This is a genomic window from Nevskia soli DSM 19509 (genome assembly GCF_000711955.1).
Lineage (GTDB): Bacteria > Pseudomonadota > Gammaproteobacteria > Nevskiales > Nevskiaceae > Nevskia > Nevskia soli.
In genome coordinates this window covers 171,879-227,875 of record NZ_JONR01000001.1, presented here as the reverse complement: position 1 = coordinate 227,875, position 55,997 = coordinate 171,879, and the positions used below count along the sequence as shown (strand labels likewise).

General features: G+C 65.7%; 56 protein-coding genes, 1 tRNA gene and 1 pseudogene (2 of these 58 cut by a window edge). 23 read left to right on the top strand and 35 right to left on the bottom strand.

All coding sequences use genetic code 11. The annotated features are described in order from the left end of the window. Both BP26_RS0101020 and BP26_RS0101015 read left to right on the top strand, forming a co-directional pair. Nucleotides 1-392, top strand: the 3' portion of a protein-coding gene (locus tag BP26_RS0101020; protein WP_029918719.1) for a DUF3228 family protein. Its footprint begins 187 nt before the window's first position; only the last 392 of its 579 coding nucleotides appear in the window; the start codon falls outside the window, past its left edge; the stop codon is at nucleotides 390-392. Next, the gene (locus tag BP26_RS0101015; RefSeq protein WP_029918718.1) at nucleotides 389-778 is read left to right on the top strand and encodes a YchJ family protein; all 390 of its coding nucleotides are present in this window, start codon (nucleotides 389-391) and stop codon (nucleotides 776-778) included. Before BP26_RS0101020 ends, BP26_RS0101015 begins: the two co-directional genes overlap by 4 nt. 112 nt (nucleotides 779-890) lie before the next feature. Here the strand turns inward: BP26_RS0101015 and BP26_RS0101010 are convergent, their stop codons facing one another. Then, nucleotides 891-1,298 (bottom strand): MarR family winged helix-turn-helix transcriptional regulator, encoded by a 408-nt coding sequence (locus BP26_RS0101010; protein WP_029918717.1) that lies wholly within the window; start codon nucleotides 1,296-1,298, stop codon nucleotides 891-893. 92 nt (nucleotides 1,299-1,390) lie between these two features. Here BP26_RS0101010 and BP26_RS0101005 point away from each other — a divergent pair, with 92 nt between their 5' ends. Beyond that, a complete protein-coding gene (locus BP26_RS0101005; protein WP_029918716.1) occupies nucleotides 1,391-2,473 on the top strand; it encodes an aldo/keto reductase in 1,083 nt (360 codons plus the stop codon). Between the two features lie 150 nt (nucleotides 2,474-2,623). On the opposite strand, the gene BP26_RS0101000 is transcribed toward BP26_RS0101005, so the two are convergent. From BP26_RS0101000 to rpsB, 25 genes are all read right to left on the bottom strand, one after another. Continuing rightward, nucleotides 2,624-3,004, bottom strand: coding sequence for a hypothetical protein (locus BP26_RS0101000; protein WP_157572293.1), 381 nt, complete (start codon nucleotides 3,002-3,004; stop codon nucleotides 2,624-2,626). Between the two features lie 111 nt (nucleotides 3,005-3,115). Continuing rightward, a complete protein-coding gene (locus BP26_RS0100995) occupies nucleotides 3,116-3,799 on the bottom strand; it encodes a DUF2459 domain-containing protein (protein WP_029918714.1) in 684 nt (227 codons plus the stop codon). 19 nt (nucleotides 3,800-3,818) lie between these two features. After that, nucleotides 3,819-4,832, bottom strand: coding sequence for a hopanoid-associated sugar epimerase (gene hpnA, locus BP26_RS0100990; protein WP_029918713.1), 1,014 nt, complete (start codon nucleotides 4,830-4,832; stop codon nucleotides 3,819-3,821). A 7-nt stretch (nucleotides 4,833-4,839) separates the two neighbouring features. Then, nucleotides 4,840-5,547, bottom strand: coding sequence for a phosphorylase family protein (locus BP26_RS0100985; protein WP_036515763.1), 708 nt, complete (start codon nucleotides 5,545-5,547; stop codon nucleotides 4,840-4,842). A 16-nt stretch (nucleotides 5,548-5,563) separates the two neighbouring features. Beyond that, nucleotides 5,564-7,546 (bottom strand): squalene--hopene cyclase, encoded by a 1,983-nt coding sequence (gene shc, locus BP26_RS0100980; RefSeq protein WP_084182672.1) that lies wholly within the window; start codon nucleotides 7,544-7,546, stop codon nucleotides 5,564-5,566. 70 nt (nucleotides 7,547-7,616) lie between these two features. Continuing rightward, nucleotides 7,617-8,720: a phytoene/squalene synthase family protein gene (locus tag BP26_RS0100975; protein WP_036515761.1), complete on the bottom strand. Its 1,104-nt coding sequence runs from the start codon at nucleotides 8,718-8,720 to the stop codon at nucleotides 7,617-7,619. Nucleotides 8,721-8,902: 182 nt separating this feature from the next. Then, entirely contained in the window at nucleotides 8,903-9,319 is a 417-nt protein-coding gene (locus BP26_RS0100970) for a hypothetical protein (RefSeq protein ID WP_029918709.1), read from the bottom strand. A gap of 245 nt (nucleotides 9,320-9,564) precedes the next feature. Further along, nucleotides 9,565-10,098 (bottom strand): adenine phosphoribosyltransferase, encoded by a 534-nt coding sequence (locus BP26_RS0100965; protein WP_029918708.1) that lies wholly within the window; start codon nucleotides 10,096-10,098, stop codon nucleotides 9,565-9,567. Between the two features lie 91 nt (nucleotides 10,099-10,189). After that, nucleotides 10,190-11,506 carry a tRNA lysidine(34) synthetase TilS gene (tilS, locus tag BP26_RS0100960; RefSeq protein ID WP_051747971.1) on the bottom strand — a complete coding sequence of 439 codons (1,317 nt, stop codon included), beginning with the start codon at nucleotides 11,504-11,506 and terminating at the stop codon, nucleotides 10,190-10,192. A gap of 724 nt (nucleotides 11,507-12,230) precedes the next feature. Next, nucleotides 12,231-13,229, bottom strand: coding sequence for an acetyl-CoA carboxylase carboxyltransferase subunit alpha (locus BP26_RS0100955; RefSeq protein ID WP_051747969.1), 999 nt, complete (start codon nucleotides 13,227-13,229; stop codon nucleotides 12,231-12,233). A gap of 1 nt (nucleotide 13,230) precedes the next feature. Beyond that, entirely contained in the window at nucleotides 13,231-16,848 is a 3,618-nt protein-coding gene (gene dnaE / locus BP26_RS0100950) for a DNA polymerase III subunit alpha (protein WP_036515758.1), read from the bottom strand. Further along, nucleotides 16,845-17,498 (bottom strand): ribonuclease HII, encoded by a 654-nt coding sequence (rnhB, locus tag BP26_RS0100945; protein ID WP_051747967.1) that lies wholly within the window; start codon nucleotides 17,496-17,498, stop codon nucleotides 16,845-16,847. Before rnhB ends, dnaE begins: the two co-directional genes overlap by 4 nt. Further along, a complete protein-coding gene (lpxB, locus tag BP26_RS0100940; protein WP_029918703.1) occupies nucleotides 17,495-18,628 on the bottom strand; it encodes a lipid-A-disaccharide synthase in 1,134 nt (377 codons plus the stop codon). The genes rnhB and lpxB overlap by 4 nt, the downstream gene beginning before the upstream one ends. Before the next feature lie 11 nt (nucleotides 18,629-18,639). Further along, entirely contained in the window at nucleotides 18,640-19,422 is a 783-nt protein-coding gene (gene lpxA, locus BP26_RS0100935) for an acyl-ACP--UDP-N-acetylglucosamine O-acyltransferase (RefSeq protein WP_029918702.1), read from the bottom strand. Continuing rightward, nucleotides 19,419-19,910, bottom strand: coding sequence for a 3-hydroxyacyl-ACP dehydratase FabZ (gene fabZ / locus BP26_RS0100930; RefSeq protein WP_084182702.1), 492 nt, complete (start codon nucleotides 19,908-19,910; stop codon nucleotides 19,419-19,421). The genes lpxA and fabZ overlap by 4 nt, the downstream gene beginning before the upstream one ends. Then, on the bottom strand, nucleotides 19,903-20,979 hold the full coding sequence (lpxD, locus tag BP26_RS0100925) for a UDP-3-O-(3-hydroxymyristoyl)glucosamine N-acyltransferase (protein ID WP_029918700.1): 1,077 nt from the start codon (nucleotides 20,977-20,979) through the stop codon (nucleotides 19,903-19,905). Before lpxD ends, fabZ begins: the two co-directional genes overlap by 8 nt. 34 nt (nucleotides 20,980-21,013) lie before the next feature. Beyond that, nucleotides 21,014-21,526, bottom strand: a complete 513-nt coding sequence (locus tag BP26_RS0100920; protein ID WP_084182669.1) for an OmpH/Skp family outer membrane protein — start codon at nucleotides 21,524-21,526, stop codon at nucleotides 21,014-21,016. 40 nt (nucleotides 21,527-21,566) lie between these two features. Then, on the bottom strand, nucleotides 21,567-23,882 hold the full coding sequence (gene bamA / locus BP26_RS0100915) for an outer membrane protein assembly factor BamA (protein WP_051747962.1): 2,316 nt from the start codon (nucleotides 23,880-23,882) through the stop codon (nucleotides 21,567-21,569). 6 nt (nucleotides 23,883-23,888) lie between these two features. Next, nucleotides 23,889-25,280, bottom strand: a complete 1,392-nt coding sequence (rseP, locus tag BP26_RS0100910; RefSeq protein ID WP_051747960.1) for an RIP metalloprotease RseP — start codon at nucleotides 25,278-25,280, stop codon at nucleotides 23,889-23,891. Nucleotides 25,281-25,493: 213 nt separating this feature from the next. Next, complete coding sequence (locus BP26_RS0100905; RefSeq protein ID WP_029918696.1) at nucleotides 25,494-26,321, bottom strand: phosphatidate cytidylyltransferase; 828 nt, start codon at nucleotides 26,319-26,321, stop codon at nucleotides 25,494-25,496. A 9-nt stretch (nucleotides 26,322-26,330) separates the two neighbouring features. After that, a complete protein-coding gene (uppS, locus tag BP26_RS0100900) occupies nucleotides 26,331-27,050 on the bottom strand; it encodes a polyprenyl diphosphate synthase (RefSeq protein WP_036515755.1) in 720 nt (239 codons plus the stop codon). Between the two features lie 19 nt (nucleotides 27,051-27,069). Then, nucleotides 27,070-27,627, bottom strand: a complete 558-nt coding sequence (gene frr, locus BP26_RS0100895; RefSeq protein WP_029918694.1) for a ribosome recycling factor — start codon at nucleotides 27,625-27,627, stop codon at nucleotides 27,070-27,072. A 41-nt stretch (nucleotides 27,628-27,668) separates the two neighbouring features. Then, nucleotides 27,669-28,397: a UMP kinase gene (pyrH, locus tag BP26_RS0100890; RefSeq protein WP_029918693.1), complete on the bottom strand. Its 729-nt coding sequence runs from the start codon at nucleotides 28,395-28,397 to the stop codon at nucleotides 27,669-27,671. A 480-nt stretch (nucleotides 28,398-28,877) separates the two neighbouring features. Then, on the bottom strand, nucleotides 28,878-29,795 hold the full coding sequence (tsf, locus tag BP26_RS0100885) for a translation elongation factor Ts (RefSeq protein ID WP_029918692.1): 918 nt from the start codon (nucleotides 29,793-29,795) through the stop codon (nucleotides 28,878-28,880). 116 nt (nucleotides 29,796-29,911) lie between these two features. Further along, nucleotides 29,912-30,727 (bottom strand): 30S ribosomal protein S2, encoded by an 816-nt coding sequence (gene rpsB, locus BP26_RS0100880; RefSeq protein WP_029918691.1) that lies wholly within the window; start codon nucleotides 30,725-30,727, stop codon nucleotides 29,912-29,914. Nucleotides 30,728-30,957: 230 nt separating this feature from the next. Between rpsB and map the strand changes: the two genes are divergently transcribed. The 3 genes from map to dapD all read left to right on the top strand — a co-directional run bounded on the left by map (nucleotide 30,958) and on the right by dapD (nucleotide 35,334). Beyond that, nucleotides 30,958-31,749 (top strand): type I methionyl aminopeptidase, encoded by a 792-nt coding sequence (gene map / locus BP26_RS0100875; protein ID WP_029918690.1) that lies wholly within the window; start codon nucleotides 30,958-30,960, stop codon nucleotides 31,747-31,749. 65 nt (nucleotides 31,750-31,814) lie between these two features. Then, nucleotides 31,815-34,526, top strand: coding sequence for a [protein-PII] uridylyltransferase (glnD, locus tag BP26_RS0100870; protein ID WP_051747958.1), 2,712 nt, complete (start codon nucleotides 31,815-31,817; stop codon nucleotides 34,524-34,526). Further along, a complete protein-coding gene (gene dapD, locus BP26_RS0100865; protein WP_029918688.1) occupies nucleotides 34,513-35,334 on the top strand; it encodes a 2,3,4,5-tetrahydropyridine-2,6-dicarboxylate N-succinyltransferase in 822 nt (273 codons plus the stop codon). Before glnD ends, dapD begins: the two co-directional genes overlap by 14 nt. A gap of 4 nt (nucleotides 35,335-35,338) precedes the next feature. Here dapD and BP26_RS0100860 read toward each other — a convergent pair whose 3' ends face one another. Next, the gene (locus tag BP26_RS0100860) at nucleotides 35,339-35,848 is read right to left on the bottom strand and encodes a DUF2721 domain-containing protein (RefSeq protein ID WP_084182701.1); all 510 of its coding nucleotides are present in this window, start codon (nucleotides 35,846-35,848) and stop codon (nucleotides 35,339-35,341) included. Between the two features lie 84 nt (nucleotides 35,849-35,932). Here BP26_RS0100860 and dapE point away from each other — a divergent pair, with 84 nt between their 5' ends. Then, nucleotides 35,933-37,066, top strand: coding sequence for a succinyl-diaminopimelate desuccinylase (dapE, locus tag BP26_RS0100855; protein ID WP_029918686.1), 1,134 nt, complete (start codon nucleotides 35,933-35,935; stop codon nucleotides 37,064-37,066). After that, nucleotides 37,063-38,070 carry a YheT family hydrolase gene (locus BP26_RS0100850; protein ID WP_051747957.1) on the top strand — a complete coding sequence of 336 codons (1,008 nt, stop codon included), beginning with the start codon at nucleotides 37,063-37,065 and terminating at the stop codon, nucleotides 38,068-38,070. Before dapE ends, BP26_RS0100850 begins: the two co-directional genes overlap by 4 nt. A 22-nt stretch (nucleotides 38,071-38,092) precedes the next feature. Here the strand turns inward: BP26_RS0100850 and BP26_RS0100845 are convergent, their stop codons facing one another. Both BP26_RS0100845 and BP26_RS0100840 read right to left on the bottom strand, forming a co-directional pair. Beyond that, on the bottom strand, nucleotides 38,093-38,887 hold the full coding sequence (locus BP26_RS0100845; RefSeq protein ID WP_029918684.1) for an SDR family oxidoreductase: 795 nt from the start codon (nucleotides 38,885-38,887) through the stop codon (nucleotides 38,093-38,095). An 86-nt stretch (nucleotides 38,888-38,973) separates the two neighbouring features. Then, entirely contained in the window at nucleotides 38,974-39,990 is a 1,017-nt protein-coding gene (locus tag BP26_RS0100840) for a class I fructose-bisphosphate aldolase (protein ID WP_029918683.1), read from the bottom strand. A 182-nt stretch (nucleotides 39,991-40,172) separates the two neighbouring features. Here BP26_RS0100840 and BP26_RS0100835 point away from each other — a divergent pair, with 182 nt between their 5' ends. From BP26_RS0100835 to BP26_RS0100820, 4 genes are read left to right on the top strand one after another with little or no spacing between them, the layout of a single operon-like run. Further along, nucleotides 40,173-40,625, top strand: a complete 453-nt coding sequence (locus BP26_RS0100835; protein ID WP_029918682.1) for an Rrf2 family transcriptional regulator — start codon at nucleotides 40,173-40,175, stop codon at nucleotides 40,623-40,625. A gap of 30 nt (nucleotides 40,626-40,655) precedes the next feature. Continuing rightward, nucleotides 40,656-41,216 carry a cytochrome b gene (locus BP26_RS0100830; protein WP_029918681.1) on the top strand — a complete coding sequence of 187 codons (561 nt, stop codon included), beginning with the start codon at nucleotides 40,656-40,658 and terminating at the stop codon, nucleotides 41,214-41,216. Between the two features lie 16 nt (nucleotides 41,217-41,232). Further along, a complete protein-coding gene (locus BP26_RS0100825) occupies nucleotides 41,233-41,793 on the top strand; it encodes a YceI family protein (protein WP_051747955.1) in 561 nt (186 codons plus the stop codon). Between the two features lie 27 nt (nucleotides 41,794-41,820). Beyond that, nucleotides 41,821-42,420, top strand: a complete 600-nt coding sequence (locus tag BP26_RS0100820) for a YceI family protein (protein ID WP_029918679.1) — start codon at nucleotides 41,821-41,823, stop codon at nucleotides 42,418-42,420. Nucleotides 42,421-42,523: 103 nt separating this feature from the next. Here the strand turns inward: BP26_RS0100820 and BP26_RS0100815 are convergent, their stop codons facing one another. Then, entirely contained in the window at nucleotides 42,524-44,464 is a 1,941-nt protein-coding gene (locus BP26_RS0100815) for a CocE/NonD family hydrolase (protein ID WP_029918678.1), read from the bottom strand. A 218-nt stretch (nucleotides 44,465-44,682) separates the two neighbouring features. On the opposite strand from BP26_RS0100815, the gene BP26_RS30015 reads away from it, so the two are divergent. Together BP26_RS30015 and BP26_RS26305 are read left to right on the top strand one after the other, a co-directional pair. Next, complete coding sequence (locus BP26_RS30015) at nucleotides 44,683-44,841, top strand: DUF3309 family protein (protein ID WP_169740618.1); 159 nt, start codon at nucleotides 44,683-44,685, stop codon at nucleotides 44,839-44,841. Between the two features lie 2 nt (nucleotides 44,842-44,843). After that, nucleotides 44,844-45,362, top strand: a complete 519-nt coding sequence (locus tag BP26_RS26305) for a YggT family protein (RefSeq protein WP_036515752.1) — start codon at nucleotides 44,844-44,846, stop codon at nucleotides 45,360-45,362. A 66-nt stretch (nucleotides 45,363-45,428) separates the two neighbouring features. Here BP26_RS26305 and BP26_RS0100800 read toward each other — a convergent pair whose 3' ends face one another. Continuing rightward, a complete protein-coding gene (locus BP26_RS0100800) occupies nucleotides 45,429-45,890 on the bottom strand; it encodes a hypothetical protein (protein ID WP_029918677.1) in 462 nt (153 codons plus the stop codon). Nucleotides 45,891-46,234: 344 nt separating this feature from the next. Here BP26_RS0100800 and BP26_RS0100795 point away from each other — a divergent pair, with 344 nt between their 5' ends. Then, on the top strand, nucleotides 46,235-49,015 hold the full coding sequence (locus tag BP26_RS0100795) for a serine/threonine-protein kinase (RefSeq protein ID WP_029918676.1): 2,781 nt from the start codon (nucleotides 46,235-46,237) through the stop codon (nucleotides 49,013-49,015). Between the two features lie 22 nt (nucleotides 49,016-49,037). On the opposite strand, the gene lexA is transcribed toward BP26_RS0100795, so the two are convergent. Then, nucleotides 49,038-49,679, bottom strand: a complete 642-nt coding sequence (gene lexA, locus BP26_RS0100790; protein ID WP_029918675.1) for a transcriptional repressor LexA — start codon at nucleotides 49,677-49,679, stop codon at nucleotides 49,038-49,040. 58 nt (nucleotides 49,680-49,737) lie between these two features. Between lexA and BP26_RS29130 the strand changes: the two genes are divergently transcribed. After that, on the top strand, nucleotides 49,738-50,046 hold the full coding sequence (locus tag BP26_RS29130; RefSeq protein WP_157572292.1) for a hypothetical protein: 309 nt from the start codon (nucleotides 49,738-49,740) through the stop codon (nucleotides 50,044-50,046). Between the two features lie 354 nt (nucleotides 50,047-50,400). Here BP26_RS29130 and BP26_RS0100780 read toward each other — a convergent pair. The 3 genes from BP26_RS0100780 to dapA form a co-directional block, all read right to left on the bottom strand. Beyond that, nucleotides 50,401-50,493: transfer RNA gene (locus BP26_RS0100780), tRNA-Ser, on the bottom strand. A gap of 63 nt (nucleotides 50,494-50,556) precedes the next feature. Further along, a complete protein-coding gene (locus BP26_RS0100775) occupies nucleotides 50,557-50,886 on the bottom strand; it encodes a hypothetical protein (RefSeq protein ID WP_029918674.1) in 330 nt (109 codons plus the stop codon). Continuing rightward, a complete protein-coding gene (dapA, locus tag BP26_RS0100770) occupies nucleotides 50,886-51,761 on the bottom strand; it encodes a 4-hydroxy-tetrahydrodipicolinate synthase (protein ID WP_029918673.1) in 876 nt (291 codons plus the stop codon). Before dapA ends, BP26_RS0100775 begins: the two co-directional genes overlap by 1 nt. A gap of 124 nt (nucleotides 51,762-51,885) precedes the next feature. Here dapA and BP26_RS0100765 point away from each other — a divergent pair, with 124 nt between their 5' ends. From BP26_RS0100765 to BP26_RS0100740, 7 genes and pseudogenes are all read left to right on the top strand, one after another. Next, complete coding sequence (locus BP26_RS0100765; RefSeq protein WP_029918672.1) at nucleotides 51,886-52,428, top strand: glycine cleavage system transcriptional repressor; 543 nt, start codon at nucleotides 51,886-51,888, stop codon at nucleotides 52,426-52,428. Between the two features lie 92 nt (nucleotides 52,429-52,520). Continuing rightward, entirely contained in the window at nucleotides 52,521-52,985 is a 465-nt protein-coding gene (locus BP26_RS0100760; protein WP_029918671.1) for a peroxiredoxin, read from the top strand. 107 nt (nucleotides 52,986-53,092) lie between these two features. Next, nucleotides 53,093-53,774: pseudogene (locus BP26_RS31230) on the top strand (PIN domain-containing protein); the annotation flags it as partial. Nucleotides 53,775-53,812: 38 nt separating this feature from the next. Beyond that, nucleotides 53,813-54,538, top strand: coding sequence for a PhoH family protein (locus tag BP26_RS31225; RefSeq protein WP_436233343.1), 726 nt, complete (start codon nucleotides 53,813-53,815; stop codon nucleotides 54,536-54,538). 27 nt (nucleotides 54,539-54,565) lie between these two features. Next, nucleotides 54,566-54,898 (top strand): hypothetical protein, encoded by a 333-nt coding sequence (locus BP26_RS0100750; RefSeq protein ID WP_029918669.1) that lies wholly within the window; start codon nucleotides 54,566-54,568, stop codon nucleotides 54,896-54,898. Between the two features lie 8 nt (nucleotides 54,899-54,906). Next, a complete protein-coding gene (locus tag BP26_RS30465; RefSeq protein WP_029918668.1) occupies nucleotides 54,907-55,257 on the top strand; it encodes an MmcQ/YjbR family DNA-binding protein in 351 nt (116 codons plus the stop codon). After that, on the top strand, nucleotides 55,254-55,997 hold the 5' portion of the coding sequence (locus BP26_RS0100740; RefSeq protein ID WP_029918667.1) for a sulfite exporter TauE/SafE family protein. 24 nt of this gene lie beyond the right edge of the window; only the first 744 of its 768 coding nucleotides appear in the window; its start codon is at nucleotides 55,254-55,256; its stop codon lies off the right edge, out of view. The genes BP26_RS30465 and BP26_RS0100740 overlap by 4 nt, the downstream gene beginning before the upstream one ends.

Genomic DNA, 55,997 nt, shown 5'->3' with positions numbered 1-55,997 from the left:
GTTGCCTGACGATCCCCATCACGCCGGATAACCGGCATTTGCTGCGTTCCGGCTACGAGTCGCGCAGCCCCGCGGAACTGCCGGTCCTCGTGCGCTGGTTCGAAGGGGTGCAAGCGCCCGTCGCCGGTTACCTGATCCCGATCCTGTACAGCCGCGAGCAGCTGCACAAGGAAGGCGGGAAGATCCAGGCGGACTGGGGTGTCGTCGGCTGCCTCTATACGCTGGAGCCTGAAGAGATTCCGATGGCGCCGATCACGATGATGCGCAACGCACTCGGCGTTACGGAAGGCGGCTCGGGCGTTGCGCTGGATCGCGCGGCCTACCAGCGCAGCGTGGAATTCTGGGAACGCAACGCCAACTGGCGCGATCCCTCGCCGGGGCCGAAGCCTTGAGCAAGGAATCGGCGGGGCTGTGCCCCTGCGGTAGCGGCGATGTGCTCGATGCCTGCTGCGCGCGCTGGCATCGCACGATGGAAGCACCGACCGCCGAGGCACTGATGCGCTCCCGCTACAGCGCTTACGTGTTGCACAACGAGCCCTACCTGCTGGCCACTTGGCACGCCAGCACGCGGCCAGCCTCGGTCGGTCTCGAAGCGGGGACGAAGTGGCTGGGCCTGACCGTGAAGAGCGCGCGTGACACGGGCCCTGACCGGGCGGAGGTGGAGTTCGTGGCGCGCTACCGCATCGGCGGCGGCTCGGCGGTGCGGATCCAGGAGCGCAGCCGCTTCGTGCGTGAAGAGGGGCGGTGGTTGTACGTGGATGGAGATCAGCGGGCGTAGGGTCGATAAGGACCGAAGGCCGTGCCTCCGCCGATCGGCAACCAGTGGACGCGTTGCGCTTCGCCTGGAGGCGCATGCTTTGGCACCCACCCTATTCCTGCCAAGACGAAGCTCAGCCCAGCTTTTCGAGCAATGCCGCCAGCTGCGCCTGCTCGGCGGCACTGAGCCGCGCCAGGCGCAGGCCCAAGGCCTCGGTCAGCAGCGCCTGGCCCTGCGTCAACACCTTGCGGCCCGCCGGGGTCACGCTGAGGCGGTGGCGGCGCAGGTCGCCGGGGTCGATGGCGCGGCGGACAAAGCCGATCGCCTCGAGCCGCTTCAGGTAGACCGTCACCGTCGGCTTGGGCATACAAAGCGTGTCCGCCAGCGCCGCCGGATTGGGGTGCTCGTCGATCGCCGCCAGCATGAACAGTTCCTTCGTCTCCATGCCCATGGCCTCCAGCTGCGGCGCCACGCCGACGATGATGGTGTTGAGCAGGCGGTAATGCAGGGACCACAGTTTCGCCGCGTCGATTTTGGCCATGGGACTTGCGCTGATCCGGTTGATCGGTAAATAATGTTTAAAAATAAACTATATTTGTTTTTGAACAATCACCCATTTTAAAGGATTTCGTCATGTCCCTGAACCATTACGTCACCCTCGGCCGCTCCGGCCTCCGCGTCAGCCCGTTCTGCCTGGGCGCGATGACCTTCGGCGAAGACCTCGGCTGGGGCTCCAGCGTCGAGGAGTCGCAGCAGATCATCGACCGTTACATCGAGCTGGGCGGCAACTTCATCGATACCGCGAACTTCTACACCGCGAGCCATTCCGAGAAAATCATCGGCGACCACATCGGCCGCCACCCGGCGCGCCGCGACCGCCTGGTCCTCGCCACCAAGTTCAGCGGCAGCCTCTACCCCGGCGACCCCAACGGCGGCGGCTCCGGCCGCAAGTCCATCGTCGCCGCCTGTGAAAACTCGCTACGCCGCCTGCAGACCGACTACATCGATCTCTACTGGCTGCACAACTGGGATGTGCACACGCCGATGGAAGAGACCATGGCGGCCCTTGAAGACCTGGTGCGCGCCGGCAAGGTGCGCTACCTGGGCGTGTCCGACACGCCGGCATGGAAGATCGTCGAGGCCAATATGCTCGCGCGCTTCCGCGGCTGGTCGGCCTTCATCGGCCTGCAGATCGAGTACTCGCTGCTGGAGCGCTCGGTGGAGCAGGAGCTGGTGCCGATGGCGCTGGAATTCGGACTGGGCATCACGCCCTGGTCACCGCTAAAAAGCGGGGTGCTCAGCGGCAAGTACACCCGCCGCAACGCCGGCCAGGTCGAGAACGGCCGCGCCTTTGCCGGCACCTTCCTCAACGAGAAGGCCTATGCCGTGGTCGACGAGCTGGAAGCTATCGCCAAGGCCCACGACAGCACGCCGGCCCGCGTGGCGCTGGCCTGGGTGCAGGGACGCCCGGGCGTGACTTCGACGATCATCGGCGCGCGCCGCATGGCGCAGCTCGAAGACAACGTGAAGGCACTGGAACTGGTGCTGAGCGCGGAGCAGCGCTCACGCCTCGATTCCCTGACCCAGCCGGTATTCGGCTTCCCGCAGAACATGCAGCCCATGTTCCCGTCGATCCATCACGGCGGCACCATGGTGAACGGGGTCTTTGCACCGCCCTCGCCTTTCGTTATCGAGCAGGGGCGCCAGCCGTACTGAGGCTAGTCACAGTCCGCCCCGGCATTCCGGGGCGGGCTTGGTGGTGAAGGGAGCCGGAATCCTGAGCTTCCATTCTTTGGCTGCACATGAAGAAGGCCGCGAGTGTGTTAAGCCCCTACGCTTGCTGGCGCACCGCATTGGAGTGCGTTGTTAGAAATCGCCGAGCAGATACTGAAAATAGGCATGTAAAACCGCCCCTTCGTCTGGCCGCACGTGAACAACCTCGCCGTCACCAAGAAACCGCCCCGGCCTCTTTGCCAGAAGGGCCCGGCGCCGATGCTCATCAAGTGTTGCAGTGATGGTAAACGTGTAGGTGGTAGAACGCGACAACGCCAGCAGTTCATTCACGAAATGCTCAGTTTGAGTGGCAGAAAAGTCTTGCAACGAGACAAGGGCTGTGAGCGTTGCCGGATCGACAAACACGGCAGGTCGCCCGGTGAGGTCACGAATGATGTTCGCCAGCGCTGCAGCAACATCAGCATCGCGAGCGTCACCATGGACCTCGTCAGCAGATATCTGCAACTCACTCACAGTGCGATCCAGTACTCATTGAATCGAATGAGAAATATTTTTGGTTCGGTCCAATCCAACAAGCCATACCGCAACCTTTGAAATTTCACCGACTGTAAATATTATGCCGGATCAATTTGCGGTCTTCGTTTCATCCGCCGCGATCGCATGCGCTCGATCCCACACCTGCCCTGCCAGGATCACGCCGGAGGTGCTGAACGGCAGCCCCCCGCTCTTCAGCGCATCCGCGGTCCAGGTGTTGCAGGTGTAGAGGCCGTAGTAGGTGTGGGTCGAGGGGTAGTAGATGTTGCCGGGGTAGATGCCGGGCAGGTATGGCGGAACTTCGCCTTGCTCGTTCTGCTGGAGTGAATCCCAGACGAAGCGGCTGATGGCGTCGATCTGTTCCTGGGTTACCGGCAGGGCCACGAGGTGGTCGCGGCCGTAGACGTCCATCGGCGGGTTTTCCAGGGCGGTGACGAGCAGCAGGCCGGCGCCGGGGAATGGGGCCAGGAGGGCGTGGGCGAGGTTCTTGTGGGTGGCGAGGACGTACTGGCGGTCGCCGAAGCCGAAGGTGAGGTAATGCACGTCCGGAAATTCGACGGCCAGGGTGCGCAAGGGGTTGCGCAGTTGCGCCACCGGCAGGACGAGGTCGGTGTGGCGGCCGCGGCGCAGGACGTAGACATAGATATCGGCATCGGCGTGCTGCACCTGGGACGCGGGCGCACGCGTGGTTTCCAGCGGGACGGCGCTGCATGCGGCGAGGCACAGGCTGAGCAGGGCCAGTGCGAAGACAACGGGGGAATGCGGGTGCCGCATGGGAAATGCGCCGGCCCGCTCAGCCCAGGTAGCCGTTGTCGCGGTACCAGTGCACGGCGTCTTCCAGGGCCTGGCGCGCGGGGCGCTGGGTGTAGCCGAGTTCGCGCCTGGCCTTCTCGCTGGAGAAGAACATGAGCTTCTTCGACATGCGCACTTCCTCCACCGTGGCCACGGGCGGAATGCCGGTGAGGCGGGCGAAGGTTTCCGAGATGTAGGCGATGGGCAGCACCACGCCATGCGGCAGGCGCACCTTGGGCGGCTTGCGGCCGACGATGTCGGCGATCATGGCGAGGATTTCGCGCAGGCTCATGTCGGTGCCGCCGAGGACGTAGCGCTGGCCGATGACGCCCTTCTGGTATGCGAGCCAGTGGCCTTCGGCGACGTCTTCGACGTGGGCGAGGTTGAGGCCGGTATCGACGTAGGCCGGCATCTTGCCGGCGGCGGCGTCACGCACGACGCGGCCAGTGGGGGTGGGCTTGAGGTCGCGCGGGCCGATGGGGGTGGACGGGTTGACGATGACCACGGGCAGGCCGTCTCGCGCCATCTCGCGCACCACTTCCTCGGCGAGGAACTTGGAGCGCTTGTAGTGGCCGATCATGTCGTCGACGGTGACAGGCGTATCCTCGTTGCCGGGGGTGCCGTCCTTGGGGATGCCGAGCACGGCGACGCTGCTGGTGTAGACGATGCGCTTCACACCGGCCTTTCTGGCCGCCTGCATCAGGGCGCGGGTGCCTTCGACATTGGCCTGGTACAGCTCTTCGGGCTTGGGCGCCCACAGGCGGTAGTCGGCGGCGACGTGGAACAGGGCGTCGCAATCGGCGCAGGCGCGTTCAAGCGACGCGGCGTCGGTAAGGTTGCCCTCGGCGACTTCGACTTCGATGCCGGCGAGGTTGCGGCGGTCCGAGCCCGGGCGCGCCAGCACGCGCACGATGAAGCCTTCGGCGAGCAGGCGCCGCGCCACGGCGGAGCCGACGAAACCGGTGGCGCCGGTGACCAGGGCGCGGGGCTTTGCGGTGGATGCGGATGCGTTCATCGGATGCTCAATGGTCAAAGGCCAGGCCGATGCCTGCGGCTTGCGTGGCACGACGCAGGGCGGCACTGGCGCGGTTCATGGTAGCGGCGAGATGTGGCAGTCGCGGGATCAGGGTGGGATGGAGCAACAAAGCGGCGGCCATGTTCAACGCCTGCGCCCTGCCCCAGGAATCGATGGCGCCGGCCAGCGGGACCGGAATGCTGTCCTGGGCGCTGTCGGCGATGGCGCGCAGGGCCAGGAACGGCAGGCCGAGGGCGCGCGCCACGTCGGCCACCGCGGCGCTTTCCATGTCCACGGCCGCGGCCTTGTAGTCGCGGCGGGCGTCGGCCTTGGATTGCGGGGTAAGCAGGGGCGCGCTGACGGTAAGCAACGCTTCATCGCGCAGGACGAGATTGCCCAGGCCGGCACCGAGGCGGCGACGCCAGCCGGCGTCGGTGGCGTAGCGCTCGCCGTTCTGGTCCAGCACTTCGCGGGGACAGAGCAGCGCGCCGGAAGCCAGCTCGGGGTCGAGCGCGCCGGCGACGCCGTACATGGCCAGCGCTTCCACGCCGGCCTCGGCCAGGGCCTGCGCGGCGGCGGCGGCCGCGGCCATGCCCATGCCGCAGATGTGGACGCGCACGCCCTCCAGGTTCTCGACCACGCCGAGGCGCAGCTTGCGCGGGGTCAGCGCCCGCGCTTCCGCTTCGAGGGCGATGACGATGCCGACGGTTTTCACCGGCCGGGGCGGCCGGTCAGGCGTTGCGCGCGATGAGCTGCCGGTAGCGCGTCAGCGCCCACAGCGGGAAGTACGCGGTGTAGCCGTGGTACTTGAGATAGAACACGCGCGGAAAGCCCGGGGCGTTGTAGCTCGGGTGGTACCAGAGGCCGGCCAGGTGCTCATCGGCAAGCTGCTGGTCTTCGAGCAGCCACTGGATACCGCGGCGTACCGCTTCCGAGCGGTGCTCGCCCACGGCCATCAGGCCGAGCAGGGCCCAGGCGGTGCTGTGGGCGGTGCTGACGCCATAGTTGCTGCCGCGCAGCTCCGGCTTGTCGAAGCTGTCGTTGGTCTCGCCCCAGCCGCCGTCGGCATGCTGCCTGGCCTTGAGCCAGTCGATCGACTTGCGGATCCAGGGCTGCTCGAGGTCTTCGTCGACCAGGGCCAGGCCGGCCAGCACCGACCAGGTGCCGTAGATGTAGTTGGTGCCCCAGCGGCCCCAGTAGGAACCATCCGGCTGCTGCACGCGCTTGAGGTAGTCGACGCAGCGGCGGATGGCGTCGCGGTCCTGCTCGCGCTTGAGTACGCCGAGGCCGGCCAACACGCGGCCGGAGACGTCCTCGGTCGGCGGATCGAGCATGGCGCCGTGGTCGGCGAAGGGGATGTGGTTGATGTGGTAGTGGGTGTTGTTGCGGTCGAACGCGGCGAAGCCGCCGTCGTCGGATTGCATGCCCACCAGCCAGTCGGCGGCGCGCTCGACGCGCTCGCGGTACTTGCCTTCCTGCGGCGTGCCCTTGTAGGCGATGTGCAGCAGGCCGGCGACCATGGCGGTGTCGTCGAGGTCCGGGTAGTAGGCGTTGGCGTACTGGAAAGCCCAGCCGCCCGGCGCGAGGTCAGGGGCGTTGACGGCCCAGTCGCCCTTCACTTCCAGCTCCTGCAACGGCGCCAGCCACTCCAGCGCGCGCGTCACCGCGGCCTGGGTCTGCTCATCCTTGCCGGCGCGCAGCAGGGCCATCGCGGCCCAGCCGGTATCCCATACCGGGGAGACGCAGGGCTGGCAGAAGGCGGTGCCGTCGTCGCGCTGCACGATCAGCTTCTGCAGGGCCTTGAGGCAGGTGGCGCGCGCCGGATGGTCCTTGGCGTAGCCCAGCAGGTCCATCGCTTCGAGCGCGTTGACCATCGGCGGGAAGATGCCGCCGAGGCCGTCTTCGCCATTCATGCGCGGCAGGAACCACTGCTCCGCCTTCTTGATGGCCTTGGCGCGCAGGGCCTTGGGCATCAGCGGATCGAAGGTGCGGCCGACCTTGTCCAGCACCAGGAAGAACTTGTTGATCAGGCCGGCGGTGGGGAAATACTGGCGCTCTTCTTCCGGCGGCTTGACGAACAGCTCGCGCACGCCGACCTGCTTCGGATTCCTGGCCTTGGCCTGCAGGGTGCACAGGATGAACAGCGGCACCATGGTGGAACGGGCCCAGTAGGACACCTTGTCGATGTGGAACGGCGCCCACTTCGGCAGCAGCATGATCTCCACCGGCACGTAGGGCGCGGCGCGCCACGGCACCTGCTCGAACATGGCCAGCAGGATGCGGGTGAAGACGTTGCTCTTGGCCGCGCCGCCGTGGGCCAGGATCACTTCGCGCGCGCGCTGCATGTGCGGCGCTTCGATGGAGTCGCCGGCAGCTTTCAGCGCGTAGTAGGACTTGACGGTGCAGGACAGGTCGATGGCGCCGTCCTGGTACAGGGGCCAGCCGCCGTGCGTGTCGAGCCGCTGCTTGATGCGGATGTAGCGGGCCAGCTTTTCCTGCAGCACTTCGTCGATCTCGTCGAGGAAGTGCATCATCAGGATGTATTCCGCCGAGATGGTGCAGTCGGTTTCGAACTCGAAACACCAGTGCCCGTCCTTCTGCTGCAGGCCGAGCAGGGCTTCACGGGCGCGCTCGATGGCCTGGTCGAGGTTGGGGCCGATTTCCGGCGCAAGGGTCGTCTGCGCCGGGGCGCGGGCAAGGGCAACTGGGGTCATCGGGGCTTCCTTCATTCAGCTTCGACACCGCATCCGCGCGGCCTTGCGGGCCGGCGCGGACGGGCTGCACTCAGGCGTGCTGCATCGTTTCCCGGGCGGGGTGATGCGAGGGTTCGCTCCATACCGGCGCCAGCGGCGTCAACGGCAGATCGCGCCAGGCGAAATCGAACAGGCGGCGCAGCAGGGCGTCGCTCTTCACCGAAACGTTGGTGACCATGATGGTGCGGGCCACCGCGCCGCGGGTGACCTTGATGTCCGCGCCGCCGGCGAAATCCGGACGGTGCTGGATGTTCTTCAGGGTCAGCACGGCAAGCCCGGTGGCCCACAGGCAGAAGCGGCGGATGCCGGTGTGCTGCGGCGGGATCAGCAGGGTGTAGGACAGGGCGTTGCGCAGATGGGAGTGCGCCACGCCGATCAGCTCGGACAGGGCCGCGCCGTAGGCCGGGGTGTACTGGCCGGGCTGCAGCCTGGACAGATCCAGGCCGTGGCGCTGGAACACTTCGCGCGGCAGCCAGCAGGCGCCGCGCGAGCGGTCTTCCCACTGGTCCTTGAGGATATTGGTCATCTGCAGGGCCTGGCCGAACGACACCGCCAGGCGCAGCATCTGCTCGCGGCGGGAGGCGATGACCGGGTCGAAGTCGCAGAACAGCTCGGTCAGCATCTCGCCCACCACGCCGGCGACGTAGTAGCAGTAGTCGTCCATCTCGCGCTGGGTGGCGAGGCCGTGGATGCCGGCGCCCTGCTGGAAGCGGTGCATGCCGCGGCACATGACGGTGACGCAGCGCTCGATCGCCGCCTGCTGGGCGCGGTTGAAGCCGCGCAGCACTTCGACCACCAACGGCAGCCGGCGCATCAGGTCGCGCTCGGCTTCGATGGTTTCCAGGGACAGCTTGGGGCTCAGTTCGGCTGCCAGCTGCGCGGCGTCGGCGCGGCCGGTGACGACGTCGACGAAGGCTTCCTCGTAGCGTCGCTTGTCGGCGGCCGAGAGGGCGGCATCGTCCTCGATGGTGTCGGCGATGCGGCACAGCAGGTAGGCGTTGGCCACCACGCGATGCAGGGCACCGGGCAACTGCGGGATGGTCAGCGCAAAGGTGCGCGAGACCAGAGGCAGGACGTAGTCCTGGTATGCCTCAGCGGTACCTGGCCAAACCTCTTTGAGTGGGCTGTCGGTCATGTAGAGAAAACGGGTCGGGGGACGCTGCTGCGAAGCTGGTAACCAGCGAAAAACCGCTGCGCGACCTGAGCGATAAACCCCATTATAGCGCGCTGCAGCATGACCGGGCGGGCGGCAAAACGATTCTGGTAATCTGGATTTCCATATCCATCCTCTTGTTTCCCGGCGCGATTCGCCCGGATTTACCAGAATTCCTTGCGCTGGCAGGGGCAGCGGAACAGTTCCAGCAGGCGCAGGTGGGACGCGTGCACCACCAGGGCCGAGGCGATGATCAGCCACACCACCGCGGCCGAGAAGCAGGCCGAGGTGAAGGGGGCGATGATCTGCAGGGCGCCGCTGAAGGCCTGGGCCATGCCGTGTTCGTCGAGCTGCCCGGAAAAAGCCATCACCGATGGCGCCGCCAGGCTGGACCAGAGCACTACCTGCCGCACCCGGGCATAGGTCCGCTCCAGCCGCGCAGTCACGTTGGGCGACTGGCGGCTGCCGGAATAGACGAAAAGATTGTGCTGGATGGCGCGCCGCTCCAGCTGCAGCCAGGTGAACAGCACCACGGCCATGAAGGAAGCAACCAGGATGGGCAGGCCGGCTTCAAAGTCCATGGTGCGACTCCTGCCGGATGGCGAACGCCAAGGAACTGCCCTGGCGGACCGGTCCGCCCGCCGTCATCGAAATACGATCTTCAACCAGCCCTGTACGCAACATGAGCGACCATCCGCTGTGCAGTAACTCCCCTGGAGCCAATTCTTACCCCTTCCGGGGTTGGATTTCCAGAAGTTGCAATAGGCCATCACGAAAACAACAGTTAAGTTTTGTTAAGTGAACTGAACAATACGTCAGTTTTCCGCTAGTAATGCAGCAGGCTTTCCACAGGCCGGCCGCCCAGCCGCTCGCGCCCCTTGAGAAAATCGAGCTCGATCAGGAAAGCGCAGCAGACCACCGTACCACCCTGCTTCTCGACCAGTTCGGCCGCCGCCACCGCGGTGCCGCCGGTGGCGATGACGTCGTCGATCACGGCGTAGCGGGCGCCGGCGACGATCTCGTCGGCATGCATCTCGACGCGGTCGGTGCCGTATTCGAGTTCGTAGGAGACGCTGACCGTGCGCCGCGGCAGCTTGCCCGGCTTGCGCACCAGCAGCAGCGGCAGGCCCAGCTTCTGCGCCAGCGCCGCGCCGAAGATGAAGCCGCGCGATTCGATCGCCACGAGTGCGGAGACGCGATGGGGCCCGACCGCGGCGGCGAACTGCTCGATGGCCGCGCCGAAGGCGGCCGCGTTCGCCAGCAGCGGCGTGATGTCGCGGAACAGGATGCCCGGCTTGGGGAAGTCCGGGACATCGCGGACGAAGGAGCTGATCTGCAAGGGGCTGGTGACCGGCGACATTCAAGTACCTGGAAGAGACTGACGGGATTGCCGGCTGCGCGAGCCTGCGAAAGGCCCGCACCGCATATGGCGCGAAGGCCGGCGCGGCATTTTAGCCGGAGGCGGCGCCCACCGGCGCTTGCAACCATGCGGGCTGCTCCGCCGTGCCCGGAAACAGCTCGCGCCAGCGTGCGTTGCCGCCAACGCCGGCGATGTAGATCAACTCGCCACCGGCCTCCACCAGCGGCGTGCGCAGGCGCACCCAGGGCGGCACGCCGGCTTCCTGGAAGAGGTTCTTCAAGGTGCGGCTGTAGGCACCCTGCGCCGGGCGGAAGCGCTCGCCGCCGCGCATGAAGCGCACGCTCAGGCCCGGCGGCGGCGCTACTGGCAGGCGCAGCAGGCCGCAGCCCGGGGGCAGCCCTAACTGCTCGCTGGTCCAGGCCAGGGGCGTGTCCACCGCGGGCGGCGGCGGCAGGGGCGCCATCGCATAGAGCCGGTCGCGATACCGGCGCAACTCGCAGCCGGCCCAGACCAGCAGGGGCTCCGCGTCTTCGGCCGCGGCCAGCACTTCGCGCTCGACGCGATCCAGCATGTCCGCCGCGGGCATCTCGAAGCCCTGCCGGCGCAGCCAGTAGCGCAGCAGGTTGTGGCGCCGTGGCGCACTCAGCGCCAGCAGCGCGCTCACGCCCAGCGCTTCACCCTGCCCCGCCTGCGCCAGGTCCTGCACCGCCAGTTCATCCAGCAAGATCGACGCTTCGGCCGACAGCCGCGCCGTGCGCGCCAGGCTTTCCTCGACCTGCGGAAAGCGTTCACGCAGCAGGGGCGTCAACTCGCTGCGCAGCCAGGAGCGCGAATAACGCGGATCACGGTTGTGCGGATCCTCGATCCAGCGCAGCCCATGTTCCTGGGCGTAGCCGTAGAGCTGCTCGCGCGGAAGTTCAAGAAACGGCCGCCACAGCCAGCCCGGAGGAAACGGGCGCAGCACCCGCATCGCCGACAACCCCTGCACGCCGCTGCCGCGCAACAGCCGCAGCAGCACCGTCTCCGCCTGGTCGCTGCGATGATGCGCCGTGGCCAGGCAGTCGCCCGGCTGCATCAGGCCGCGCAAGGCTTCGTAGCGCGCATCCCGCGCCGCCGCCTCCGGTCCCGCGGGATCGAGCCCGTCGATCTGCACCTTCAGCAATTCGAACGACACGCCGAGCGTGGCGCTGAAGCGGGCGCACTTTTCGGCCCATTCGTCCGCCAGCGCCTGCAAGCCGTGGTGGATGTGCACCGCGCGCAGGCGGAAGCGCGGGTTGTAGTGGGCGAGGAAGTGGAGCAGTACGGTGGAATCGAGACCGCCGCTGTAGGCAACGTGGACGATGGCGCCCGGCGCGAGGGGAGGCGGGGTGATAGGGAGGGCGGCGGAGTTGTCGAGAATGGCGGTCACAGCACCGCACCGTGCTTTTGATTTTGCTTTGCTTCGGCTTTTGATGTGCTTTTGATGTTCCCCCCGTCTGGCTGCGCCGAGCATCGGAGTCCGCCGCGACATAGGCTCGCGCCTGTTTGGCGCGAGGCGAGGCAGGATGCCGAAGCGTTTTTGTACAGGCCAGGGATGGCCTGTACAAAAACCCCACCTTGGCCGAGAAGCGCAGGGGACCGATCAATCACCGATAGGTGATTGATCGGCGCAGACATCGGGGCGGCGCTTCTTTGGTTACTTTCTTGTCGCTGGAGACAAGAAAGTAACCCGCCTTCAAGGCGGAACCGCAATTTCAATCTGCGACTCCAAGGCCTCGCGCGCAAGCGCGAACACGAAGGTTTCAGAGCTGCGAGGCCAGATCCTTCGCTGCGCTCAGGATGACAAGGGAAAAGCAAAACTGGATTCCCGCCTTCGCGGGAATGACGCTGGGGGATGGGTCGGCGCTTGGCCCCTCCCTCGATACAAATCGCTTCGCGATTCACTCGGGACATTCGGAAAAGCACACCCGCTGCGCGGGCACTCGGGGCGAACGGAGGTGGGTGTCATTCATGTGAAAGCGGCCCCTCACCCCAGCCCTCTCCCCACTGCGTAGGGAGAGGGGGCTATGCCCTCGTCCCGCCTTTTATTTCCTTCTGAGGAAAGAACGCTATCCCTCCCCTGATCTCCTTCCGCGAACGGAAGGAGCATCCAATCAGCCGGCAGCCTGATTCATCGGCGTGACGACCTGCGGTTCCTCATACACGCCATACGACATCAGGCGCTGATAGCGGTCCGACAGCAGGCGCGTCATCGGCACCTTGCACAACCGGTCCAGGTTGGAAATCAGCCGCTCGCGCAAGGTAGCCGCCATCGCCGCCGGATCGCGATGCGCGCCGCCCAGCGGCTCGGGGATGATCTCGTCGACCAGCTTGTTCTCGATCAGGTCCTTGGCGGTGATGCGCATCGCCTCGGCGGCTTCCTTGGCGCGGTCCGCCTTCTTGAACAGGATGGAGGCGCAGCCCTCGGGCGAGATGACCGAGTAGATGCCGTACTGGAGCATCATGACGTGGTCCGCCACGCCGATGGCCAAGGCACCGCCGGAGCCGCCCTCACCCGTCACGGTGGCCAGGATCGGCGAGCGCAGCCGCGACAGCTCGAACAGGTTGCGGGCGATGGCCTCGGACTGGTTGCGTTCCTCGGCGCTGATGCCGGCGTAGGCGCCGGCGGTGTCGATCAGGGTGATGACCGGCAGGTTGAATTTCTCGGCCAGCTTCATCACGCGCAGGGCCTTGCGGTAGCCCTCGGGACGCGGCGAGCCGAAGTTGCGGTAGATGCGTTCCTTGGTGTCGCGGCCCTTCTGCTCGCCGATGACGGCGCAGGCGCGACCATCCAGGCGGGCGACGCCGCAGACAATGGCGGGATCGTCGGCGAAGTGGCGGTCGCCGTGCAGCTCTTCCCACTCGGTGAAGATGGCCTTGATGTAGTCCAGCGCATAGGGGCGCTGCGGATGGCGCGCCAGCTGCGCGATCTGCCAGGGGCTGAGGTTGGCGAAGATCTGCTGGCTCTGCTCCTTGATCCGCGCTTCCAGCCGCGAGATCTCCTCGGTCAGGTTCAGCTCGCTGCCGCCGGTCATGAAACGCAGCTCTTCGATCTTCTTTTCAAGATCGGCGATGGGCTGCTCGAAATCCAGATAGGTCGCCAAGCTCTTCATCTCACTCGCCATAGCCATAGTCCATTTTTGCGGACTGCGGCGCCACAAAGCGCTTGTAGTCCACTTTAACCGCGTCGTCGCCCAGAAGCCGGCGCAATTCCGTCAGCGCCGCCTCGTCCACCCGCATACGCCACTGCGGGCCGAAATCCAGAGTCGCGCGCGCGCGACCGTTCACATAATCCAGCGTCACCGCCGCGCCGTGGTCGCTGCGCCAGGCAGCGAGCCGGCTGCGCAGGGCCGCGGGCTCGACCGCGGGCTTGCGCCAGTGCAGCGTGACACGATCGGCGCGTTCGCGCATCACCGCGTCGAGATCCCAGAAGTTTTTCGGGTAAAGCCGGTGTTCCAAATCCCGGCCTTCGCGCTGCACCGCCCGGATCTCGCCGCTGGCGAACACCAGCGTATCCCTCCGCAGCGTGTTTTGGAACCTCTGCCACTCGTCGAAGCCGAGCCAGCAGATGATCTGGGCGGTGCGGTCGTCCAGCATCACGATCTTTCCGGGCCGTTCGCCGCCGACATTGCGGATATCGGACAGCCAAGCGCCGAACATGACGGTCTTGCGTGCACCACGACGGGGCGCGGGCGGGCCGTCGTCATCGTCCCCCCCACCACCGCCGCTGAATGAACCGAATGGGGGCGGCGCTTCGGCGATCAGGGCCTTGAGGGTGCCGGAGCAGACCTGGTCGATCAGGGGGCGGTAGACCTCGATCGGATGGCCGGAGAAATACAGGCCCAAGACCTCCTTTTCGCGCGCCAGCTGCTCGTTCGGGGGCCATTCCGGCTCGTTCTCGGCGGCGACGCTGGCGTTGGTGGCGCTGGCCGGAGCGCCGAGGCCGAACAGGTCGTCCTGGCCGGCGCTGGCGCCGGCGGCGGTCTGCTCGGCCAGCTGTAGGGCCTTGGGCAGGGTTTTCAGCAGGCTGGGCCGGTTGACGCCGAGGCCGTCGAGGGCGCCGGCGAAGATCAGGGCTTCCAGCACGCGCTTGTTGACCCGGCGCGTGTCGATGCGGCGGCAGAAGTCGAACAGGTCGTGGAACGGGCCGTTGGCGTCGCGCTCGGTGACGATGCCCTGCAAGGCGCCCTCGCCCACGCCCTTGATGGCGCCGAGGCCGTAGAGGATCTGTCCCTCCGGATTGACGGTGAAGCGGAACACCGAGCGGTTGATGTCCGGCGCCAGCACTTCGAGCTTCATGCGCTTGCATTCGTCGAGCATGACGACGACGGCATCGGTGTGGCTCATTTCCGCCGACATCACCGCTGCCATGAACTGCGCCGGGTAATGCGCCTTGAGCCAGGCGGTCTGGTAGGAGACCAGGGCATAGGCGGCGGCGTGCGACTTGTTGAAGCCGTAACCGGCGAACTTCTCCATCAAGTCGAAGATCTGCGAGGCGATGCCGGCGTCGATGCCGCGGCCGGCGGCGCCCTGCACGAAGATGTCGCGCTGCTGTGCCATCTCTTCCGGCTTCTTCTTGCCCATGGCGCGGCGCAGCAGGTCGGCGCCGCCGAGGGTGTAGCCGCCCAGTTGCTGGGCGATCTGCATCACCTGCTCCTGGTAGATGAAGATGCCGAGGGTGTTGCCCAGCACCGGCTCCATTTCCGGGTGCAGGTATTCGGGCGCCTTGCCGTTCTTGCGCGCGACGTACTCGGGGATCAGCTCCATCGGCCCCGGGCGGTATAGCGAGATGAGGGCGATGATGTCCTCGAAGCGGTCCGGCTTGAGGTCCACCGAGGCGCGCTGCATGCCCTGCGATTCCATCTGGAACACGGCGGTGGTGAAACCGGAGGCGTAGAGCGCGTAGGTCTTGGGATCGTCCAGCGGCAACGCCAGGATGTCGAGCGCGCGCTCCGGCCAACGCGCGTTGATCTGGTCGACGGCCGCCTGGATGATGGTCAGGGTGCGCAGGCCGAGGAAGTCGAACTTGACCAGGCCGACGGTTTCCAGGTCCTTCATGTCGAACTGGGAACGCAGGCCGGCGCCGCCCGGTTCGCAGAAGGTGGGGGTGTATTCGGTCAGCGCCTTGGGCGCGATGACCACGCCGCCGGCGTGCACACCGACGCCGCGGGTCAGGTCTTCCAGCACCATGCCGAGGTCGATGATGGCCCGCACTTCCTCGTCGGTGTCGTAGAGGCGCTTGAGCTCGTCCTGGCCCTCCGCCACCAGGGCGTGCTCGAGGGTGGAGCGGCCCAGCTTTTCGGCGTCGGCCTTGAACGCCGGCGTGCCCGGGATCAGCTTGGCGATGCGATCGCCCATGCCGTAGGGCTGGCCCAGCACGCGGGTGACGTCGCGCACCACGTTGCGCGCGGCCATGCTGCCGTAGGTGATGATCTGGCTGACGTGGTCGCGGCCGTAGCGCTGCGCCACGTACTCGATGACGCGGTCGCGGCCTTCCATGCAGAAGTCGACGTCGAAGTCCGGCATCGACACGCGCTCGGGGTTGAGGAAGCGCTCGAACAGCAGGTTGTAGGGCAGCGGGTCGAGGTCGGTGATGCCGGTGGTGTAGGCCACCAGCGAGCCGGCGCCGGAGCCGCGGCCGGGGCCGACCGGCACGCCGTTGCTCTTGCCCCAGGCGATGAAGTCCGCCACCACCAGGAAGTAGCCGGCGAAACCCATCTTCTCGATGATGCCCAGCTCGTAGTCCAGGCGCTTGTTGTATTCCTCCAGCGGCCGCGCCGGCGGGTGCTGCCGCAGGCGGCGCTCCAGCCCGGCGGTGGCCTGCTGGCGTAGGTAGTCGGCCATGGTGATGCCTTCCGGCACCGGGAAGTCCGGCAGGTAGTTCTGGCCGAACTTGAGGCTGAGGGTGCAGCGGCGGGCGATTTCCAGGGTGTTTTCGACCGCCTCGGGCAGATCGGCGAACAGGGCCTGCATTTCCTCCGCGGACTTGAGGTACTGCTCGGGCGAATACTCGCGCGGGCGGCGCTCGTCGTTGACCACGCGGCCGGAGGCGATGCAGACACGGGCCTCATGGGCTTCGAAGTCCTCGCGGCGCAGGAAGCGTACGTCGTTGCTGGCGACCACCGGCAGTCCGCTGTGGCGGGCGAAGGCGACTGCGGCCTGGAGGTGGGTTTCGTCGTCGGTGCGGCCGCAGCGGGTGATCTCGAGATAGCAGCGGTCCGGGAAATGGCTCTGCCACCAGGCGGTGCATTCGCGGGCGCGGTCGAGCTTGGCGCCCAGCAGGGCCATGCCGATGCCGCCGTGGCGCCCGGTGAGGGCGATCAGGCCGGCGCTGGCCTCGGCCAGCCAGTCCCGGCTCAGCTGCGGCCTGCCGCGCCCCTGGCCCTCGTTGTAGGCGCGCGAGATGAGACGGGTGAGGTTGCGGTAGCCGGTCTGGTTCTGCACCAGCAAGGTGACGCGCTCGGGACTCTCGCCTTCCGCGCGCTCCTGCAGCCAGACGTCGGCGCCGATCAGCGGCTTGATGCCGGCGGACTCGGCGAACTTGTAGAACTTGACCATCGCGAACAGGTTGTCCTGGTCGGTGATGGCCAGCGCCGGCAGCTTCAGCTCGGCGGCACGCCCGGTCAGGGACTGCACGTTGGCGCCGCCGCTCTTGCGCGCCGGCGGCTCGACCCGGATCAGGCTGTCGACCAGGGAAAATTCGGTGTGCAGGTGAAGGTGGACGAAGCTCATGGGCGGGAGTCCATGAGCGGCGATCGGACCTCGTCGGCAGCGGCCACCAGCGGCTGCTCCTGCGCTTGGCCGTTGCGGATGCCCGGCAGCTCTGCCTGCGCGCAGGGCGCGAAACTCATGCGGTGGACCACGCAGGGGCCGCGCGCACGCAAGGCGCCGAGATGCTCCGGCGTGCCGTAGCCCTTGTGCTGGGCCAGGCCGTAACCGGGGTATTGGCCATCCAGCCGCACCAGTTCGGCGTCGCGCGCCACCTTGGCCACGATCGACGCGGCCATGATCGATTCCACCGTGGCGTCGCCGCCGACGATGGTGCGCACCTCGCAGCCCAGCTGCGGCACCTGGTTGCCGTCGACCAGGCACAGCGCGGGGCGCAGCGTCAGCGCCTGCACGGCGCGCGCCATGGCCAGGAAGGTGGCGCGCAGGATATTGAGGCGGTCGATCTCCTCGACCGTGGCGATGCCGACTGCCCAGGCCAGGGCGCGGGCCTGGATCTGCGGCGCCAATAGTTCGCGCTTGGCGGCAGTGAGCTGCTTGGAGTCGCGCAGGCCGACGATGCCATGCCGATCGGGCAGGATCACGGCGGCGGCGTAGACCGGCCCGGCCAGGCAACCGCGGCCGACTTCGTCCACCCCAGCGGCCAGCAGGCTCATCGGCCGATCAGCCGGGCGATGGCCGCGGCGGCGCTGTCGGCGGCGCCGCGGCGCAGTTCCTGGCGCACGGCGGCGAACTGGCCGGTCTGGCGCGCACGCGCCGCCGGCTGGTCCAGCAGTTCCAGCACGGCGGGACCGAGGTGCGCCACGTCCGCCTCTTCCTGGAGGTATTCGGGCACCACCGGTTCCTGGCACAGCAGATTGGGCAGGCTCACGCGGTCGATTTTAATCAGCTTCCGCACCAGCCACGCGGTCAGCGCGGAGGCGCGGTAACTCACCACCATCGGACGATCGAGCAACAGGCATTCCAGCGTGGCGGTGCCGGAAGCGAGCAGCACCACGTCGGCGGCGCGCATGGCTTCGCGCGAGCGCCCATCGACCAGCTTCCAGCGCAGTTGCGGGGCGTGGGCGGCGATCGCCTGCTCGAAGAGCGGGCGCAGCGAGGGCTTGGCCAGGGGCACAACGAAGGACAGCTCCGGCCGGCGCTGCGCCAGCCAGGCGGCGGTCTGGACGAAAGGTTCGGCGAGGTATTTCAGCTCGCCGCCGCGGCTGCCGGGGAGGATGGCCACGCAGGGATCCGCCTGAGGCAGGTCCAGCAGGCGGCGCGCGTCTTCCCGGCTGACCGGCTCGGCCAGTTCCTCGGCGAGGGGGTGGCCGATGTACTCGGCCTTCACGGGATGCCCCTCGTAGTAGCGCGGTTCGAACGGGAACAGGCACAGGACCAGATTCGCGGCGCGGGCGATTTTCTTCACCCGCCCGGCCTTCCAGGCCCAGATGCTGGGGCTGACGACGTGCACCGTGGGCAAGCCCGATTCGCGCAAGCGCTGCTCCAACGCCAGGTTGAAGTCCGGCGCGTCGATGCCGATGACGCAATCAGGTCGGTCGGCCTCGAAGCGCCGCAATAATTCGCCGCGCATGCGCAGGATGTCCGGCAGCTTGGGCAGCACCTCGGCCAGGCCCATCACCGACAGGCGGTCGATGGTATCGACGCTGTCGCAGCCGGCTTCGCGCATGCGCGGGCCGGTGACGCCGTAGAAAGTCGCCTCGGGAAAGCGGTTGCGCAGGGCATGCACCAACGCCCCACCGAGCAGGTCGCCCGATGCTTCTCCTGCGATCAGGGCGAATCGCATCGATTGCGCCCTTATTTCTGGATCAAGCGCTTCGAGTTCTCGACGAACTCGAGCATGCGCCCCACGTGCGGCGAGCGCTGGGCGATTCCGGCCAGCTCGGCCTTCATTTCGTCCTGGCGCAGGCCGGCCAGGAACATGGTGCGATAGGCGTGCTTGATGTCGCTGATGTCCTCGGCGGTGAAGTTGCGCCGGCGGATGCCCTCGATGTTGATGCCGCGCGGCGCGGCCGGGTTGCCCTGCACCACCAGGAACGGCGGCACGTCGCGGGTGATGCCGGCGCCGCCGGCGGAGAAGCTGTGGGCGCCGATGCGGCAGAACTGGGCGACCATGGTGACGCCGCCGAACACGACGAAGTCCTCGACGTGCACATGCCCGGCCAGGGTGGTGCCGTTGGCGAAGATGGTGTGGTCGTCGATGAGGCAGTCGTGGGCGATGTGGCAGTAGGCCATGATCCAGTTATCGTTGCCGATGCGGGTCAGGCCCTTTTCCTTGAGCGTGCCGCGCTGGATGGTGACGTACTCGCGGATGGTGTTGTCGTCGCCGATCTCGACCCGCGTCGCCTCGTCCTTCTTCGCGGTCTTGTCCTGCGACACTTCGCCCAGCGAGGCGAACTGGAACACGCGGTTGCGCCGGCCCAGGCTCATCGGGCCCTGCAGCACCACATGCGGGCCGATCCAGCTGTCCTCGCCGATGCGGACGCCCGGGCCGATCACCGTGTAGGGGCCGACCTCGACCGAGGCGTGCAGTTCGGCCTGCGGATCGATCACCGCGGTGGGGTGGATCTTTCCGCTCATTCGCCGCTCACCTCGGCGGCGGGCGCCGCGGCGGTGACGCCTTCGGTGGCGGGCGGCTGCTTGAACACGCACATCAGGTCGGCTTCGCAGGCCAGTTCGCCGTCGACGCTGGCGCGGCTCTTGAAGCGCCAGAGGTTGCGCTTGATCTTGTCGATCGACACGCTGAGGGTGAGCTGGTCGCCGGGAACGACGATGCGCTTGAAGCGGGCATTGTCGATGCCGGCGAAGTAGAAGATCACCCCGGATTCCGGCTTGATGCCGGTTTCCTGCGAGGTGAGCAGGCCGCAGGTCTGCGCCAGCGCCTCCAGGATCAGCACTCCCGGCATGGTCGGCACATCGGGGAAATGGCCGGTAAAGAAAGGCTCGTTGTAGGTCACGTTCTTGATGGCGACCAGCGACTTGCCCTTTTCATAGGCAATCACCTTGTCGACCAGCAGGAAGGGGGAACGGTGCGCCAGCATCCCCATGATGGCGCGTATATCAAAAATCGTCTGGTTCACTCGCGTCTCCGGGTTTCGGCTCCAGCTTCAGTTTCTTTTCCACTTGTTCCAGGCGCTCGTCAACATTCCCGAGCCGCCTGATGCGGCTTACCAGTTTGCGCCATTCGCGCACCGGCTGGGCCGGCAGGCCCGAGCCGTAGACCCCCGGCGCGGTCAGCGACTTGGTCACCATCGCCATGCCGAGCACCACCACATCGTCGGCGATGCGGATATGGCCGGTAACGCAGGTCGCGCCGCCGATCATGCAGCGCTTGCCGATGACGGTGCTGCCGGCAATGCCGGTACAGGCGGCGATGGCCGTATGTTCGCCGATGCGGCAGTTATGCGCGATCTGGATCTGGTTGTCGAGCTTGACTCCATCCTCGATCACGGTGTCGTCCAGGGCACCGCGGTCGATGGTGGTATTGGCGCCGATTTCGACATCATTGCCGATGACCACGATGCCCAGCTGCGGCACTTCGATCCAGCCCTCACGGGCGCGCGCCAGGCCGAAACCGCGGCCGCCGATGACGACGCCCGGCTGCACGTGGGCGCGGGCGCCGAGGCGGCAGCGCTCGCCGATATAAACGTTTGCTTCGAGCCGGCTGTCCGGGCCAATCACCGCACCGCGCCGGATCAGGCAATTCGGCCCGATGAAGCTGCCCTCGCCGATGCTCGCGCCGTCCTCGATCACCGCGTGCGGGGCGATCCAGCAACCGGCGCCAACCACGGCGCCGGGGGCAAGCACCGCCGCCGGATGCAGGCCCGGGGTGAACTGCCTGCTGCCATCGAACAGCGCGGCGATGCGCGCGAAGGCCAGCGCCGGATCCGGCGCCAGCAGTGCGTTGCCGGGGAATTTCTCCGCCTCGCGGGGAGAGATGATCACCGCCGCGGCCTGCGTCTCCGCCAATTCCGCGCGACGGCGCGGGTCGGTACAGAAACTCAGGTGGCCGGGCTTGCCCGGTGCGAGCGAACTGACGCCGGAGATGCGCAATTGCGCATCTCCTTGCAGTTTCAGGGCGAATTTCTCCGCCAGCTCACCCAGCGTGTAGGCAATGGTGTCGGCCAGTTCAGCCATGCCGCGCGCCCCCGGCAGTCGCGTGCTCCGCCGTTTACTTGGCGGCGCCCTGCGCGTTGAGACGCTTCAGCACGTCCTCGGTGATGTCGATGGCCGGGTTGATGATGAAGGCGTCGCTGATGACCAGGTCGTAGCCCTTTTCCTTGCCCACCTGGAAGATCACGTCGCGGATCTGGCTGACCGCCTGACCCTGCAGTTCCTGGCTGCGCGCCTGCAGCTCGTCCTGCGCCTTGCGCTGGTCGTAATCGAGCTGGGCCTTGCGGGTGTTCAGGTCCTTTTCGGTCTTGTCGCGCTGCTCCACCGACATGGTGGCGCCGTCACGCTGGTATTTCTGGATGTCGTCGGCGAGCTGCTTGCCCTGGGCCTCGAGCGTGCCGCGGCGCTTTTCCACTTCCGCCTGGATCTTGGCCTGGGCGGCCTTGAGCTGGGCGGAGTTCTGCAGCAGGTCGTTCCTGACGGCAGCGATCTTCACTTCGGCCTGGGCAGCAGCCGAGGCGGCCAGCAGCACTACGGCAAGGCCGAGTGCACGAATACGCTTTTGCATCATGTCAGTCTCTCTAAGTAAGTGTTTTGCGTCGTGGGGAAAATCAGAAGCCGGAGCCGAACGTCAGCTGGAAGTGCTGGGTTTCGTCGCCCGGTTTCGGGTTCAGCGGGAAAGCGTAGCTCAAATCGAGCAGACCGAGGATCGGCGTGAAGAAGCTGAAGGCGATACCGGTCGACTGGCGCAGCTGCGAGGCCTTGAAATCCCCGGCATTGCCATAGACGTTGCCGATGTCGAAGAAGGCGCCGGCGCGGGTGGTCTTGTTGTCGCTCACCACCGGCAGCGGAATCACCAGGGTGGTCTGCGCCGTGGTGCGCAGCTTGCCGCCGAAGGGGTTGTTGAACGGCGTATCGCGCGGGCCCAGCGTGCCGTCGCGGTAGCCGCGGACGGTGTTGGCGCCGCCGGCGAAGTAGTTCTGGTACGGCGGCACGCCGTGGGTGCTGCCGTAGTTGTTGATGTAGCCGATGGTGCCGTCGAATTCGGCGAAGAACTGGTACGGCAGCGGGAAGTACTGCTGCTGCTGGATGCTGGCGTTGTAGTACGTCAGGTCGCTGCCGGGAATGGCGATGTCGATGTTCAGGCGGGACAGCGAGCCGCTGCTGGCGAAGAAGGTGCGGTTGCGGGTATCGCGGGCGATACCGGTGCGCAGCTGGTACTCGTTGTACTCGGTGCCGTTGTTGATGACGAAGTCCAGCACCTGATCCGAGCTGTTGCCGGGGAAGGTCTGGATGGCGGTGCGGGAAATGCCGCCGCCGAGGCGCAGGAAGGTGAACTCCGACAGCGGGATGCCGTAGGTCAGGTCCGCACCGAACACGTTGTAGTCGAATCCGGAGCTGTAGCGGATCACGCCCTTGGAACGGCGGTAGTAGGTCGAGATGGTCTGGCTGATGCCGTCCGAGGTGAAGTACGGATTGGTCCAGCTCAGATTCAGCTGGCGCGTCAGGTAGCTGTTTTCCGCCGTCACCGACACGGTGTTGCCGGTGCCGAGGAAGTTGGAGTTGCTGACGCTGGCGCTGATCAGGAAGCCCTGCGAACCGGAGTAACCGACGCCGAACTGGACCTGGCCGGGCTGACGTTCCTTGACCTTGTATTCGAGGTCGACCAGATCGTCGGCGCCGGGGACCGGCTTGGTCTCGACTTCGGCGGACTCGATGAACGGCAGGCGTTGCAGGCGCACGCGCGAACGTTCGACCGCGCTCTTGGAGAACGGCGAGGCTTCGAGCTGGCGCATTTCGCGGCGCAGGGTCTCGTCGTTGGTGCCGGCGTTGCCCACGAAATTGATATGGCGGATGTAGGCGCGCTTGCCCGGCTCGACGTAGTAGTTGAGGCCGACCTGGCGCTTGGACTCGTCCACCTCGGGCAGCGGCGTGACCTTGGCGAAGGCATAGCCGATATCGGACAGGGCGGCTTCGATGCGGTCCGAGCTCTCGGTGGCTTCACGCCGCGAGAACTGGCTGCCGTCGGGTGTGGTCACCAGGCGGTTGAGGAAGTCCTCGTTGAGCACCGTTTCGCCGGAGAAGCGATGGCTCTTGACGGTGTACTTGTCGCCCTCGTCGACGTTGAGGGTGACGTAGACATCTTTCTTGTCCGGGGACAGTTCGACCTGGACCGAGATGATGTTGAACTGCAGGTAGCCGCGATCCTGGTAATAGGAGCTGAGGGCTTCGAGATCGCCGCCGAGCTGCTGCTTGGAATAGCGATCGGTCTTCTGGAACAGCTTCCACCAGATGGTGTTCTGCAGCTTGAGCTGCTCCAGCAATACCGCCTTGGGGAAGCTCTTGTTGCCAAGGATGTTGATCTCCTTGATCTTGGAGACGGGACCCTCGGTGACCTGGATCTTGATGTCGACGCGATTGTTGGGCAGCGTATCGACGTGGGTGTCGATGTCGACGTCGTAATAGCCGTTGGCGTAGTACTGGCGCCGCAGTTCCTGCTGCACCTGATCCAGCAGCTCGCGCTTGAACAGTTCGCCCTGGGCCAGGCCCAGGTCCTTCAGCGACTTGTTGAGTTCGTCGCCGCCGATCTTGTCGTTGCCCTTGATGGTGAAACCGGCGATCTCCGGGCGCTCCTTGACCTTGATCACCAGGGCATCGCCATCGCGGTTGAGCGCGACGTCCTGGAACAGGCCCGAACCGTAAAGGCCGCGGATCGCTTCACGCGAGGTGTTGTCGTTGAGTTCGTCGCCCACCGCCAGTGGCAGGTAGGTCAGGACCGTTCCGATTTCCAGACGCTGCAGGCCTTCGGCCCGGATCTCACGGATCTTGAACGGTTCCACCGCCCAGGCAGCACCCTGCAGCGCCAGCACGGCCAGGAAGCTCAGGGCAACAGGAATCCCGCGTCGTTCGAATCTAAAAAAGCCCATTCAGGGTCAGCCTATCAGGCGTGCAACATCGTTGTAGAAAGCCAGTCCAAACAGCAACATCAGCAGCGTCAGGCCGATCTGCTGGCCGAACACCTGGGCACGCTCGGAAAGGGGTGACCCCTTAACCCATTCCATCAGGCCATACAGAATCTGTCCGCCGTCGAGGATGGGAATCGGCAACAGATTCACGATCCCCAGATTCAGGCTGACGATGGCGATGATTTTCAAAAACGCCCACAAGCCAATGCTTGCCGATAATCCCACCACCTGGGCGGTATTGATCGGCCCGCTGATATTCTTGGTAGAAATATCACCCAAAACCATGTGGTAGACGAATTCGACTACCGTCACGGCCGTGTCCCAGGTGGCCTGCAACGCCAACGGCAGCGCCTCCACGGGACCGTACTGCTGCTTAATCTGCAAATCGTGCCACAACTTGTCGTCCGCCGCCATCGGCGCCTGCGCGCTGGCGCCGATACGGGCAACGCTGATGCCATGATCGGTCACCACGTTCGGGATGACGTCGATATGCAGCAACTGCGTTCCGCGCTGCACATCGAGCTTGATCACCTGGCCCGGATGGCTCGAAATGCCGCGCTGGAATTCCTGGAAGCTCTTCAGCGGCACGCCATTCAGCGCAACCGCCCGATCCCCGTCCTGCAAGCCCGCCCGCTGTGCCGGGCTGTCAGGCAGGATCTTGGCCAGGATCGGCTCCATCGGCGGCTGGTAGGGATCGAAACCCAGATCGTCGAACAGGTATTGTGGATCGCTGCGCACCTTGCCCAGGTCCAACGTTACCTTTCGCTGCACTCCATCCTGGCCCTGCACCACCAGAGCGGTCTGCTGCCGGGTGAATACATTCTTGATCAGGTCGCTGCGCAGGGCATCCCAGTTCTGGATGGCGCGCCCGTTCAGGCTGACCACCCGGTCCCCGCTATGCAGGGCGGCGGCGGCGGCGGCGGTGCCGGCGGCAGGCTCGGCCAGGAAGGGTTTGAGTCCCGGCACGCCAGCCATCAGCATCAGCCAGAAGAAGACGATGGCGAGGATGAAATTGAATACCGGCCCCGCGGCGAATACCGCGATGCGCACCCACACCGGCTGGCGGTTGAATGCGCGCGGCAGATCGGCTTCAGCCACCGGTCCTTCGCGCTCGTCCAGCAACTTTACATAGCCGCCAAGGGGAATCGAACCGATCTGGTATTCCACCCCGTCGCGTCCCTGCCAGCGCGCCAGCGGCTTGAACGGGCCGAAGGAAAAGCCCACCGAGAAACGCAGCACCTTGACGCCGAAACGGCGCGCCACCCAGAAGTGGCCGAACTCATGGAAAGCCACCATGATGGCGATGGCGACGAAGAACCACAGGGCGTTGTGCAGGCCCGACTGCAGATACTCAATCATCAACAACACTCCCGGCGCGAGCCGATGCAATACCGCCCGCTGCCGCAAAACGGGCACGGAGCCCGCAGGATTTGTCCGGAACCGCCACGGCGCGTCGCGCCGCAGGTGCCGGAACCGGACCCGACAGCCGCAAAGATACCCAAGAATGGCCCCTCGTGCTGCATTCGACCGCGCCCGGACTGCCGCGTTCGCCTCCCGGCCGGCCGCTGTTCTTCAAAGCCGAAGCCAGTACAAACCGAGCGCCATGGCCGGTCCGGCGGCCAGCAGGCTGTCGATACGGTCGAGTATGCCGCCGTGGCCGGGGAGCAGCTTGCCGCTGTCCTTGATGCCGGACAGGCGCTTGAACATGCTGATGCCCAGGTCGCCGACGATGGACAGAGCCGCCACCAGCAGGCTCAACCCGACCAGCAGCAGCAGTTGCCGCAGGCCGGTGGGCTGGAACACGTAACCGCCGGCGGCCACTGCGTAGACGGCGCACAGCAGGAGGCCGCCCAGAGCACCTTCGCGGGTCTTGCCCGGCGATACGTTCGGCGCCAGCTTGTTGCGGCCGAAGTTGCGGCCGGCGAGATAGGCGCCGACGTCGGCCGCCCACACCAGCGCGAAGAGGTAGATCAGGCGCAGGCCGTGCTCCTGCATGCCGCCGATGATGGCCAGGGAGATGATCGCCGGCACCCACAGCACCTGCCCCAGCAAACCCAGGGCCGGGATGCCGGGCCGATGGCGCTGCAGGTTGCCTGGAAACCCCGGCATCAGGCACAGGGCGCACAGCCACCAGAGCACACCGAGCGCCGCGAACCAAGGCCACGCGGCGCGCCCCAGCCAGGCGGCGGCCAGAACCACGGCGCTGAGCAGCACATAACCCCAGCGGCGGCCGGCGGCCTCGGCGCTCTGTGGTAGCCCCATCATGGCGGTCCATTCCCAGGCGGCGAGCAGGGCTACGCCACTGAACAATCCGTACAGCCATGGGCTCGGCGCAAACCAGATGGCGCCGAGCACGATCGGCAACAGGACCAGGGCGGTGATGACGCGTTGCAGGAGCATGAGCTGGGATCAGGCGCTTTCTGGCACGCGGCCGAAGCGCCGCTCGCGTCCAGAGTACCAGTGCAGCGCACGTTCCAGTTCGGCGGCGTCGAAATCCGGCCACAGCACGTCACTGAAATACAACTCGCTGTACGCCAGCTGCCACAGCAGGAAATTGCTGATGCGCTTCTCGCCGCCGGTGCGGATCAACAGGTCCGGGTGCGGCAGGTCGGCGGTGACCAGGCGCGATTCCAGGTTGGCGGGGGTGAGCGGCAGGCCTTCAGCGCACAGGCGCTGCGCCGCCTGGGCGATATCCCACTGGCCGCCGTAGCCGGCGGCGATCACCAGGACCAGGCCTTCATTGGCGGCGGTGCGGGTGGTGGCCTCGCGCATCAGTTCGCGCAGGGATTCGGGGAAATCGGCATGGTCGCCGATGAAGCGGATGCGCACGCCGTTGCGGTGCAGGCTGTCGATCTCGCGGCCCAGGGTGCGCACGAACAGTTCCATCAGCAGGCGCACTTCCAGCGGTGGCCGCTGCCAGTTTTCCTGGCTGAAAGCGAACAGGGTCAGCACTTCGATGCCCTGGCTGTGACAGGCACGCACGATGCGCCGCGCGGCGGATACGCCGGCGCGGTGGCCGAGCGCGCGCGCCTTGTTGCGCCGCTTGGCCCAGCGGCCGTTGCCGTCCATCACCACGGCGACGTGGCGCGGCAGGCGGGGCGCGGCCAGAACCGGGGGTTCGTGGGTCACGGGCGGAGTCGCCTGCGCCCTAGACGGCCAGCAACTCTTTTTCCTTCGCGGCCATCACCTCGTCGGCCTTGGCGACGAACTGGTCGGTGAGCTTCTGGATGGCGCCCTCGCCCTCCTTCTCCTCATCACTGGTGACGAGCTTTTCCTTGGCCAGTTCCTTGATGTCCTGGTTGGCGTCGCGCCGCACATTGCGGATCGCCACACGCGCGCCCTCGGTCTCCGACTTCACCACCTTGATCAGGTCGCGGCGGCGCTCTTCGGTCAGCGGCGGCAGGTTGATGCGGATGCTGGTGCCGGCGGTATTCGGATTGAGCCCGAGGTTGGCCGCCATGATGGCCTTCTCGATGGCCTGCACCATGTTCTTTTCCCAGGGGGTGATGAGGATGGTGCGGGCGTCCTCGACGACCACGCTGGCCACCTGGGTCAGCGGCGTCTCGTTGCCGTAGTAGTCGACGCGCACGTGCTCCAGCAGCGCGGTATTGGCGCGGCCGGTGCGCAGCTTGGTGAGGGACTGCTTGAGGGCGTCGACGCATTTCTGCATGCGCGCGGTGGCATCTTTCTTGATGTCTTCGATCATGGTTGCTCCACTGAATTGTTGCTTGCCTTGAAGTCCGGCTGTCAAACCTTGACCAGGGTGCCGATGCTGGTATCGCCGGTGACGATGCGCATCAGGGCGCCGGCGCGGAACATGTCGTACACCCGCAGATTGATCTTGTGATCCCTGCACAGCACCAGCGCGGTCTGGTCCATCACCCCGAGGCGTCGGTCCAGCGCCTCGTCGTAGGTCAGCACGTCATACCGCCTGGCTGTGGGGTCCTTGTGCGGATCGGCGGTATAAACGCCATCCACCTTGGTCGCCTTGAGCAGCAGGTCGACATTGACCTCGATGGCGCGCAGGGCCGCAGCCGAGTCGGTGGTGAAGAACGGGTTGCCGGTGCCGGCGGCGAATACCACCACGCGCCCGTGCTCCAGGTGGCGCACGGCGCGGCGGCGGATGTAGTCCTCGCACACCTCGTTGATGCGGATCGCCGACTGCACCCGGGCCGACAGGCCGATGCGCTCGACCGCGTCCTGGATCGCCAGGGCGTTGATGACCGTGGCGAGCATGCCCATCTGGTCGCCGGTAACGCGGTCCATGCCGGCGCGGGCCAGGCCTTCGCCGCGGAAGATGTTGCCGCCGCCGACCACCACCGCGACCTGTACGCCGAGGTCGATGACTTCCTTGATTTCCTGGGCCAGGCGGGACATCACGTCCGGCGAGATGCCGTAGTCCATTTCCCCCATCAGGGCCTCGCCGGAAAGCTTTACGAGGATGCGCTTGTAAGCAGGCTGTGCGCTCATTGGCATATTGTGCCTCCGCGAGGCCCGGCGGCCGCTCCCGCACCCACGCTGCGCGACACCGTCTCGCGGCCGCCCCCGCCGGAAAGCTTTACGAGGATGCGCTTGTAAGCAGGCTGTGCGCTCATTGGCGTATTGTGCCTCCGCGAGGCCCGGCGGCCGCTCCCGCACCCACGCTGCGCGACACCGTCTCGCGGCCGCCTCCGCCGGAAAGCTTTACAAGAATGCGCTTGTAGGCGGGTTGCTGGCTCAAGGGAAACTCCATAGTGGACATCATTGTCCGGAAACCGGCCATCCGGGGCCGGGGTGTTCAAAAGGCGTTTCATTACCCGCCAGTGCGGGCCAGGTCAGCGATAAAACAAGGCCCCGTCGCCGGGGCCTTGATTCAACGACTTGCGGCGAATTCTAGCGCAAGATTCTGCGATCTTGCGTGAACCGCAGCTTAACGGCGCGGATTATTTGAGCCGACCGCCGTACGGACCGCGTCCGTCAGTCCTTCTTGATACCGGCCTGCTCCATCACTTCGGCGGCAAAGTCGGTCTTTTTCTTCTCGATGCCTTCGCCTACCGCCAGGCGCACGAAGTGCGCCACGCCGGCATTCTTGGACTTGAGCAGCTTTTCGACCGTCTGGTCCTGGTCCTTGACGAAGTTCTGGCCCAATAGGGTGATTTCGGACAGGAAACGTCGGATCTTGCCCTCGACCATCTTGGCCAGGATCTCGGCCGGCTTCGGCTTCTTGCCGTTGGCCAGTTCCTCTTCCTGTTCCTGCGCCACCTGGGCTTCGATCACCTTGCGCTCGGATTCGATCGCCTCGGCCGGCACGGCGGCGGCGTCGAGGTGGCGCGGCGACATGGCGGCGATATGCATGGCCAGGTCACGGCCCAGTTCCAGCTCGCCCTGGGTCAGGGCCACCACCACGGCAATCTTGTCGCCGGGATGGATGTAAGTGGCCAGGGGGCCGCCGGCGGACTGCACCAGCTCGAAGCGGCGGAAGGTGATGTTCTCGCCGATCTTGTTGATCAACTCGCGACGCTTCTCGTCGAAGGTCTTGTCGCCGTCCTTGAGCGCCAGCAGGGCTTCCAGGCTGGCCGGGCGGTTGGCCAGGACAGCGGCGGCGGCGGCGCTCGCCAGGCCGCGGAAATCGGCGCCCTTGGCGACGAAGTCGGTTTCGGAGTTCAGCTCGACCAGGGCCACGGCCTCGTCGCTGGAGGCGATGGCGACGACGCCTTCGGCGGCGGTGCGGCCAGCCTTCTTGTCGGCCTTGGCGGCGCCGTCCATGCGCAGCTTTTCGGCGGCGGCGTCGATGTCGCCGCCGGTGGCGTCGAGGGCCTTCTTGCAGTCGCTCATGCCGGCGCCGGTGCGCTCGCGCAGTTCCTTCACCAGTGCCGCGGTAACGGGAGTGCTCATATTCGGATATCTCTGTGGGTGTTGCCCGCCTTCAGGCTAGCCGCTCTGAAAGACGGAAATATGAAATGGCGAGCCGGGGAAGGCGATCAACGCCCTCCCCGGCCGCGATCGGCTGCTTAGGCTTCGGCGCGGTCGGAACGGCCGGGACGGCCGCCGCCGGGCTTGCGCGGACGGCGATCGGCCGGCTTCGGCGCCGCAGCGCGGGCCTCGTCGGAGACGTCGACGGTCTCTTCCGGACGGCCCACGGTGACGCTGCCCTTGCCTTCGATGATGGCGTCGGCGATGCACTGGGCGTAGACCTTGATGGCGCGAGTGGCGTCATCGTTGCCCGGGATCACCACATCGATGCCTTGCGGGTTGTTGTTGGTGTCGACCACCGCCACCACCGGGATGCCGAGCTTGCGGGCCTCGGACACGGCGATGTTTTCGTAGCCGGTATCGATGACGAACAGGCAGTCCGGCAGGCTCGGCATGTTCTTGATGCCGCCCAGCGACTTGCGCAGCTTTTCCAGCTCGCGGTTGAACAGCAGCTGTTCCTTCTTGTTCAGACGGTTGATGCTGCCGTCCTCGATCTTCTTTTCCATGTCGGTCAGGCGCTTGATCGAGCCCTTGATGGTCTTGAAGTTGGTCAGGGTGCCGCCGAGCCAGCGCTGGCTGACGTAGGGCATGCCGGCGCGCTGCGCCTCGGCCTCGACCGCCTCACGCGCGGCGCGCTTGGTGCCGACGAACAGGATGCGGCCGCCGTTGGCGGCAAGCTTGCCGGTGAAGGAGCAGGCTTCCTTCAGCAGCGGCAGGGTGTGCTCGAGGTTGATGATGTGGATCTTGTTGCGGGAACCGAAGATGTAGGACTCCATCTTGGGGTTCCAGTAACGGGTGCGGTGGCCGAAATGAACACCGGCCTCCAGCAGCTGACGCATGGTGATGCTAGACATTGGCAGTAGCTCCAAGGGTTAATTGCAAACCGCGCACTCGGAATCCGGTTCCTGTGTGAGGAGGCCGGACACCCTGGGATGGGCGCGGATGGACTTGCGGGCGGGGTCGGCTGACCGAATTGGTTAGACTATTCGCTTCCGCATCATTGCCTTAACGGCGGCGCGCTTTATACCATATAAAGCCTGACGGAACAAGGCTTTTCGCACTTTTTCAGGTACCATTGCCGGCCATGTCGGTCACCATCAAAACCCCCGAGGAACAGCGCCTGATGCTCGAAGCCGGCCGTGCCGCCGCTTCGGTCCTCAGCATGATCGCACCCCACGTCAAGCCGGGGGTGACCACCGAGGCGCTGAACCAGCTGTGCCATGACTACATCGTCAACGAGCTGAAGGGCATCCCCGCCCCGCTCAATTATGGCGGCGGCGGCGGCCGCCAGCCGTTCCCGAAATCGATCTGTACTTCGGTCAACCACGTCGTTTGCCACGGCATCCCCGGCGAAAAGCAGCTCAAACGCGGCGATACCATCAATATCGACGTGACCGTGATCAAGGATGGCTTCCACGGCGATACCAGCCAGATGTTCTACGCCGGCGAGCCCTCCGTGCTGGCGCGCCGTCTGAGCGAAGTGACCCGCGAGGCGATGTTCGCCGGCATCCGCAAGGTGCGGCCCGGCGCGCGGCTCGGCGACATCGGCTATGCGGTACAGCAGGTGGCGGAAGCCAATGGCTACTCGGTGGTGCGCGAATACTGCGGCCACGGTATCGGCCGGGTGTTTCACGAGGACCCGCAGATCCTGCATTACGGCCGTCCTGGCACGGGCCTTGAATTGGTTCCGGGCATGACCTTCACCGTCGAACCCATGCTCAACGCCGGCCGGCAGGATGTGCGGCTGCTGCCGGACGGCTGGACCGTGGTGACCAAGGACCATTCCCTGTCGGCGCAGTGGGAGCACACCGTGCTGGTGACCAATACCGGCTATGAAATCCTCACCTTGCGCGCGGACGAGAAAGTCCCACATTAGAAAACGACCGTGTCAACGGTTGAATAGAGTGAAAAGCAGCAGCCAATGATCCGAGATGACCTTTAGTGGGCGCTGAAATCGACCTGGCAGAGGGCGAGGCCGCCACCGTTTTTTCCGCCCGCAAGGTGCGGGCGCGCCTGCGCGCCGAGGGACAGAAGCCGGTCGTGGCGTTCCGTTCGACCCTGGACTGGGGCCGTGAGCGCCTCACCAGCCTGTTCCATGAGGGCGCCGCTTCCGATTCGCTGGTGCACGCCCGCTCCCACCTGGTGGACGAGGTGCTGCACCAGGCCTGGCTGCAGTTCCTGCCGGAACAACCCCCGGGCCTGGGCCTGATCGCGGTCGGCGGCTACGGCCGCGGCGAACTGCTGCCGCATTCCGACATCGACCTGCTGGTGCTGCACGACGAGCAGGCCCTGGAAGGCAATAAATCGGCGCTGGAACAGTTCTTCGCCTTCCTCTGGGACATCGGCCTGGAAGTGGGCAGCGGCGTGCGCACCGTGGCCGAATGCGCGGAGCTGGCGGCGCAGGACATCACGGTCATCACCAACCTGATCGAATCGCGCCCGCTGTGCGGCGACGGCACACTGTACGCCGCGCTGCAGGACGCGATGACGCCGGACAAGATGTGGCCGGTGGACGCCTTCTTCCGCGCCAAGCTGGAAGAGCAGCGCAAGCGTTACGCCAAGTACGACGATACCGGCTACAAGCTGGAACCGAACATCAAGGAAAGCCCCGGCGGCCTGCGCGACATCCACACCGTGGCCTGGGTCGCCAAGCGCCATTTCAACGCGCTCACCCTGACCGAGCTGCGCAACCGCGGCTTCCTCAGCAAGCAGGAATGCGACGAGCTGTTCGCCGGCCAGGATTTCCTGTGGCGGGTACGCTTCGCCCTGCACATGATCACCGGCCGCCACGAGGACCGGCTGCTGTTCGACCACCAGATCAAGGTGGCGGCACTGTTCGGCTACGTGGACTCCGACCACAACAAGGCGGTCGAGCAGTTCATGCAGCTGTATTACCGCACCATCAAGTCGCTGTCCTGCCTCAACGACCTGCTGCTGCAATTGTTCGAGGAAGCGATCCTCGGCAAGGGCGAGGAAGCGGCGGTGCAGCCGCTCAATTCCCGTTTCCAGCTGCGCGGCAGCTACATCGAGGCGCGCGCCGATGACGTCTTCCAGAAGCAGCCTTCGGCACTGATCGAGATCTTCGCGCTGATGCAGCAGCATCCGCAGATCGAAGGCGTGCGCGCCGCCACGCTGCGCCTGATCCGCCGCGACCGCAAGCGCATCGATGCCCACCGCGACGACGTGCGCGCCCGCACCCTGTTCATCGGCCTGTTCCAGCACGGCAGCGGCCTGACCCATGCGCTGCGGCGGATGAACCGCTACGGCGTGCTGGGCCGCTACCTGCCGGAATTCGGCCTGGTCATCGGCCACATGCAGTACGACCTGTTCCACACGCTGACGGTCGACGAGCACACGCTGTACCTGGTGCGCAACCTGCGCCGGCTGGCGATGGAGCGCTTCCGCGCCGAGCTGCCGTTCTACAGCGATGTCATGTCGCGCATTCCCCGCCCGGAACTGCTCTACATCGCCGGGCTGTTCCACGATATCGCCAAGGGCCGCGGCGGCGACCATTCCGAGCAGGGCGCGGAAATGGCGGAGAAATTCTGCCTCGACCACGGCCTGTCGCATACCGATGCGGACCTGGTGTCGTGGCTGGTGAAGAATCACCTGACCATGTCCCTGACCGCGCAGCGCCAGGACATCAGCAACCCCGAAGTGGTCAGCAGCTTCGCCAAGCGCGTCGGCGAACGCAGCCGCCTCGACTACCTGCTGCTGCTTACCGTCAGCGACATCCGCGCCACCAACCCGGCGCTGTGGAATTCCTGGCGCGACAGCCTGCTGCGCGAGCTGTACCACGGCGCGGCCCGCGCGCTGGAGCGCGGCCTGGACAACCCGGTAAGCGAGGCGGAGCGCGTCTCCGAACAGCGCCGCTCGGCCCTGGCCCTGCTCGGCAGCCGCGGCGTCGATCCGCACAAGGCCGATGCGGTGTGGGCGCGCTTCGAAAACGATTACTTCCTGCGCCACTCGCCGGCCGAGCTGGCCTGGCATCTGCCGGCGATCGTCGCCGCCACCGACGCCAGCCTGCCGCTGGTGCTGGTGGACATGCTCGACGGCCGCGGCACCACGGTGTTCGTCTACACCCGCGATCGCCACCACCTGTTCGGCCTGTCCACCGGTGTGCTGGCACGCATGGGCCTGAACATCCTGGACGCGCGCATCAATACCACCGCCGACGGCTACGTGCTCGACACCTATGTGGTAATGGAAGGCGACGGCAAGCCGATCGAGAACCCGCACCGTTACGAGGAAATCCGTGACGGCCTGCGCAAGGTGCTCGGCGATCCGGACATCTCGGTGGTGGACGTCAACCGCCGCCGGCCGCAGCGCCTCAAGCATTTCGACACGCCGACCACCGTCAGCTTCAGCCAGGATCTCGCGCGCAAGCGCACCATCCTCGAACTGGTCACCGCAGACCAGTCCGGCCTGCTGTCGATGATCGGCCGCGTCTTCCACAAGCGCGGCATCCTGCTCGACGCCGCCAAGATCGGCACCATCGGCGAGCGCGCCGAGGACGTGTTCTTCATCACCACGCGCGAACACCTGCCGATCACCGATGAAAGCCTGCTCGACGAGTTGCGCGAGGTGTTGATCCGCACCTTGAGCGATGCCGAACCCACCAAGCCCTCCTCCAAGAAAAATGAACGCGACTGAAGCAAAAGTAATCGTTGAGCACGCTTGGGAAAAGCGCGCCTCGCTGGATACCAGCGAAACCCACGTCCGCACCGCCGTCGAAAGCGCCATCGCGCTGCTCGATGCCGGCGAGGCACGCGTCGCCGAGCCGACCGCGGCCGGCTGGGTGGTGAACGAATGGCTGAAAAAGGCGGTGCTGCTGTACTTCCGCCTGCATGACAACGCGCCGATCGAAATGGGCAGCCTGTCCGGCTACGACAAGGTGCCGCTGAAGTTCGACGGCTGGAGCGAAACCCAGTTCAAGCAGCAGGGAGCGCGCGTGGTGCCGCCGGCCGCGGTACGCCGCGGCGCCTACATTGCCCCGGGCGCGATCCTGATGCCCAGCTACGTCAATATCGGCGCCCATGTCGGCAAGGGCACCATGGTCGATACCTGGGCCACGGTCGGCTCCTGCGCGCAGATCGGCGCCAACGTGCACCTGTCCGGCGGCGTCGGCATCGGCGGCGTGCTGGAACCGCTGCAGGCCAGCCCCACCATCATCGAGGACGATTGCTTCATCGGCGCCCGTTCGGAAGTGGTGGAAGGTGTGGTCATCGAGAAGGGCGCGGTACTGTCGATGGGCGTATTCATCGGCCAGAGCACCCCGATCTACGATCGCGAGAACGGCCAGATCTCCTACGGCCGCGTGCCGGCAGGCGCGGTGGTGGTGCCCGGCTCGCTGCCGAAGGACGGCGGCCGCTACAACCTCACCTGCGCCGTGATCGTGAAGCGCGTCGATGCGCAGACCCGCGCCAAGGTCGGCATCAACGCCCTGCTGCGCGATCTGTAAAAGCTCAGCCGCCGCTCCGGCGGGCAGGCCCGGTATCGACCACCTGCCCCGTCGGCGAATGCTCCGGCTCCGGCTCGCCGATGCGCAGGTGACGGGTGGCCAGCGAAATTTCGCGCAGGAAGCAGACCAGGCCGAGCGTCAATGCCGCCATCGCCATGATGAACAGCACGGCGATGAGGGCGCTGAAATTGACGCCGGTGAGCGAGTCGATGAACAGGACCACCACCACGACGCTGACCAGGATGGCGCTGCCGGTGCACAGGCTGATGCCCCAGCTGACCAGGCGAGCGCGCAGCGCCAGCCGGCCCAGGCTTTCGCGCAGCGTCTGCATGCGTCCGGGCGCGGCACCTGGAAACTCCATTTCCAGATGGCGGCCGCGGTCGACGATGCGCGCCAGCCGGCTGGTCAGCACATTGAGCAGCGCGGCGATGCCGGACAGCAGGAACACCGGCGCCACCGCCAGCCGGATCACGTCGGCGATCGACACGATGTGGTCCACTTCCACAGCTGCCATGTTTCCGCCCCAGCCTGCCGCGTCATTCGCGGCGCCCAGCATGCCTTGCTAGGCTAGCATCTGCCAAACCAAGACCAGACTCCGATGCAACCCGAATCGCCCACCCTGAATCTCGCCCGCGAACTGATCGCCCGGCGCTCGCTGACGCCGGACGACGCCGGCTGTTGCGCCGTGATCGGCGCGCGCCTAGAGAAGCTCGGCTTCAGGCTGGAATGGCTCGACCAGGAAGGCGTCACCAACCTGTGGGCGATATTCGGAGACAGCGGCCCCCTGGCGGTGCTGGCCGGGCATACCGACGTCGTTCCAACCGGTCCCCTGGAACGCTGGAGCAGCGATCCGTTCCTGCCGCAGATCCGTGACGGCGTGCTCTATGGCCGCGGCGCGGCCGACATGAAGAGCGGCCTGGCGGCGATGGTCTGCGCCACCGAACGCCTGCTCGCGCGCGGACCGCTCAAGGGCCGCCTGGCCTTCCTCGTCACCAGCGACGAAGAAGGCATGGCGCGGCATGGCACCAAATATGTGGCCGAGGTGCTGCGCGGCCGCGGCATCCGGCCGGAATATGCCATCGTCGGCGAAGCCTCCAGCAATGCGCAGCTCGGCGACCGCATCGTGGTCGGCCGGCGCGGCTCGCTCGGCTGCAATCTGCGCGTGTTCGGCAAGCAGGGCCATGTCGCCTATCCACACAAGGCCGACAATCCCATCCATCGCCTGGCGCCGGCGCTGGCGGAACTGGTCGCCACCGAGTGGGACCGCGGCAACGTGCACTTCCCGCCGACCTCGTTCCAGATTTCCAATGTCCACGGCGGCACCGGCGCCAACAACGTCATCCCCGGGGAAGTCGAGGTGGTGTTCAACTTCCGCTACTGCACCGAGTCCACTGCGGAAGGCCTGAAGGCCCGCGTGCACGCCGTGCTGGACCGCCACCTGCCGCGCTACGAAGCGGACTGGTGGCACACTGGCGAGCCCTTCCTCACCCGCCAGGGCAAGCTGATCGAGGCGGCGCAGGCCGCCATTGGCGAGATCACCGGCCTGCGCGCCGAGCAGTTCACCGGCGGCGGCACCTCGGATGCGCGCTTCATCGCCCCCCTCGGGACCGAGGTGGTGGAGATCGGGCCGATCAATGACAGCATCCACAAGGTCGATGAACACGTGAACGTGGCGGACCTCGACCGGCTCAGCCTGATCTACGAAAACACCCTGGTGCGGCTGCTGCGATGAGCGTTGCGCCGGTTGCCGAGGATGCCAACTTCCGCCCGTCTTGGATGTTGGCCAATCCGCAGGTGCAGTCGATCCTCGCCACCAAGGGCCCGCGCCGCCGGCTGTGGCTGAAACGCGGCAGCCGGATGGACGCGGTGGCGCAGAAGCATGTGCTCGACTGCGGCGACGGGGTGCGCCTGGTCGGCTACCACTCGCGCCTGCCGGAAGGCGCGGCGCCACGCGGCCTGCTGGTGCTGATTCACGGCTGGGAGGGCCACCACGACTCGGCTTATGTCTACTCGATGGCCTGCCAGGCATATGCGGGGGGCTGGAACATCTTCCGACTCAACCTGCGCGACCACGGCGGCACCCACGCGCTCAACGCCGAGCCATTCCACTCGGCCCGCATGGATGAGGTGCTGGGTGCGATCCGCGCCGTGCAGCAGTTCGATGCGGCGCTGCCGCTGGCGGTGATCGGCTTTTCGCTGGGCGGCAATTTCGCCCTGCGGGTCGGCATGCAAGGGCCTGCGGCGGGCGTGACGCCGCGGCTGTCCATTGGCATTTCGCCGGCGATCGATCCCGGCGCCACGCTGCACGCCATCGACCAGGGCCCACTGTTGTTCCGCCGCTACTTCATCGGCAAATGGCGCAAGACCCTGCGCGCCAAGGATCAGGCCTGGCCCGGGCGTTACGATTTCAGCCCCTACGCGGGCATCAAGACCTTCGTCGAGACGACGCGGCGCTTCGTCAGCGACTTCACCGATTTCCCGAGCAGCGAGGACTACCTCGGCACCTACACGCTGACGCCGACGATGCTGATGGCTTCGGCCTCGCCGCTGGCGATCATCACCGCCCAGGACGATCCGGTGATTCCGTTCCGCGACTTCGCCGGGCTGGAAGCGCGTGGTTCGGTGATCCAGTACGACGCTCCGGCGCGCGGTGGCCACTGCGGCTTCATCGACAGCCTGGGATTGGAATGTTGGGCCGAGCGGCGGGTGATGAAATTGCTGGAAGGACTGGCTTAAGTCGCCGCCGGTCCGGGCGTGTTCAGGAAGTCGCCTTGGCGCGCTTCAGGACATGGGCGAATAGTGCCGGCGCGAAACGCTTGATCAGTACGTACAAATGCTCGCGGCCGGCAATAAGTACATCTTCCCTGTCTTTGGCCACGGCGCGCCAGATGCCCTCCGCACACTGCTCCGGCGACAGGCCCTTGAGGATGTCTTCATCCACCACCCCGTGCTTCTCACCGCTGGCGCCGAGGGCATTTACCGATACCTGGGTTCTGACGAAGCCGGGGCAGGCCAGCGTGAACCTCACGCCATCGCGCCACAGCTCGGCAGCGGCGGCCTCGGTGAATCCGGCAATGGCGTGCTTGGCTGCGGAATAACCGGTGCGCAGCGGCACGCCGATCTTGCTGACCACGCTGCCGATCATCACGATGTGACCCGCACCCCGCGCGCGCATATTGGGCAACACCGCCCTGGTCAGGGCCACCGGTGCGAAGAAATCAAGTTCCATGATCCGCCGGTAGACGCTCATCTCGGTGTCCTTCAATAGGCTGCGCTGTGAAATGCCGGCGTTGTTGACCAGCACGTCGATGCGACCGAAACAGGTTTCCGCCTGCCTGGTCAACTCGCCGGCGTCGAACGCCGCGAGGTCCGCAGGCAGCAACGCCACGTTCTGCGCGTCCGCGCACAAGGCCCGCACGCGCTCCAGTTCCGGCAGGCGCCGTGCGGTGAGCACCAGCCTGGCGCCGCGCTTCGAAGCCAGCAACGCCAGTGCCTCACCGATGCCGGAAGAAGCACCGGTGATCCAGACTACTTTGCCTGCCAGTTGCGTCATGTCATTCCCCACACTGCGACACGCGGGACATAAAAAAACCCGCTCGCAGAAACTCCGCGAGCGGGTCCGGTTTGCAACCGTTCGGCTTAGGCCGCCTTTTCCAGCTTCTTGTCCCACTGGCCCAGTGCCGCCAGCCCGTTCATCTTGGCGCGGTGCAGGTGGGCCAGCTTGCCGGCGTCCACGTTCTTGCCGCCCCAGGCCTTGAGCGCGGCGGCCTGCAGGGCGCGGCCGTAGGAGAAGGTCAGCTTCCAGGGCAGGTTGCCGATCTTGTTCATGGCGTCGAGGTGGGCGGTCGCCAGTTCATCCGACTGGCCGCCGGAGAGGAAGGCGATGCCCGGCACGGCGCCCGGCACACGGCGGGTCAACACCTTGAGGGTACGCTCGGCCACTTCCTGCACGCCGGCCTGGGTCGGACACTTGGCGCCGGACACGACCATGTTCGGCTTGAGCACGATGCCTTCCAGCACGACGTTCTGGCGGTACAGTTCGTCGAACACTTCGGCCAGGACGCGGTCGGTGACCTGCTCGCACACCTGGATGGTGTTGTCGGCGTCCATCAGCACTTCCGGCTCGACGATCGGCACGATGTTGGCCTCCTGGCACAGAGCGGCATAACGCGCCAGGGCATGGGCATTGGTGCGGATGGCGTTGTCGCTCGGCGTGCCATCGCCGATGGTGAGCACCGCGCGCCACTTGGCGAAGCGCGCGCCAGCGGCGTAGTACTTCTCCAGGCGCTCACGCAGGCCGTCGAGACCTTCGGTGACGGTTTCCTCGGGGCCGCCGGCGGCGAGCGGCTTGGCACCCTTGTCCACCTTGATACCCGGGATCACGCCCTTGGAGGCGAGCAGTTCCGGGAACGCCTGGCCGGCCAGGCTCTTCTGGAAAAGCGTTTCCTCGAACAGGATCACGCCGCTGGTGTATTGCTCGAAGCCGGGGGTGGTGAACAGCATGTCACGGTAGGCCTGGCGGTTCGGCTCGATATTCTCGACACCGATCTTTTCGAACCGCTTTGCAATGGTGGCAGTGGATTCGTCGGCGGCCAGCAGGCCTTTGCCGGGGGCAACCATTGCCAAAGCGGTTTCGCGGAGCATCTTTTCGTTCACAGGGTAAGCCTCTAGCAGGAAATTCGGTTCGATCGACTTGAACTGGCCATTTTATCGGCAGGCAGGGGGTCGAGCCAAGCCGGAAACACCCGATACATCACGCTTTCTTCATTCATCGCCGCAATATGCGAGCCTATGCCTGCGCTTGACTCCCGATAATTAGTTACTAGAATGGTCACGCAATGAATACCCGCTTCGCTGTCGCCACCTACGCCCTGACTTTCATGAGTCTGGCACAGGAGCGCATGGTGACTTCGGACGAGTTGGCCACGAGTATCAGCACCCACCCGGCCCTGGTGCGGCGGATGCTGTCGATGCTGCGCGAGGCCGGGCTGGTGGAAACCCAGCTCGGACCCGGCGGCGGGGCCCGTCTGGCGCGCGCGCCGGACCAGATCAGCCTGCTGCAGGTCTACGACGCCATCCGCGCGGCGGACGATCTGTTCTCCATCGGCCGCATCAGTCCCAACCCGGATTGCCCGATGAGCGCCGGCATTCAGTCCACGCTCGAATGCATGCTGTCGAACCCCGAAAAAGCCCTGCGCCTGGCGCTCGACAGCGTCTCCATCCGCAACCTGCTGGATGAGACGACGGCGCGGGTACCGCAGGCCGCGGCGGCGCACGCCGGCTGCAACTGAACCGCAACGCCGGGAAACGACACTCACCGGATGAATACGAACTCGGCGCAGCCGTTGGTACCGAAAAACTACACCCGCACTGCCCTCGCCCTGCACTGGGTGGTGGCGGGCGTCATCATTTGCGCCTTCAGCCTGGGGCTGGTGGTGTCGGATCTGCCGTTCAGCCCGCAGAAACTGAAGCTGATGGCCTACCACAAGTGGCTGGGCATCACCGTGCTCGCCCTGGTGGCGATACGCGGCATCTGGCGGCTGACGCACCAACCGCCGGCCATGCCGCCGATGCCGGCCTGGCAGCAGATCGGCGCCAAGTTCACCCATGGCCTGATGTATGCGCTGATGTTCGCCATCCCCTTCACCGGCTGGCTGTTCAGCTCCGCCACCGGTTACCGGGTGGTGTACCTGCAGCTGATCCCTTTGCCCAACCTCGTCGCCAAGAACAAGCTGCTCGGGGAGGCCCTGGGCGACATCCATGCGACCTTCGCCTGGCTGATGTTCTATGTCCTGCTGCTGCATGTGGCGGCGGCACTGAAGCACCATTTCTTCGATCGCGACGACACGCTGCGCCGCATGCTGCGCTGGCGCCATTCATAACCAGGAGTTCTTCTCCATGTCCCGCAATATCTCCTCGCGTGCGGCTGCTTTGGGCATCGTGCTGCTGGCGCTGAGCGCCGCCGCCGCGGATGCGCCGGTGAATGCCGCCAAGAGCAGCGTCACCGCGACATTCAGCCAGATGAAGGTGGCGGTGGATGCGCCATTCAAGCAGTTCCGCGGCGCCGTGGATTTCGATCCGGCCAAGCCGGCGCAAGCCAAGGCGCACCTGGAGATCGACACCGCAAGCTTCGACCTCGGCGACGAGGACTACAACAGTGAAGTGCGCAAGCCTGCCTGGTTCGATAGCGCGCATTTTCCCAAGGCGACATTCGACGCCAGCGGCGTGAAGTCCCTTGGCGGAACGAAATACGAAGCCAGCGGCACGCTCAGCCTCAAGGGCAAGACGCAGGCGCTGACGGTTCCGATGACGCTGAAAACCGAGGGCGACACCGCCGCTTTCGACGGCGCGGTCACCATCTCGCGCGCCTATTTCAACATCGGCGACGATGAGTGGAAGGATACCGTCGCCGACCCGGTCACCATCAAGTTCCACATCGTCGTTCCCCCGAAGCACTGATTCCAGATCAAACAAAGGAGCTTTCCCATGCGTTTCAACCGCACCGCGACCGCAGCCCTGCTGCTGGCGCTCGCCGCCCCCGCCTTCGCCGACGTCGAGCATTACACGGTCGATCCGGATCACACCTACGCCAGCTTCGAAGCCCCGCACATCCAGGGCATCTCGATCTGGCGCGGCAAGTTTGACCGTACCCAGTCCGGCACGGTCACGCTGGATCGCAAGGCCCACACCGGCACCGTCGATATCACCATCGACACCAGCTCGATCGATTTCGGCCACGAGAAGATGAACAAGCACGCCAAGAGCGCGGACTTCTTTGACGTGGAGAAGTACCCGACCGCCGTCTACAAGTCCGACACCGTCAAGTTCGATGGCGATGCCCCCTCGGAGGTGGATGGCCAGCTGACCCTGCACGGCGTGACCAAGCCGGTGGTGCTGAAGATCAATTCGTTCAAGTGCATCATGCACCCGATGCTCAAGGTGCAGGTCTGCGGCGCCGACGCCTCGGCCAGCTTCGACCGCAGCGACTTCGGCATCGCCTACGCGGTGCCGATGACCGGCGGCCAGGTGAAGCTACAGATCCAGGTGGAAGCGAAGCTGGACGACAAGCCGGGCCCCACGCATTAGTAGACATCCCTGTCCAGGCGCCGATCGTCCCTGATCGGACTGCTAAAGGAGGGGGCCTTACGGCCCCCTCCTTTTTTTGTAAACCGCTTTTTCGCTTTGCGCTTTACTGGATGGCGCTGACCGGCACCACCGGCAGCACTACCTTCGACGGATGCTCGGCATCGCTGTAGATGCTGAGCACGCCGAGGATGGATTGCACCAGGTCCGGCAGCGGCGGCAAGCCGTGGGGGAAGTCGCTGGCGCCGACGGCGATGCGCAGCTTGTGGCCGGCCTGGATCACGGCGCTGGTGGGGAAGATTTCCACCTGCACTTCGACCAGGCTGCCACTGCCCACTTTCTGCACCGAATCCTGGGTGAAGGCGTGCCAGGGCTGGATCATCTGGCCGTCGAGGTAGCGTGAACGGCTGCTGTCGACCATGCGCATCGAGGCGGTCTGGATGCCGTTGGTGAGCGCGAAAGCCTTGCCGTCGGTGCCGACGTCGTCGACGCGCACCACCACGCCCGCATCCGCCGCGGTGGTGGAGATCCACAGGTCGGCCATGATCGGGCCGTTGATGTAGAAATCCTGGGTCATTGCCGCGCTGTCGTACTTCGTCGCCAGGGATTCCGCCAGGTTGTCGTTGGTGAAGCAGGGCAAGGCCACCAGGCCGAGCAGGCCGGCAGTCCATTGCGCGGTGCTCTCCGAGCAGATGCCTTCCAGCGGCTCCTGCGCCACCTTAATGGGCGCATCGCCGGCGGCGGGAGCGGCGGTGGAGAGGCTCTTGTCCGCATGCAGGTACCACTGCTGGGCGCTGGCCTGGGGATTGGGCCAATCCTGGGCGGTGACGAAATGCCCCTGCCCGTACAGGTACTGGGTGACGTTGGGCAGCTTGTCGGCGCCCACGTCCATGCCCTTTTCATATTGATCGAACCACTGCAGGGCGATGTGATCCAGCACCGGCACGCCGTCCACCGGCAGTCCCTGACCCAGGGCCGCCTGCACATGGGTCCACGGGCCCAGCAGCAGCTTGGCCGGCACATGGTTTTTCAGCTGCTCGTACAGGTTCGGCTCGCCACGCTGGAAGATGTCGTGCAGGCCGCCGACGATGAAGGTCGGCACCTGGATCTTCGGCGTGCCCTCGATCGGCGAACGCTGCGTCCAGAAGTCGCCGTCATAGGCGGTGCCCGGATCGCCCGCCACCGCCTTGAGCAGCAAAGGCACCTGGAAATTGGTGACGGCGCCAAGCACATGCTCCAACTCGGCTTGCAGCGCCTCCGCCGGATCCTGGTAGAAGGACAGGTCCACCACGCTGAGGCCGGTGACCAGGACCAGCCACAGCGGGATGAAGCCGACGTTGACCTGGCCGCCGCTGAAGACGATGTCGCGATAGCCGTCGCCCATCGGCACGATGGGGAATGCGGCCTTCACCGCCGGGTGCTGCTTCTCGGCGGTGAGCATGCCGGTGATGGCCAGCAGCGAGGCGCCGTAGATGCCGACGCGGCCATCGCTGAACGATTGCTGCGTGACCCAATCCACGGTCGGGTAATAGTCGGCCTGTTCGGTGTTGCCGAAGGCGGTCCACTCCCCTTCCGAGCGGCCGGTGCCGCGGGTATCCACCACCACGTGGGCGTAACCATGCTGCACCAGATAAACGTCGGCACCACCGACCGCTGGCACGTAGGCGCCGATATCCTTGTTGTAGCCGGTCTGGGTCAGGATGGTGGGGAACTTGCCGGCGATGGCCTTGCCGCTGGCATCGGCCGGCAGGGTCACGCTCGCCGCCAGCTTCACGCCGTCCTTCATGGTGATGAACAGGTTGTTCGTCGTGACAGTCTTGGGATACAGCACGGCAGGGTTGTAGTCGACCCACTTGGCGCCCGCGTTGGAGGTGATGGTGTTCTGGGGTGCGCTTTCCACACTGCGCGTGCCCAGCGTGGTCCAGGCCGCAGTGCCGGAAGCCTGGTTCGAAGGGGTCGAACTGCCGGTGCATCCGGCCAGTGCCATCGTGAACATCACCACGCCACCGGCAACAACGCCCGACCAATCCCGCCTTTTCCCGAACATGCCCTCTCCCCCGCTTGTTATCGAATCTTTCAATGGTGACCCAGATTGCCGGCAATTGGGCTGACCGCCCTGACAGGAGCAGATGAATCGCCGGCCAATCCTTTTAGCCCGTGATTACAGGCGTCTTTCGGCCGCCTCCATCTTCCGCACCAGGCGGCGCCGGAACTTAAAACCCGCCGCATGGGCCTAAACCAGCGAGATCCACATGGAGGTGGAACATGCTCGGCACTATCCTGCTTGTCATCCTGGTTCTGGCCCTGCTCGGCGCGTTTCCGCGCCAGGGCGCCTATTCCGCCAACTGGGGCTATTACCCCAGCGGCGGCATCGGACTGGTGGTGATCATCCTCGTCGTATTGCTGCTGACCGGCGGCATCTGACCGTGATCGACGAAAAGGTGGCCCTCGACGAGTCGCGTCGCCTGCATCAGCACGGTGCCGTGACCGGCGAACTGGAAAACACGGTGCACGCCGAAATTCGTGCGAGCGCACGCAGCGTGGGCGATGTCGACGGCGCGAAGATCGACGCCCTCGCCGGCCGCTTGCGCAGCAAGGCCATCGACAACCTGGCCGAGACGGACGCGGAGATAGAACGGCAGCGACGTTTCGCCCGTGTGCGCCAGTTCGTCGATTACGTGTTCTACCTGGTCTACGGCCTGCTGGGGTTGCGCTTTCTGCTGGCCCTGGTCGGGGCAAGACAGGGCGCGGGCTTCGTCAGGCTGATCAATGGCGTGACGACGCCGCTCTTCGCGCCGTTCAAGGGCATCCTGCCGACGCCCGCGCTGGAAGAGGGATTCGTGTTCTCCTCTTCCGTGCTGCTGGCGATCGTGGTGTATGTGCTGATCCACGCTTCGATCAAGGGCCTGCTGCGCATCGTGGGAAGACGCAGCACCGAGCTTTAGAAAATCCGGCTTTGAACACATGGCGGGGCTCGTGATGAGCCCCGCCATTTTTATGTGTCTTCGCCTTTAGTGCAGGCGCACCATATGCTGGGCGTAGGCGGTCAGATCGTTGCGATCGCGCAGCAGGGCGCGGTTGCTGCGGGTGGCAGGCACCATCAACAGCTGCGGCGGCCCCATCAGGACTTCCTTGGCGGCAAAGAAGCGTTCCAGCGCCAGCTTCAGTTCCACCACACCGACGAGGTGCAGAAAGCCTTGCGAAGCTGCAGCTTCGATCGCCTCCATCCGCTCGTGCATGGCTTCGCATTCCCATTCCAGCTCGGCAACGGTGGTACGCAGCGCCTGGCTTTCGATCGCGCAATGCACTCGGAACAGATCGACGACCACGCGCATCAGTTCACGGCCGGATTCGGGCGAGCCGTCGTGCTCGAAGCGGGACAGCAATTCCAGCAACAGGCGATGATCGGCACACAGTTCAGCGCTGTGGATCTGGTAGATCGCTTCGCTGGGGGCGTTGGTTTGCAAATCCATTTTTGCAGCTCCTTGTGTTCTTCGTGACCGGATAAACCGCAAAGGCGATGGCCAAGCCGGCGCTATATCTTGAAAGGCACGGCTTGCACGCCACCAGCAGGCGCACTTCCCGTGCCAGCACATTTCTCAAGACTTATTCTTTTTATTTCAAATACTTGAAATTTTTTGCCCGCCGCTGCGGCATGTAAAAACTACACACGGCCAATGACTTCGGAGTAAGGGTTACGCGGCAATACCGGCCCACTCGCAGCACGACGGATGCCCTATGCTGCGCCGGGGGATTTCCAAACGGAACGCACATGCAGGACGAAGGGCTGAGGGCGTGGCGCCGGCTCAGTGACTTGATGGACCAGGCATTGGATCTGCCGCCGGATCAACGCGCCGACTTTGCAACCGCCGCATGCACGGGCGATGCCGCACTGCTGAAGAAAATGCGCGACTGGCTGGCGGCGCTGGATGCCGACAGCGAGTTCATGGAGCACGCCCACACCCTGGGCAGCACGACGGAAAACGTCTTCGTTCCCCTGCCGGAAGGCTCGCGCATCGGCGCCTACCGGGTGGAGCACCTGCTGGGCCGCGGCGGCATGGGCGAGGTCTACGCCGCGGCGCGTGACGACGGCCAGTTCGAACAACTGGTCGCGATCAAATTGATCAATGCCGAGTTCGCACATGAGCCGGCGCTGTTCCTGGCCGAACGCCGCATCCTTGCCGGGCTGGAGCATCCAGGCATCACGCGGCTGTTCGACGGCGGCCTCAGCGGCGACGGACGGCCCTACATGGTGATGGAGCGGGTGGATGGCCAGGACCTGCTGTCCTGGTGCCGCAGCCATCGCCTCGGCCTGGAAGCCAGGCTGCAATTGTTCATACAGCTGTGCGAGGCGATGGGCTATGCCCACCGCCGCCTGGTGGTGCATCGCGATATCAAGCCGAGCAATGTGCTGGTGACCGCCGCCGGGACGCCCAAGCTGCTCGATTTCGGCATCGCCCACCTGATCGGTGCCGCCAAGCCCGCCGCCGATGCCGGCAGCCTGCGGCTTACACCCGCCTACGCCGCCCCGGAGCAACTCGCAGGCGGCGAGATCACCACCGCCACCGATGTCTATGCCCTGGGCGGCCTGCTCTATCGCCTGCTGACGGACCGGCCGCCGCTGGAATTGTCCGGTCTGCCGGCGGCGCTGGCGATCGACCGCGCGGTCAACGAAACGCCGCCGCCACCGAGTACGGCGGTGAAGGCCGGGGGCAAGGGATTGATTGCGCCGCGCCGTCTGCGCGGCGACCTCGACGCGATCGTGCTCAAGGCGCTGGCGAAGGATCCGCAGGAGCGATACGCCAATGCCGGCGGGCTGGAACAGGATCTGCGCCGCTATCTGCGCCGGGAGCCGGTGGACGCGGTGCGCGCGACGCCTGGCTATCTGCTGTCGCGCTTCGTGGACCGCCATCGCCTGCTCAGCGCGGCTGCATCGCTTGTGCTGCTGACAGTGCTGTCCGCACTGGTCTTGATCCTCCACTACGCCGGCCAGCTGCGCGTACAGCGCGATATCGCGCGCAACGAAGCCAACGCCGCGCAGCAGGTGACCGATTACCTGATATCGCTGTTCAACGCGGTCAGCCCGGCGCGGACCGGCGGCAAGCCGATAGAGCCGCGCACCCTGGTCGATCAGGGCAAGGCCCAACTGGAAGAGCAGTTGAAGGATCAGCCGCTGCTGCGCGCCCGGCTGCTGGGCACGGTCGGCGCGCTGTACTGCGAACTGGGCCTGTCCGAGGAGTGCCGCCGCAACGTGGAGCGGGCCTTGCAGATGCAGCGCGCCGATCCGGGCGCCGATGCGCAGATCACCGCGCAGCTGCATTACTGGCTGGGGCAAGCCTATAGCGCGGAGACCGACTACAGCGACGCGGAACGTTCATTGCGCGAGTCGTTGGCGCAGATGGAAACGCAGCAACCGCCGCGCAACAATGCCATCGCCGCCACGCTGACCACCCTGGGTTATGTACTGCGCTCACAGCAGAAAATCCCCGATAGCATCGCCGCACTGGAGCGTGCCCGGCTTCTGCTGCGCAACGCCCGGGGTGCCGACAGCCTCGATTCGGCCGAGACCCTCGGCTCCCTCGCCCTCAGCTACCAGGAAGCCGGGCGCACCGACGCGGCGATCCTGCTGGCGCAGCAGCGCATCGAGCTGGTGCGGCAGGGCCTGGGCCCGTCGGACCTGCGCTACTTCGACGCGCTGGACGACTATGCCGAAGTAATGGCCAGCGCCGGACACGGCGCGCAGGCCGAGCAGGCGCGCCGTGAAGTGGTCGCTGGCTATTCGCGCATTTACGGCGCGGTCAGCCAGCGCACCCTGGATGCCAAATCCAATCTGGGCAACTTCCTCATGTATGAAGGCCACCTGGTCGAGGCTACGGCCTGGATGAACCAGGCCCTGGACGGCTATCGCGAGCTGGAAAGCGTCGAAAGCCGCGACTACGCGGCGACGCTGCGCCACCGCGGCGGCGTGCATTTTTATCGGGGGGACTACGCAGGGGCGGCGGACGATTTCGCCGAGGCTTACCGGCTGCTGCTGAAACTGTATGGCCCCTCGAACCTGGATACGCATATCGCGCGCCTCAATCTGGGACGCGCCGAGAGCGAGTTGGACCATACGCAGAAGGCGTTGCAGTTGTTGCAGCCGGAAGTGCCGGCGCAGCTGACCGGGGACTATGCCGACTACATCCGCTTCATGCGCCTGAAGTGGATGGGAGATTGCTACGCCCGGGACGAACGTGACCCGCTCGCAACGCAGACTTACGACCAGGCCGAGCGCGCCTTCAAGGCATCCGGCGAACGCGACCTGAGCGAACTCAGCAAGCTCACCGACAGCCGCGCCCAGTTGCTGCTGCGGCAGGGCCGCTACCGGGAAGCCTTGCCGCTGCTGCGCCAGGTGGTGGCCGATTACCAGGGGGCCTATTCGGCCGATTCGGCGTTCACCCAGATCGCCCGGCTTGAACTGGCCGAAGCACTCGCCTCGCTCGACCAGCGGGAAGAGGCCAGGGTGCTGGCCCGGCAGGCGCGAACAACGCTGGAGCGCGAACTGCTGCCGACCCATCGGGCGCGCATCGCACTGAAAAAGCTCGCCGGAGACGAGTAGCCTGCAACGGTCTCTTGGCGCTTCAACCGGTGTGCGGATGGAAATGACCGCAGTAAAGTCCTTCGATCTCGACCAGCGGCGCGTCATCAGGCCCTTCGTGCAAAGCGAAAAGCAGGGGCTCGGTCCGGTCGTCGCCGGATAGCAGCCACGCCATGTCGCCCTTGCGCCGCAGGCGGCGCACGGTCAGCTCGATGCCGCCATGCGAGAACAGCTTGGCGACGATGACCTGATCGTTCTCCGCTGCGGCAGTCTGCTTGACGCCGATCAGGTCCCCGTCCTGGATGCCCATGCCGGCCATCGAGTCGCCGACGGCCCGGCGCAGGTAATCGGCGGGCGGTCTGAACATGGCCGGGGCGATCGGCAGAAGCTGGTCGAACTGCCCGCTGGCCAGCACCGGCGGTCCCGCCGCGACGCGCTCCAAGAGCGGCAGGAACGTTCCGGTATGGCCGGGCCGCTTGCGATCGGCGAAGCGGATGCCGCGCGGAATGTCCCGGCGGATCTCGATCACGCCCTTGGCCGCAATCAGCTTCAGGTGATCGCCCGCCGCCTTCTGGGTAAAGCCGAAGCGCGCGGCGATTTCCGCCTGGGTCGGCGGCATCCCCTCCCGTGCCTGGTACTGGCGCAGGAAATCCACGATCTGCTGTTGGCGACCGGTGAGGGGCATGGACAAATACTACTTATATAAGTAGTATCTGACAATACACCGAGCCGAGGATCAACCCATGACGCAATCGATTGGTTTGCAGACGTCGGAAGCCGTTCCCGCCCAGGCGCCGCGCCGAGGAAAACTACGCCGCCCGGCGAAGTCCTCCGGGGAGCGCCGCTCCCAGTTCCTGCGTTCGGATGTGCGCCGCGGCGCTACGTCGATGCAGGATGCGTTGACGGCGGATAGCAGCGAGGAAACGGCAGGCCAGGCTCAGGAGAAGCTGGCGACCCTGCGGGTACAGGCCTCGATCGTCGCGGCGATGCTCGGCATGCTGGTGTTCTTCCGCACGCCGCTGGCCGCCGCCCTGTCTTCCCTGTTCGGCTGAGACAAGGCCTGCCGCATTTCGGCAGGCGGGTTGATCGGGTTCTTTCGCCGACCGTCAGGGCGGCCGGGGACGCGCGCAGCCGCCCTGATCAACCCGGACCGAACACGGGCTTCCACTGCGGCGCGAGGTATTTCGCGAACACGGCGGCCGGAAATGCGAGTCCAAAAACAACAGGGATTTTCATCGGAATCTCCTGGTTCAGGAGACTAACCGCTTTTTGGACCCGAATGGTGCCGTCAGGGAATGGTGCCGGGTCACGTCGCTGAGCTGACGAGACCCCATAACCTGCTGATTTTGCTGTTACAGGACGTAACGGGTACGGGCACTACAGATACTACGGGCCATTTCAAAAAATGGCGGAGAGAGCGGGATTCGAACCCGCGATACGGGGTTTAGCCGTATACACGCTTTCCAGGCGTGCTCCTTCAACCGCTCGGACACCTCTCCGGATTTGCCGCTTTCCGGGGGCTGGCTGGCCACCGGGGGCGCGTATTGTATGCGAGTCGGGCGCTACTGTCCCACTCCGGGGGCGACATCGGCGCCGGCCGGCATCGGCGGCGGCTCGTCAAGGCAGGCGTATTCGGTCCGGTTGGGGTGCTTGGGGTCGATGACCTTGCTGCCGTACGGCGCGTCCTGCGCCGGCGCCGGTGCCGGCGGCACCCGCAGGGCGGTGGGCGAATTGGGGATTTTCAGGCCTTCACCGCCGGTGATCGGGGGGATCGAGGCCACGTGGTCGTATTTCTGCGGCTTCATGCAGTAGGACTTGGAAGCACAGCCTGCGAACAGCAGCACGCCAAACAGGATCGGTAGACGGACGGCAACAGCAGACGACAGTTTCATCACAGGGCTCCGGCCGCGCGCAGGGCTTCGCGCACGGTCGTGTAGTGGGAAGGATCGAGCGGCACCAGCGGCAGGCGGATGCCGGCGCCGATACGATTCATGGCTTGCAGCGCCCACTTTGCGGGGATCGGATTGGGCTCGACGAACAGGTTCTTGTGCAGCAGGCGCAGCCGGGTATCGGCTGCCTCGGCGGCAACACGGTCTCCGGCGAGGGCGGCGGCGCACATCTGGTGCATCAGGCGCGGCGCCACGTTGGCGGTGACCGAGATATCACCCTGAAAGCCCATCAGGATGGACTCGCAGGCGGTGGCGTCGTCACCGGACAAAAGGGTGAAATCCGCCAGCTTCAGCTCCAGCAACTCCTTGACCCGGCCCAGCTCACCCTTGGCCTCCTTCAACCCGATGATGTTGTCGATCGGCGCCAGCCGCTTGACCGTGGCGGGCAGCAGGTCACACCCGGTACGGCCGGGCACGTTGTACAGGATGATCGGCACATCCACCGCCTCGGCAATCGCCTTATAGTGGCGGTACAGGCCTTCCTGGGGCGGCTTGTTGTAGTACGGGGTGACCAGCAGGCAGGCGTCGGCGCCGGCATTCTTGCCTTCGCCGGTCAGCTCGATCGCCTCGGCGGTGGAATTGGCGCCGGTGCCGGCGATCACCGGCACGCGCTGTCGCGCCACTTCCACCACGCAGCGGATCACGGCGATGTGCTCCTCCACGTCGAGGGTGGCCGACTCGCCGGTGGTGCCGACGGCGACGATGCCGTCAGTGCCTTCGGCGATATGCCACTCGACCAGACGTTCCAGGGCCGGGAAATCGACCGAGCCGTCCTCGGCCATGGGGGTGACGATGGCAACGATGCTGCCGCGGATCATTCGGGCTGTGCGGAGATTGGGTAAACTGGGATTATAGCCATGCGCGCCGCCCGAAATGCGCGGTTTACATAAAAAACCGCGCGGCGCTACCACGACAACGACCGATCACCTATCCTTGAGTTCGATGGCCGCCTCTTCCGATAATCTGCTCTCCATTTCCGTCCTCGCCAGCCCGCGCCCCCAGTTGGCGCTGGACCTGTTCAAGGCCATCCGCGAACGCGGCGGCGAAGTCGAGGACTGCCGCATCGCCCCGGTGGGCGACCGCCTCACCGCCAATATGGTGGTGTCCGGCAACTGGAGCGCCCTCGGCCGCCTGGAAACAGCCCTCCCCGGCATCGCCGAAAAGCTCGACCTGCAGGTGCGCTTCCAGCGCTGCGGTGCGCGCGCGCAGAATCCCGAATTCCGCCCCTACGCCGCCGACGTGATCGCACCGCAGCAACCGGACCTGCTGGTACACCTGCTGGAGTTCTTCCACAGCCAGGACGTGCAGGTGGCGGAGATGTCCACCCAGAAATACCAGTCCACCCATACCGGCGCCGGCATGGTCAGCGTGCAAATGGTGCTGCACGTGCCGGTCAATCAGCATCCGCAGGCGCTGCGCGAGTCCTTCATGGACCTGTGCGACGACCTCAATGCGGACGGCATGCTCGATCCCATCAAGTCCTAGGGCCCGCCCTTCATGCCCGTGCAACACGGTTGCAGTCTGATGAACACCATGCGGCAGACAAGAACACAGCCCGACCGGCTGGGGGGCCCCGAATGAGCATCAAGCCCGGCGACAAGCTGCCGGATATCACCGTGGCAGCCAATGGCGGACGCGAAGTCGGCCTGCGGGATTACAAGGGCAAGAAGCTGGTGGTGTATTTCTACCCGCGCGACAACACTCCGGGCTGCACCCTGGAGGGTCAGGAATTCACCGCCCTCTACAAGAGCTTCACCAAGGCCGGCGCCGACATCGTCGGCGTGTCCAAGGACAGCGTGAAGTCACACGATAATTTCTGCGCCAAGTTCGGCTTTCCCTACACCCTGCTCTCCGATACCGACGGCAAGCTGTGCGACGCCTTCGGCGCCATCGTCGAGAAAAGCATGTACGGCAAGAAGTACATGGGCATCGACCGCTGCACCTTCCTGTTCGACGCCAAGGGCGTGCTGCGCCAGGACTGGCGCAAGGTGTCGGCAAAAGGCCATGCGGCCGCCGTACTGGAGGCGGTCAAAAGCCTCTGATTGCAGAATCTCCCATCCTCGTTTCACCCCCTCCCCGCCTGCCGGCGTATCCAGCACCGGCGGGCGTCCCTGTGGCTGGAGCCTGAGCTCTTAAATCCCCGGACTCGATGAAAAAGAAGATTTTCGTCCTCGACACCAACGTGCTGATGCACGATCCCAGTGCCCTGTTCCGTTTCGAGGAACACGACCTGTTCATTCCCATGGTGGTGCTGGAGGAACTGGACGCCGCCAAGAAAGGCACCAGCGAGGTGTCGCGCAACGCCCGCCAGGTCAGCCGCTTCCTCGACGAACTGATGCGCGACAAGGATCACGCACAGATCGAGAAGGGCATCGCCCTGCCGGCGCCGCAGAGCGGCAAGACCAACGGCAGCAACGGTAACGGCAATGGCCACGCCAACACCCATACCGCCGCCTCCACCGGCCGCCTGTTCTTCGAAACCAAGCCGACCACCGCCTCGCTGCCGGACGTGCTGCCGGGCAACAAGCCGGACAACAGCATCCTGCTGACCGCACTGAGCCTGCGTACCGAGCACCCGACGCGGCCGATCACGCTGGTCTCGAAAGACATCAACCTGCGCATCAAGGCGGCCATCGTCGGGGTCCACACCGAGGACTACCAGAACGACCAGGTGCTGGAAGACCTGGACCTGCTCTACACCGGGTACGCCCACCTGCCCGCCGATTTCTGGCAGACGCACGGCGAGAAGATGGAATCCTGGCAGGACGACCGCGGCCGCGCCTGCTACCGCGTCGCCGGGCCGAAAGTGAAGGAATGGCACGTCAACCAGTTCCTGTACCTGCCGGACGAGGCCGAGCGCGGCCTGGAAATGACGGTACAGGCGCAGACCGAGAAGAGCGCCACCCTGCACGTCATCCGTGACTACCGGCAGGGCAAGACCCCGGTCTGGGGCATCCATGCCAAGAACCGCGAGCAGAATTTCGCCCTGAACCTGCTGCTCGATCCGGAAGTGGACTTCGTGACCCTGCTCGGCGCCGCCGGCACCGGCAAGACCCTGTTGGCCCTGGCCGCCGGCCTGGCGCAAACCCTGGACGAGCCGCGCTACCGCGAGATCATCATGACCCGCGTCACCGTGCCGCTGGGCGAGGACATCGGCTTCCTGCCGGGCACCGAGGAAGAGAAAATGACGCCGTGGATGGGCGCGCTGATGGACAACCTGGAAGTGCTGACCCAGACCAGCAATGCCGGCGACTGGGAACGCGCCGCCACCAATGACCTGCTGTCCAAGCGCATCAAGATCCGCAGCCTGAACTTCATGCGCGGCCGCACCTTCCTCAACCGCTACATCATCATCGACGAGGCGCAGAACCTCACCGCCAAACAGATGAAGACGCTGATCACCCGCTGCGGCCCGGGCAGCAAGATGGTGTGCCTTGGCAACCTGGCGCAGATCGATACACCGTACCTGTCCGAGACCACCTCGGGCCTGACCTACGTGGTTGACCGTTTCCGCGGTTGGCCCCACGGCGGCCATGTCACCCTGGCGCGCGGCGAACGCTCTCGCCTGGCGGCCTACGCTTCGGATATTTTGTAAATTGCAGAAATCTTTGGAGAGAGAACGATGCTGCGCTTCCTGGCACGAGGGGTGAAAGACGGCGCCCTGGGGCTCGCCCTGAAGGCCTACGTCAACGACAAGCTCGGCGCCTATGGCGAGATCACCGACTGCACCGTGGACACGGACTCCAACCGGCTGACCGCCAAAGCCCTGCTCAAGGGCGAGCGCGAGTCGGTCACCGCCACCATCGAACGCTACGAGATCGAGAAGGAAGGCGAGGACTACTACATCGTGCTGAAGACCTTCTCCAGTTCGCGCGCCTGGCTGACCCTGCTGCTGAGCAAGCTGCTGGCAGACAAGCGCTACAAGCTGCCGAGCGCGGTCAGCAAGCTGCTGTAGGAAGGCGCTTGAACCGCAGCGCCCTGCTCAAGCTCTGCGCGCCCTGGCCGGGCGTCGTCAGCGACGTCAAGTGGGGCGAGGTCCTGGTTCATTCGGTGGCGGGCAGGATGTTCCTGACCTGCCCCGACGATCCCAGGCCGGTATGCTTCAGCTTCAAGGTGCCGGACGACCACTTCCTGGCCCTGACCGAGCAGCCCGGCATCATTCCGGCACCCTACTCCGCCCGTCTCAAATGGGTCCGTGTTACGGAGCCGCGCCGTTACGGCGACGCCTGGCTGGCCGAGCGCATCCGCGAATCCTACGAGCTGATCGGCGCCAAGCTGCCGAAGAAAACGCGGCAAACCCTCGGTCTGGCGTGACGCTCACCCTGGCCGCACTGTGCGGCTTCGCCTTCCTCGCCGGATTCGTCGATGCGGTAGTCGGCGGCGGCGGCCTGGTGCAGATCCCCGCCTTGTTCGTGCTGATGCCGCAGCTGTCGCCGGCGCTGCTGTTCGGCACCAACAAGTTCGCCGCGGTGTGGGGCACGCTCAGCGCGGCCCTGCAGTACGCGCGGCGCGTGCCGCCCATCTGGCACACGGTGCTGCCGGCCTCGGCGGCGGCCCTGCTGTTCTCGTTCCTGGGCGCGCATACGGTGAGCGCCATCAATCCCGCCCTGCTGCGCCCGCTGATCCTGATCCTGCTGCTGTCCGTGCTCGGCTACACCCTGTGGAAGAAGGACTTCGGCGCCCTGCATGCGCCGCGCCTGAGCCGGGCGCAACAGCTTTGGATCGGCCTGGCCACCGGCGCCCTCATCGGCTTCTACGACGGCTTCTTCGGTCCCGGCACCGGCAGCTTCCTGATCTTCGCCTTCGTCGGCCTGTTCGGCTTCAGCTTCCTCGCCGCCTCGGCCTCGGCCAAGGCGGTCAACGTCGTCACCAATTTCGCCGCCCTCGCCTACTTCGTCAGCCACGGCAACGTGCTTTATGCCACCGCCCTGCCTATGGCGGCCTGCAATGTGGCCGGCTCGCTGGCCGGTTCACGGCTGGCGCTGCGGCGCGGCAGCGCCTTCGTCAGGGTGCTGTTCATCGTCGTGGTGGGGGCGCTGATCGCGCGCTTCGCG

Bases quoted from the DNA above. Each gene is read 5' to 3' on its own strand.
- dapA (WP_029918673.1), bottom strand. From the start codon at position 51,761: ATGATCCGCGGCAGCATCGTTGCCATCGTCACCCCCATGGCCGAGGAC.
- bamA (WP_051747962.1), bottom strand. From the start codon at position 23,882: ATGGGCTTTTTTAGATTCGAACGACGCGGGATTCCTGTTGCCCTGAGC.
- BP26_RS0100820 (WP_029918679.1), top strand. From the start codon at position 41,821: ATGCGTTTCAACCGCACCGCGACCGCAGCCCTGCTGCTGGCGCTCGCC.
- rseP (WP_051747960.1), bottom strand. From the start codon at position 25,280: ATGATTGAGTATCTGCAGTCGGGCCTGCACAACGCCCTGTGGTTCTTC.
- BP26_RS0101005 (WP_029918716.1), top strand. From the start codon at position 1,391: ATGTCCCTGAACCATTACGTCACCCTCGGCCGCTCCGGCCTCCGCGTC.
- frr (WP_029918694.1), bottom strand. From the start codon at position 27,627: ATGATCGAAGACATCAAGAAAGATGCCACCGCGCGCATGCAGAAATGC.
- pyrH (WP_029918693.1), bottom strand. From the start codon at position 28,397: ATGCCAATGAGCGCACAGCCTGCTTACAAGCGCATCCTCGTAAAGCTT.
- hpnA (WP_029918713.1), bottom strand. From the start codon at position 4,832: ATGAACGCATCCGCATCCACCGCAAAGCCCCGCGCCCTGGTCACCGGC.
- BP26_RS0100775 (WP_029918674.1), bottom strand. From the start codon at position 50,886: ATGAAACTGTCGTCTGCTGTTGCCGTCCGTCTACCGATCCTGTTTGGC.
- BP26_RS0100800 (WP_029918677.1), bottom strand. From the start codon at position 45,890: ATGGATTTGCAAACCAACGCCCCCAGCGAAGCGATCTACCAGATCCAC.
- BP26_RS0100905 (WP_029918696.1), bottom strand. From the start codon at position 26,321: ATGCTCCTGCAACGCGTCATCACCGCCCTGGTCCTGTTGCCGATCGTG.
- shc (WP_084182672.1), bottom strand. From the start codon at position 7,546: ATGACCCCAGTTGCCCTTGCCCGCGCCCCGGCGCAGACGACCCTTGCG.
- BP26_RS0100815 (WP_029918678.1), bottom strand. From the start codon at position 44,464: ATGTTCGGGAAAAGGCGGGATTGGTCGGGCGTTGTTGCCGGTGGCGTG.
- dnaE (WP_036515758.1), bottom strand. From the start codon at position 16,848: ATGAGCTTCGTCCACCTTCACCTGCACACCGAATTTTCCCTGGTCGAC.
- rnhB (WP_051747967.1), bottom strand. From the start codon at position 17,498: ATGAGCCTGCTGGCCGCTGGGGTGGACGAAGTCGGCCGCGGTTGCCTG.
- BP26_RS0100970 (WP_029918709.1), bottom strand. From the start codon at position 9,319: ATGGACTTTGAAGCCGGCCTGCCCATCCTGGTTGCTTCCTTCATGGCC.
- BP26_RS0100765 (WP_029918672.1), top strand. From the start codon at position 51,886: ATGGCCGCCTCTTCCGATAATCTGCTCTCCATTTCCGTCCTCGCCAGC.
- dapD (WP_029918688.1), top strand. From the start codon at position 34,513: ATGAACGCGACTGAAGCAAAAGTAATCGTTGAGCACGCTTGGGAAAAG.
- BP26_RS0100825 (WP_051747955.1), top strand. From the start codon at position 41,233: ATGTCCCGCAATATCTCCTCGCGTGCGGCTGCTTTGGGCATCGTGCTG.
- BP26_RS0100845 (WP_029918684.1), bottom strand. From the start codon at position 38,887: ATGACGCAACTGGCAGGCAAAGTAGTCTGGATCACCGGTGCTTCTTCC.
- BP26_RS0100835 (WP_029918682.1), top strand. From the start codon at position 40,173: ATGAATACCCGCTTCGCTGTCGCCACCTACGCCCTGACTTTCATGAGT.
- lexA (WP_029918675.1), bottom strand. From the start codon at position 49,679: ATGCCCCTCACCGGTCGCCAACAGCAGATCGTGGATTTCCTGCGCCAG.
- BP26_RS0100860 (WP_084182701.1), bottom strand. From the start codon at position 35,848: ATGGCAGCTGTGGAAGTGGACCACATCGTGTCGATCGCCGACGTGATC.
- BP26_RS0100955 (WP_051747969.1), bottom strand. From the start codon at position 13,229: ATGAAGAGCTTGGCGACCTATCTGGATTTCGAGCAGCCCATCGCCGAT.
- BP26_RS0100995 (WP_029918714.1), bottom strand. From the start codon at position 3,799: ATGCGGCACCCGCATTCCCCCGTTGTCTTCGCACTGGCCCTGCTCAGC.
- BP26_RS31225 (WP_436233343.1), top strand. From the start codon at position 53,813: ATGACGGTACAGGCGCAGACCGAGAAGAGCGCCACCCTGCACGTCATC.
- tsf (WP_029918692.1), bottom strand. From the start codon at position 29,795: ATGAGCACTCCCGTTACCGCGGCACTGGTGAAGGAACTGCGCGAGCGC.
- dapE (WP_029918686.1), top strand. From the start codon at position 35,933: ATGCAACCCGAATCGCCCACCCTGAATCTCGCCCGCGAACTGATCGCC.
- BP26_RS0100965 (WP_029918708.1), bottom strand. From the start codon at position 10,098: ATGTCGCCGGTCACCAGCCCCTTGCAGATCAGCTCCTTCGTCCGCGAT.
- BP26_RS0100975 (WP_036515761.1), bottom strand. From the start codon at position 8,720: ATGACCGACAGCCCACTCAAAGAGGTTTGGCCAGGTACCGCTGAGGCA.
- lpxB (WP_029918703.1), bottom strand. From the start codon at position 18,628: ATGCGATTCGCCCTGATCGCAGGAGAAGCATCGGGCGACCTGCTCGGT.
- BP26_RS0100920 (WP_084182669.1), bottom strand. From the start codon at position 21,526: ATGATGCAAAAGCGTATTCGTGCACTCGGCCTTGCCGTAGTGCTGCTG.
- BP26_RS0100850 (WP_051747957.1), top strand. From the start codon at position 37,063: ATGAGCGTTGCGCCGGTTGCCGAGGATGCCAACTTCCGCCCGTCTTGG.
- BP26_RS0101010 (WP_029918717.1), bottom strand. From the start codon at position 1,298: ATGGCCAAAATCGACGCGGCGAAACTGTGGTCCCTGCATTACCGCCTG.
- BP26_RS0100795 (WP_029918676.1), top strand. From the start codon at position 46,235: ATGGACCAGGCATTGGATCTGCCGCCGGATCAACGCGCCGACTTTGCA.
- lpxA (WP_029918702.1), bottom strand. From the start codon at position 19,422: ATGAGCGGAAAGATCCACCCCACCGCGGTGATCGATCCGCAGGCCGAA.
- BP26_RS0100830 (WP_029918681.1), top strand. From the start codon at position 40,656: ATGAATACGAACTCGGCGCAGCCGTTGGTACCGAAAAACTACACCCGC.
- BP26_RS30015 (WP_169740618.1), top strand. From the start codon at position 44,683: ATGCTCGGCACTATCCTGCTTGTCATCCTGGTTCTGGCCCTGCTCGGC.
- lpxD (WP_029918700.1), bottom strand. From the start codon at position 20,979: ATGGCTGAACTGGCCGACACCATTGCCTACACGCTGGGTGAGCTGGCG.
- BP26_RS0100750 (WP_029918669.1), top strand. From the start codon at position 54,566: ATGCTGCGCTTCCTGGCACGAGGGGTGAAAGACGGCGCCCTGGGGCTC.
- rpsB (WP_029918691.1), bottom strand. From the start codon at position 30,727: ATGTCTAGCATCACCATGCGTCAGCTGCTGGAGGCCGGTGTTCATTTC.
- BP26_RS29130 (WP_157572292.1), top strand. From the start codon at position 49,738: ATGACGCAATCGATTGGTTTGCAGACGTCGGAAGCCGTTCCCGCCCAG.
- map (WP_029918690.1), top strand. From the start codon at position 30,958: ATGTCGGTCACCATCAAAACCCCCGAGGAACAGCGCCTGATGCTCGAA.
- BP26_RS0100760 (WP_029918671.1), top strand. From the start codon at position 52,521: ATGAGCATCAAGCCCGGCGACAAGCTGCCGGATATCACCGTGGCAGCC.